Origin of the sequence: Nannocystis sp. RBIL2 (genome assembly GCF_026626745.1) — a bacterium.
GTDB lineage: Bacteria > Myxococcota_A > Polyangia > Nannocystales > Nannocystaceae > Nannocystis.
In genome coordinates, this window is record NZ_JAPNJW010000002.1 from 2,132,915 (window position 1) to 2,190,585 (window position 57,671).

Annotated in this window: 48 protein-coding genes and 1 pseudogene (2 of these 49 running past the window's edge); 26 read left to right on the plus strand and 23 right to left on the minus strand. The window is 71.8% G+C overall.

Annotation, left to right across the window (positions count from 1 at the left end; translation table 11 throughout):
• A protein-coding gene (locus OV090_RS33560) for an SUMF1/EgtB/PvdO family nonheme iron enzyme (RefSeq protein WP_267708757.1) crosses the window boundary here: on the plus strand, positions 1–594 show its end. It extends 1,467 nt beyond the left edge of the window; 594 of the gene's 2,061 nt are visible here — the last part of the coding sequence; its start codon lies off the left edge, out of view; its stop codon occupies positions 592–594.
• 35 nt (positions 595–629) lie between these two features.
• Here the strand turns inward: OV090_RS33560 and OV090_RS33565 are convergent, their stop codons facing one another.
• Complete coding sequence (locus tag OV090_RS33565) at positions 630–2,315, minus strand: hypothetical protein (RefSeq protein ID WP_267708758.1); 1,686 nt, start codon at positions 2,313–2,315, stop codon at positions 630–632.
• A gap of 16 nt (positions 2,316–2,331) precedes the next feature.
• Positions 2,332–3,033, minus strand: a complete 702-nt coding sequence (locus tag OV090_RS33570) for a PspA/IM30 family protein (RefSeq protein ID WP_267708759.1) — start codon at positions 3,031–3,033, stop codon at positions 2,332–2,334.
• A 118-nt stretch (positions 3,034–3,151) separates the two neighbouring features.
• Between OV090_RS33570 and OV090_RS33575 the strand changes: the two genes are divergently transcribed.
• Positions 3,152–4,324 carry a hypothetical protein gene (locus OV090_RS33575; RefSeq protein ID WP_267708760.1) on the plus strand — a complete coding sequence of 391 codons (1,173 nt, stop codon included), beginning with the start codon at positions 3,152–3,154 and terminating at the stop codon, positions 4,322–4,324.
• Positions 4,325–4,388: 64 nt separating this feature from the next.
• Here OV090_RS33575 and OV090_RS33580 read toward each other — a convergent pair whose 3' ends face one another.
• The 3 genes from OV090_RS33580 to OV090_RS33590 all read right to left on the minus strand — a co-directional run bounded on the left by OV090_RS33580 (position 4,389) and on the right by OV090_RS33590 (position 7,134).
• Positions 4,389–4,814, minus strand: a complete 426-nt coding sequence (locus OV090_RS33580) for a hypothetical protein (RefSeq protein WP_267708761.1) — start codon at positions 4,812–4,814, stop codon at positions 4,389–4,391.
• Complete coding sequence (locus tag OV090_RS33585; RefSeq protein WP_267708762.1) at positions 4,811–5,599, minus strand: hypothetical protein; 789 nt, start codon at positions 5,597–5,599, stop codon at positions 4,811–4,813. Before OV090_RS33585 ends, OV090_RS33580 begins: the two co-directional genes overlap by 4 nt.
• Before the next feature lie 233 nt (positions 5,600–5,832).
• A complete protein-coding gene (locus tag OV090_RS33590) occupies positions 5,833–7,134 on the minus strand; it encodes a hypothetical protein (RefSeq protein ID WP_267708763.1) in 1,302 nt (433 codons plus the stop codon).
• Positions 7,135–7,275: 141 nt separating this feature from the next.
• Between OV090_RS33590 and OV090_RS33595 the strand changes: the two genes are divergently transcribed.
• On the plus strand, positions 7,276–7,812 hold the full coding sequence (locus OV090_RS33595) for a hypothetical protein (RefSeq protein WP_267708764.1): 537 nt from the start codon (positions 7,276–7,278) through the stop codon (positions 7,810–7,812).
• A 96-nt stretch (positions 7,813–7,908) separates the two neighbouring features.
• Here OV090_RS33595 and OV090_RS33600 read toward each other — a convergent pair whose 3' ends face one another.
• On the minus strand, positions 7,909–8,859 hold the full coding sequence (locus OV090_RS33600; RefSeq protein ID WP_267708765.1) for a homoserine kinase: 951 nt from the start codon (positions 8,857–8,859) through the stop codon (positions 7,909–7,911).
• An 81-nt stretch (positions 8,860–8,940) separates the two neighbouring features.
• Positions 8,941–9,876, minus strand: a complete 936-nt coding sequence (locus OV090_RS33605; RefSeq protein WP_267708766.1) for a thioredoxin domain-containing protein — start codon at positions 9,874–9,876, stop codon at positions 8,941–8,943.
• Positions 9,877–10,133: 257 nt separating this feature from the next.
• Between OV090_RS33605 and OV090_RS33610 the strand changes: the two genes are divergently transcribed.
• The 9 genes from OV090_RS33610 to OV090_RS33650 all read left to right on the plus strand — a co-directional run bounded on the left by OV090_RS33610 (position 10,134) and on the right by OV090_RS33650 (position 22,514).
• Entirely contained in the window at positions 10,134–10,952 is an 819-nt protein-coding gene (locus tag OV090_RS33610; protein WP_267708767.1) for an electron transfer flavoprotein subunit beta/FixA family protein, read from the plus strand.
• A gap of 1 nt (position 10,953) precedes the next feature.
• Entirely contained in the window at positions 10,954–11,925 is a 972-nt protein-coding gene (locus OV090_RS33615) for an FAD-binding protein (RefSeq protein ID WP_267708768.1), read from the plus strand.
• A 156-nt stretch (positions 11,926–12,081) separates the two neighbouring features.
• Positions 12,082–13,701, plus strand: a complete 1,620-nt coding sequence (locus tag OV090_RS33620) for an ATP-binding protein (RefSeq protein ID WP_267708769.1) — start codon at positions 12,082–12,084, stop codon at positions 13,699–13,701.
• A 430-nt stretch (positions 13,702–14,131) separates the two neighbouring features.
• Positions 14,132–16,228 (plus strand): HAMP domain-containing sensor histidine kinase, encoded by a 2,097-nt coding sequence (locus OV090_RS51125; protein WP_267708770.1) that lies wholly within the window; start codon positions 14,132–14,134, stop codon positions 16,226–16,228.
• 558 nt (positions 16,229–16,786) lie between these two features.
• Positions 16,787–17,635, plus strand: coding sequence for a hypothetical protein (locus tag OV090_RS33630; protein ID WP_267708771.1), 849 nt, complete (start codon positions 16,787–16,789; stop codon positions 17,633–17,635).
• Positions 17,636–17,904: 269 nt separating this feature from the next.
• Positions 17,905–18,876 carry a hypothetical protein gene (locus OV090_RS33635; protein ID WP_267708772.1) on the plus strand — a complete coding sequence of 324 codons (972 nt, stop codon included), beginning with the start codon at positions 17,905–17,907 and terminating at the stop codon, positions 18,874–18,876.
• A gap of 125 nt (positions 18,877–19,001) precedes the next feature.
• On the plus strand, positions 19,002–20,252 hold the full coding sequence (locus tag OV090_RS33640) for a tetratricopeptide repeat protein (RefSeq protein WP_276604792.1): 1,251 nt from the start codon (positions 19,002–19,004) through the stop codon (positions 20,250–20,252).
• 154 nt (positions 20,253–20,406) lie between these two features.
• Positions 20,407–21,351, plus strand: coding sequence for a hypothetical protein (locus tag OV090_RS33645; RefSeq protein ID WP_267708774.1), 945 nt, complete (start codon positions 20,407–20,409; stop codon positions 21,349–21,351).
• Between the two features lie 95 nt (positions 21,352–21,446).
• Positions 21,447–22,514 carry a hypothetical protein gene (locus OV090_RS33650; RefSeq protein WP_267708775.1) on the plus strand — a complete coding sequence of 356 codons (1,068 nt, stop codon included), beginning with the start codon at positions 21,447–21,449 and terminating at the stop codon, positions 22,512–22,514.
• Between the two features lie 67 nt (positions 22,515–22,581).
• Here the strand turns inward: OV090_RS33650 and OV090_RS33655 are convergent, their stop codons facing one another.
• From OV090_RS33655 to OV090_RS33675, 5 genes are all read right to left on the minus strand, one after another.
• Positions 22,582–23,712: an efflux RND transporter periplasmic adaptor subunit gene (locus tag OV090_RS33655; RefSeq protein WP_267708776.1), complete on the minus strand. Its 1,131-nt coding sequence runs from the start codon at positions 23,710–23,712 to the stop codon at positions 22,582–22,584.
• A gap of 76 nt (positions 23,713–23,788) precedes the next feature.
• Positions 23,789–24,952, minus strand: coding sequence for a HAMP domain-containing sensor histidine kinase (locus tag OV090_RS33660; protein WP_267708777.1), 1,164 nt, complete (start codon positions 24,950–24,952; stop codon positions 23,789–23,791).
• Positions 24,949–25,617, minus strand: a complete 669-nt coding sequence (locus tag OV090_RS33665) for a response regulator transcription factor (RefSeq protein WP_267708778.1) — start codon at positions 25,615–25,617, stop codon at positions 24,949–24,951. Before OV090_RS33665 ends, OV090_RS33660 begins: the two co-directional genes overlap by 4 nt.
• 221 nt (positions 25,618–25,838) lie before the next feature.
• Positions 25,839–27,788 carry an FG-GAP-like repeat-containing protein gene (locus OV090_RS51130; RefSeq protein WP_267708779.1) on the minus strand — a complete coding sequence of 650 codons (1,950 nt, stop codon included), beginning with the start codon at positions 27,786–27,788 and terminating at the stop codon, positions 25,839–25,841.
• Positions 27,789–28,355: 567 nt separating this feature from the next.
• Complete coding sequence (locus OV090_RS33675) at positions 28,356–30,170, minus strand: hypothetical protein (protein ID WP_267708780.1); 1,815 nt, start codon at positions 30,168–30,170, stop codon at positions 28,356–28,358.
• A 103-nt stretch (positions 30,171–30,273) separates the two neighbouring features.
• On the opposite strand from OV090_RS33675, the gene OV090_RS33680 reads away from it, so the two are divergent.
• The 5 genes and pseudogenes from OV090_RS33680 (at position 30,274) to OV090_RS33700 (ending at position 36,673) form a co-directional block, all read left to right on the plus strand.
• Positions 30,274–31,482: an alanine racemase gene (locus OV090_RS33680; protein WP_267708781.1), complete on the plus strand. Its 1,209-nt coding sequence runs from the start codon at positions 30,274–30,276 to the stop codon at positions 31,480–31,482.
• Positions 31,479–31,775: pseudogene (locus OV090_RS51135) on the plus strand (DUF167 domain-containing protein); the annotation flags it as partial. The gene OV090_RS33680 and the pseudogene OV090_RS51135, both read left to right, overlap by 4 nt.
• Before the next feature lie 1,393 nt (positions 31,776–33,168).
• Entirely contained in the window at positions 33,169–34,470 is a 1,302-nt protein-coding gene (locus OV090_RS33690) for a citrate synthase (RefSeq protein ID WP_267708782.1), read from the plus strand.
• A 156-nt stretch (positions 34,471–34,626) separates the two neighbouring features.
• The gene (locus tag OV090_RS33695; RefSeq protein WP_267708783.1) at positions 34,627–35,556 is read left to right on the plus strand and encodes a cyclic GMP-AMP synthase DncV-like nucleotidyltransferase; all 930 of its coding nucleotides are present in this window, start codon (positions 34,627–34,629) and stop codon (positions 35,554–35,556) included.
• Between the two features lie 7 nt (positions 35,557–35,563).
• Positions 35,564–36,673 (plus strand): SAVED domain-containing protein, encoded by a 1,110-nt coding sequence (locus tag OV090_RS33700; protein WP_267708784.1) that lies wholly within the window; start codon positions 35,564–35,566, stop codon positions 36,671–36,673.
• Positions 36,674–37,058: 385 nt separating this feature from the next.
• On the opposite strand, the gene OV090_RS33705 is transcribed toward OV090_RS33700, so the two are convergent.
• On the minus strand, positions 37,059–37,937 hold the full coding sequence (locus OV090_RS33705; protein ID WP_267708785.1) for a DDE-type integrase/transposase/recombinase: 879 nt from the start codon (positions 37,935–37,937) through the stop codon (positions 37,059–37,061).
• A gap of 83 nt (positions 37,938–38,020) precedes the next feature.
• Entirely contained in the window at positions 38,021–38,344 is a 324-nt protein-coding gene (locus OV090_RS33710; protein ID WP_267701425.1) for a transposase, read from the minus strand.
• Between the two features lie 88 nt (positions 38,345–38,432).
• On the opposite strand from OV090_RS33710, the gene OV090_RS33715 reads away from it, so the two are divergent.
• Positions 38,433–39,014, plus strand: coding sequence for a hypothetical protein (locus tag OV090_RS33715; RefSeq protein ID WP_267708786.1), 582 nt, complete (start codon positions 38,433–38,435; stop codon positions 39,012–39,014).
• 6 nt (positions 39,015–39,020) lie between these two features.
• Here the strand turns inward: OV090_RS33715 and OV090_RS33720 are convergent, their stop codons facing one another.
• Together OV090_RS33720 and OV090_RS33725 are read right to left on the minus strand one after the other, a co-directional pair.
• Positions 39,021–39,698, minus strand: coding sequence for a class I SAM-dependent methyltransferase (locus OV090_RS33720; RefSeq protein WP_267708787.1), 678 nt, complete (start codon positions 39,696–39,698; stop codon positions 39,021–39,023).
• A gap of 87 nt (positions 39,699–39,785) precedes the next feature.
• Positions 39,786–40,370 carry a Uma2 family endonuclease gene (locus OV090_RS33725; RefSeq protein WP_267708788.1) on the minus strand — a complete coding sequence of 195 codons (585 nt, stop codon included), beginning with the start codon at positions 40,368–40,370 and terminating at the stop codon, positions 39,786–39,788.
• Between the two features lie 71 nt (positions 40,371–40,441).
• On the opposite strand from OV090_RS33725, the gene OV090_RS51140 reads away from it, so the two are divergent.
• On the plus strand, positions 40,442–41,584 hold the full coding sequence (locus tag OV090_RS51140; protein WP_267708789.1) for a VCBS repeat-containing protein: 1,143 nt from the start codon (positions 40,442–40,444) through the stop codon (positions 41,582–41,584).
• Between the two features lie 301 nt (positions 41,585–41,885).
• Positions 41,886–42,296: a hypothetical protein gene (locus tag OV090_RS33735; protein WP_267708790.1), complete on the plus strand. Its 411-nt coding sequence runs from the start codon at positions 41,886–41,888 to the stop codon at positions 42,294–42,296.
• Between the two features lie 69 nt (positions 42,297–42,365).
• On the opposite strand, the gene OV090_RS33740 is transcribed toward OV090_RS33735, so the two are convergent.
• A complete protein-coding gene (locus OV090_RS33740; protein WP_267708791.1) occupies positions 42,366–43,190 on the minus strand; it encodes an SDR family NAD(P)-dependent oxidoreductase in 825 nt (274 codons plus the stop codon).
• A 10-nt stretch (positions 43,191–43,200) separates the two neighbouring features.
• Positions 43,201–44,073 carry a tRNA pseudouridine(38-40) synthase TruA gene (gene truA, locus OV090_RS33745; RefSeq protein ID WP_267708792.1) on the minus strand — a complete coding sequence of 291 codons (873 nt, stop codon included), beginning with the start codon at positions 44,071–44,073 and terminating at the stop codon, positions 43,201–43,203.
• 124 nt (positions 44,074–44,197) lie between these two features.
• Between truA and pssA the strand changes: the two genes are divergently transcribed.
• Positions 44,198–45,094 carry a CDP-diacylglycerol--serine O-phosphatidyltransferase gene (pssA, locus tag OV090_RS33750; protein ID WP_267708793.1) on the plus strand — a complete coding sequence of 299 codons (897 nt, stop codon included), beginning with the start codon at positions 44,198–44,200 and terminating at the stop codon, positions 45,092–45,094.
• 531 nt (positions 45,095–45,625) lie between these two features.
• Here the strand turns inward: pssA and OV090_RS33755 are convergent.
• On the minus strand, positions 45,626–46,204 hold the full coding sequence (locus OV090_RS33755; RefSeq protein ID WP_267708794.1) for a hypothetical protein: 579 nt from the start codon (positions 46,202–46,204) through the stop codon (positions 45,626–45,628).
• 188 nt (positions 46,205–46,392) lie between these two features.
• Here OV090_RS33755 and OV090_RS33760 point away from each other — a divergent pair, with 188 nt between their 5' ends.
• From OV090_RS33760 to OV090_RS33775, 4 genes are all read left to right on the plus strand, one after another.
• Entirely contained in the window at positions 46,393–46,569 is a 177-nt protein-coding gene (locus tag OV090_RS33760; protein WP_267708795.1) for a hypothetical protein, read from the plus strand.
• 7 nt (positions 46,570–46,576) lie between these two features.
• A complete protein-coding gene (locus OV090_RS33765) occupies positions 46,577–48,361 on the plus strand; it encodes a DUF2382 domain-containing protein (protein WP_267708796.1) in 1,785 nt (594 codons plus the stop codon).
• A gap of 122 nt (positions 48,362–48,483) precedes the next feature.
• Positions 48,484–51,750 carry a hypothetical protein gene (locus tag OV090_RS33770; RefSeq protein ID WP_267708797.1) on the plus strand — a complete coding sequence of 1,089 codons (3,267 nt, stop codon included), beginning with the start codon at positions 48,484–48,486 and terminating at the stop codon, positions 51,748–51,750.
• An 80-nt stretch (positions 51,751–51,830) separates the two neighbouring features.
• Positions 51,831–52,136: a hypothetical protein gene (locus OV090_RS33775; RefSeq protein WP_267708798.1), complete on the plus strand. Its 306-nt coding sequence runs from the start codon at positions 51,831–51,833 to the stop codon at positions 52,134–52,136.
• Positions 52,137–52,289: 153 nt separating this feature from the next.
• Here OV090_RS33775 and OV090_RS33780 read toward each other — a convergent pair whose 3' ends face one another.
• From OV090_RS33780 to OV090_RS33790, 3 genes are all read right to left on the minus strand, one after another.
• On the minus strand, positions 52,290–53,180 hold the full coding sequence (locus OV090_RS33780; RefSeq protein WP_267708799.1) for a trypsin-like serine protease: 891 nt from the start codon (positions 53,178–53,180) through the stop codon (positions 52,290–52,292).
• 158 nt (positions 53,181–53,338) lie between these two features.
• Positions 53,339–54,667 (minus strand): VCBS repeat-containing protein, encoded by a 1,329-nt coding sequence (locus OV090_RS33785; RefSeq protein WP_267708800.1) that lies wholly within the window; start codon positions 54,665–54,667, stop codon positions 53,339–53,341.
• Positions 54,668–54,676: 9 nt separating this feature from the next.
• Complete coding sequence (locus OV090_RS33790) at positions 54,677–55,525, minus strand: hypothetical protein (RefSeq protein ID WP_267708801.1); 849 nt, start codon at positions 55,523–55,525, stop codon at positions 54,677–54,679.
• A 156-nt stretch (positions 55,526–55,681) separates the two neighbouring features.
• Between OV090_RS33790 and OV090_RS33795 the strand changes: the two genes are divergently transcribed.
• Positions 55,682–57,379, plus strand: a complete 1,698-nt coding sequence (locus OV090_RS33795; protein WP_267708802.1) for a serine/threonine-protein kinase — start codon at positions 55,682–55,684, stop codon at positions 57,377–57,379.
• Positions 57,380–57,495: 116 nt separating this feature from the next.
• On the opposite strand, the gene OV090_RS33800 is transcribed toward OV090_RS33795, so the two are convergent.
• A protein-coding gene (locus OV090_RS33800; RefSeq protein ID WP_267708803.1) for a hypothetical protein crosses the window boundary here: on the minus strand, positions 57,496–57,671 show its end. The gene runs 1,534 nt beyond the window's last position; the window shows 176 of its 1,710 coding nt (coding positions 1,535–1,710); the start codon falls outside the window, past its right edge — the gene reads right to left on this strand; its stop codon occupies positions 57,496–57,498.

Genomic DNA, 57,671 nt, shown 5'->3' on the forward strand with positions numbered 1-57,671 from the left:
CAGATCGCCGGCGGTCGTCTCCACGACTTCACACCCAGTCCGGAGTTCGCCGGAGGTCTGCGCGTGTTCGACCTGGCGACGGGACAGGAGCGATGGCGACGCGCGCACGTCGCTCCCGAGGACGTGGCGATCGACGCCGACGCCGTCTACCTCCTCGAAGACGACCACTTCCTCGCCCTCGATCCGGCGACCGGCGCCGTCCGGGTCACCCTCACGCTCCAGCGGAGCACCCGTGGGCCGCGCGTCTACGCCGTGGACGATCCGACCGGCCCGTGGGTCCTCGTCGACGGACTGCACCATGCGATCGCGCTCGGGCGGGCTCTCGGGCCGGTCGTCCCCGAGGAGTTCGTCGTCCAGGGTCGGATCGTCGGCGCCGGCCTGCCCCCCGCCGGTGACCTCTGGCACCTCGTCACTCTCGGCCCGCAGCACCTGCGATTCGACGACCAGGGTCGGTTCGAGGCCCAGGGTACCCGCTCGGTCGGCACACGGCTCGCGCTCGAGTCGACCGAGCTGAACCTCGCCGCGGCGAGCATCACCCTGGACGGCCGCCGTCGCTACGACCTCGGCACCGTCCGCGTCCGATCACGTCGTTAGGTGCTCCTCGGGACACATCCCTCAGGACATGTCCTTCAGGGCAGCCTGATCCGCTGGCTCGGCGCGGGCTCGCCCGAGCGCGGCGGCTCCCACACCTTCTGGATGTAGCGCAGGTTGGCCGCCGAGCGCGCGTGTCGGGGCAGCGCCGACGTCGCCGCCACCAGCCCGAGCCCGACGATCGCCCCGACCAGCACCGCGATCCGGCCGCGCAGGCCGAGCGAGCGCGGCGTCGCCAGCACGATCAGCCCGACCAGCCCCGCCAATACGATCCAGCCGACCCCGAGCCCCGGCAGTCCGAGCCTCCCCGTCAGCGTGTACGGCGCGAAGCCCTCGCTCCACAGCGGCAGCAAGATCTCCGGCACTGGTTGATACACGTTCGTCAGGTCGAAGTGCGGCCACAGGTTCGCCGCCAGCCCGTTCGTCACCAGCGACCCGCTCGCCAGCGCCGCCGCTGCGCCCAGGCCCAGAGTCGCCGCCCAGCTGCGCGGCGGCCCGGCCAGCGCGCGCGCGGCCCCGGCCGCCCAGCCGAGCGCCAGCGCCGGCAGCACCACCACCAGGTAGCGCGGCCCGACGCGCCAGCCGCCCTCGAAGTTGAGGCTCACGCACGCCAGCAGCACCGCCGTGAACGCCGCCAGTTCGACCCTGGCCTGGAGGACATGTCCCTTGTCCCATGTCCCTCGTGCCAGCCGCCACAGCGCCCAGATCGCCAGCGGCCACAGCGGGGCCCAGCCGCACAGGCCCGACGCCAGCGACAGCACGTGGCTCTCGATCGCGCGCCAGCTCGGCCCGACCAGGCCGAGCAGGCCCTGGCCGTGCTTCTCGGCGAACTCGGCCGTCGCGCTGTGGTGGTAGCCGGTCTTGAGCGGCCCGCCGAACACCGCCGCGTGGTACGCCAGCAGCAGCCCGGCCGGCACCGCCGCCCCGGCGATCGCCGCTGCTGCGGTCGCCCACGCGCGCGCCCGCAGCAGCCCGAACACCAGTCCTGCCGCCGCCAGCCCGGCGAACGCCGCGGTGTACTCGACCAGCACCGCCGACCCTGCCAGCGCCCCGCCGAGCGCCGCCAGCCCGGCCCGCCCCTGCTCGCGCGCCCGCACCAGCAGCAGCAGCCCCGCCCACAGCAGGCAGGCCGCCAGCTGGTGCCCGTACAGCAGGTGCGCGTAGGCGGCCGCCGGGGTCGCCAGCGCGTACAGGCCGATCGCCAGGGCCGCCGCCCGCGCCCCGTAGGCGGGGGCCAGCGAGCGCCACAGCAGCCCGCACAGCGCCAGAGTCGGCAGCACCCCGCCGAACAGCCGCGCCCACCAGGTCACCGCGCGCAGCGTCGGCCCGCTCGGACCTGCCCCTTTGGACATGTCCTTGGCGTCACCCGCCGCGCGCGCCGGGACCGGGCCCTGCGCCGTCACCCGCGCGACCGAGTAGCCGAGCGCCGCGACCACGCTGGTCCCCGGCGGCTTGTTCGGGTAGAGCGCCCCGGACGGCGCGCGGGCCGCGTCGGGGCCAGGGTCGAGGCCGAGGCCGTCGATGCGCCACGAGCCGCGCTCCACCAGGGACGCGGCCTGGAGCAGGCGCGGGCGCTCGTTGGCGTTGCGGGTCGCCTCGGCGTAGGGGAACGCGGCCAGCAGCAGCAGGGCCAGGGCGGCCAGCAGCGCCGCCCCGCCGCGGGGACATGCTCTCGGAGACATGTCCTCCGGGACCTGTCCCATCACACCTGGCCGTTCGGGCATGCCCGAGAGGACCGCCCTACTTCTTGCCCTCTTCGAGCTGTTTGGCCTGCATCTTGGCCTTCAGGGCCGAGAGCGCGTCGTCGAGGTCGTTCTTGGCGCTGAGGCCGTTCAGCTTGGCGTCGATCTGCGCCTCCTGGATCCGGCCGTCCATGTCCTCGGCGCTGACCTCGTTGAGGGCCTCCAGGCGGGCGATCTTGTTCTCGATCGCGTCCATGCGGGCGCCCGCGCCGGCGTCGCCGGGGATCGTGCTGGTCCCGCCGCTCTGCTTGCTCGCGCGGGCCTGGGCCATCAGCGTGCCGCGGCGCAGGTTCAGCGCCTTGAGCTTGCCCTTGGCGTCGGAGATGCCCTGGCGCAGGTCCTCGACCAGCTTGCGCTGCTGCACCAGCGCCTCGTCGGTCGCCTCTTTCTCCTGCGTGAGCTCGCCCTTGCGCTGCAGCGCCGCGCGGGCCAGCGTCTCGTCGCCGATCGTGATCGCCTGCTCGGCCCGCCGCTGCCACGCCGCCTCGTCGCGGGTCAGCTGCTCGAGCTTCTTCTCCATCATCTTCTGGTCGACGATCGACTGCTTGAGGTCGAGCTCCGACTTGCGGATGTTCTCGGCCAGGTCGTCGAGCATCAGGGCCACCTCCTGGCCCGGGTCGGACACGGCCTCGACCGCGTCGTTCAGCGTGCTCTGGATGGCCTTCTTCAGGCGGCGGAACAGCCCCGGTTTCTCCGACATGCGCGCGTCCTCGCGGGCGCCTCGCCCGCTTTCGGTCGCCCCAGTCTAGCGCGCGGCCCGTCGCCTGTCGCGTCCGACCTTGCAAGCGCCCGCGTAACGGCCTATCAAGGCCGCGCGGATGGCAGGCGACCCTCCACCCTCGCCCGGAGCCGAGGCCGGCTCGCGCCTCGTCGGAGTCCTCGGCCACGCGCAGGCCCAGGCGGCCGTGGTGCGCGCGCTCGGCCGCGGCCAGCTGCACCACGCGCTCGTCCTCGTCGGCCCGCGCGGCGTCGGCAAGGCGACCTTCGCCCGCGGCCTCGGCTGCGCGCTCCTGTGCCCGCAACGCCCCGGCCTCGGCTGCGGCGCCTGCCCCACCTGCCAGCGCGTGCTCGCCGGCAACCACCCCGACGTCGACTGGCTGGTGCCCGACGGCAAGGCCGGCCTGATCTCCGTCGACGCCGCCCGCGCCTGCCACGTCCGCCAGACCCACGCCCCCTACGAGGGCCGCGCCTACCTCGTCGTCGTCGACCCGGCCGACGCCCTCGGCGAGGCCGCCGGCAACGCCCTGCTCAAGACCATCGAGGAGCCGCGCCCCGGGGTCCACTTCGCCCTGCTCACCACCAACCTCCAGGGCGTGCTGCCGACGATCCTCAGCCGCTCGCTGCCGGTCCGCCTCGGCCGCCTCGACGACGACATCGTCCGCGGCATCGTCCACGCCCGCGCCGCCGACGCCCCGCCCGAGCGCCACGACATGGCCGTGCTGTTGGCCGAGGGCAGCGCCGGCGTGGCCCTCGAGCTGGCCTCCGACCCGTCGCTGGCCCGCAGCCTCGAGCTGGTCAAGCAGGCGATCACCGCCGTGCGCGCCGGCCCGCCGGCGATCTTCGGCGGCGACAACCACCCGCTGTGGCAGGCCTGGGCCGTCGCCACCGCCCCGAGCGAAGCTGTCCCCGAGGACAGCCCCGCCGAGGCCGAGCCCGAGGTCCCCGGCGCCAAGAAGAAGAAGACGTCCAAGAAGGCTGCCAAGGCCGGCGACGACGGCGACAAGCCCGCCAGCAAGAAGGACGCCCCCGCGCTGCAGCGGGCCGCGGTGCGCCGCCTGGTCGAGCTGTGGATCCTCCACGTCCGCGAGCAGCTGCGCGGCCGCCCCGGCCTGCCCGGCCTGCCGCCGCCCTCGGCCGTCGCCCCCGGCACCCTGGTCGCCGCCATCACCGCCCTGCAGCGCCTCGGCGCCCGCGTCGAGCGCATGGGCAACGTCCGCCTGATGCTCGAGCAGGGCCTGCTCGAGCAGAGCGCCCTGCTCTCCGGGACATAGCCGCCGGGACAGGTGCGAAGGGGCATGCCCGCGAGGACATGCCCCTTCGGTCATCTCAGCGACCTCACCCGCAGTCGCACGCGTCGTTGAAGCAGGCGTTCGGGACGCTCGACACCTCGGCCACGAAGACCTCGAACGCACCCTGCGCGAGCTGTGGGTTGCCGGTCACCGTCAACGTGTTGACGTGCGTCAGCGCCGGCGCGCCGGCGAGCGAGGTCAGGCCGTCGCAGCCGGCGACGAGCATGCTCTGGACCTGCAGCAGCCCGCCCAGGCCGTCCAGGCTCGTCAGCCCGTCCATACCGGGGGCGCCGCCGCAGGCGCCGATGCTGAGGATGTTGTCCAGCTTCGTCAGCCCGCCGAGCCCGGCCAGAGTCGTCACTCCGGGCATCCCGTCGAGGACGATCCAGCCCGCCTCCGTGACCCCGACGAGCGGCGACAGGTCGGTGACCCCGGGCAGATTCACCAGGGACAGGCCGTCGACTTCGGTCAACCCGAGAGCGCGGCCAGCGAGGTCACCGCCGGCAGATCCTGCAGCGAGATGTTCTGCCCCGTCAGCGAAGCGGGCAACCGCGGGCCCAGTGGCGACAGATCGGCGAGCTTGGGGCTGCTCCGGATCGTCACGGCGAACAGCGGGTGGGCCCAGCCCTCCAGCGCGCTCACGTCGGCCAGCTGCGAGTTGTCCAACAGGAACAACTTCAACGTCCCCTCGTACGCCGGCCCGAAGCTCGGCAGCGCAGTGATGCCGAGGTTTTCCAGCGTCACCGCACCGGTCTGCGCGAGCGAGCCGAGCGCCGACAGGTCGGTCAGCTGCGGCATGTCGCGCAGGTTCAGATCGCCCACCGACTGCAGGCACGTGAACATCGGCAAGCCGGTGAGGCCCGCCCGATCGCGCACCGTCAGCGTCCCGTCGACGCGCTGCAGGTTGGCCAGGGTGGCCACCACGACCGGGTCGGCGTCACCGTCGACGCGCAGGTTGCCCGTCACCTCCGTGACGCAGGTGAAGTCGCCCCCGGCCGCGTCGATGACCACGTCGTCCTCGATCACCAGGGCGGCCGGACACGGCGGCCCGCACAGCCCGGGCACTGCGGTGGTCTCGGTCGTCTCGGCCGTGGTCGGCGGGCCCGAGGTCGTGGGGTTCGGCTCCCCGGTCGTCCCTGGCCCCGCGCCGGTCGTGCCCGGTTCTCCGCCGCTCGACGAGCCCCCGTCGCTCTCACCCGGCACCGGCCGCTCGGAACAGGCAAACGACAGCGCGATCCCCAGACCCAGCCAACGCATCATTCGATGGTACCAGAGGTCCTGTCGCCCGGCCACCCGTGGATGGGCCGCAGCACTCCTGGCCAGGCGCAGCGGGTCGCCGAACATGTCCCTTTTAAAAAGCGACATGTTCAAAGCGCGCCGACGCGCTCACGCGATTGTCACGCCCCGCGGACCGCATGCCCGCGAGGACATGCCCCTTCGGTCATCCCCGCGACCTCACCCGCAGTCGCACGCGTCGTCGAAGCAAGCCATCACTGGCAACCACACTCTTCATTAAAACATTCGCCCGGCACGCTGCCGACCGCGGTGACGAAGGCGTCGAACGCCGCCTCGGCCAGCAGCGGGTTGTCCGTCACTGCGAGCTGATTGACGTGGCCGAGCGTCGGCGCGCCGCTGAGGGTCGTCAGCGCGTCGCAGTGGGCGATCGACAGCTTGCCGACGAAGGTCAGCGAGTCGAGGCCGGCCAGGCTGGTCAGGCCGTCCATCCCTTCCTTCTCGCAGTGGCCGAGGCTGAAGCTGCTCTCGACGCGCTCGAGCCCCGACAGCCCGGACAGACTCGTCACCTGCGGCAGGCCGAACAGCGCGACCAGGCTGGCCCGCTCCAGACCGGCGAGCCCCGACAGGTCGCTCACGCCGGGCAGACCGACCAGCTGCAGCCCGCCGACGTCGACCAGCGATTTCAGCACCTCGAGCGACGTCACCGCCGGCAGGTCGATCAGCGACACGCTGTAGAACTGCTGCGGATCGCCCAGGACACCGGCCAGCGGCGACAGGTCGGCCAGCGCCGGGCTGTTCTGGATCACCAGGGTGGGCAGCACCGAGGTCCAATTCGCCGCCGCGCCGAGGTCCGTCAGCGCCGGATTGTCGCGCAGGAACAGCTCGCCTGCGCCCGTGAAGCCGGGGCCGAAGCTCGGCAGGCTCGTGATCCCGAGGCCGTCGAGCGTGACCGAGAACGAGAAGTCGAGCCGCGACAGGCCTGACAGATCTGCCAGCTGCGGCATGCCCTGGACCGTCAGCTCGTTGACGCGCTCAAGGCACGCGAACGCGGAAAGATCGGCGAGCCCCGGCTGGTCGCGGATGGTGAGGTTGCCTGCGATCTGGCGCAGGTTCACCAGCGTGGCCACGTCGGCCGGCGACGCATCGGCGTCGATCCGCAGGTTGCCCTGGACCACCGTCACGCAGGAGAAGTCGCCGGGCGTGGCGCCGACGTCGAGGTTGCCCTCGAACGCCAGCTCGGCCGGGCACGGCGGCCCGCACGACGTCGGAAAGCCAGTGGTGAACTCGGTGGTCACCGCGGTCGTCACGTCGAACGTCGTCGTCGGCAGCTCGCCGGTGGTCGGGTCGCCGGGCGACGTCGGCGTGGTCATCGGCAGCGGCGTGGTCGTCGGCGACTCCGTCGTCGGTGACAGCGTCGTCGGCGACAGCGTCGTCGGCGACGGCTCCCCCGTCGTCGTCATCGCACCGGTGGTGGTCGACTCGCCGGCGCTCTCACCCGGCAGCGGACGCTCGGAGCACGCAGACAACAGCACGACCACCAGACCCAATATGCGCATCTTCCAAAGATAGCACGGGCCCTGGCGACGTCCGGCGCCAGTCCGGCGCGAACTCGACCCGCCAGCGCGAGAACGACGGTACGCGACGGCTGAGCCGCGTGCGAGCGCCGTGCTGAAGCACGATGAAAGCAGCGCCGCGCCTTGAGCTGCGCCCCCGACCTCGTCTACGATCGCCGCGTGCCGCCGAGCCTCGCGTCGGTCTTCACGGGCCTCCTGCTCGTCGCCCCGGTCGCCCCGGCGCCCGCCGACGAGGCGGTCGTCTACCGCGATCTGCAGGCCCGCACCGGCCTCGATCTCGAGCGGGTGTGGACCGACTACCAGAGCGAGCGCCGCGACGGCCAGGGCTTCTACGAGTTCACGCGGGCCCGCTACCGCCGGCGCCTCGGCGCCGGCATCGGCCTCTCGCTCGCCGGCCTCGGCCTCGGCGCCGCCGGCATGGCCATGGTCCTGATCGCCGCCGAGCGCGACAACGAGATCGACGTCATCGGCGGCGCCCTCGTCCTGACCGCCGGCCTCGGCCTCGCAGTGCCCGGCGCGATCCTCTGGCCCGTCAGCCAGATCCGCCTGCACAAGCTCAAGCGGGCCCGCACCGCCGCGCTCGGCCGCGTGCAGCTGCGCGCCGCCGGCCCGCTGGCCCTCCCGCGCGGCCTCGGCCTCGGCCTCGGCTTCGCGTTCTGACCGCCCGTTCGAGCATGCCCTCCAGGACATGCCCCACCCGCCATGCACTTGGGGACAGGTCGTAGACGACATGCCCTCTCGGACATGTCGTCAGCCTCAATGCAACAGCGTCGACACCACCCGCGCCCCGGGCCCCACCTGGTCGACCAGCCCGTTGCCCGGCACGCCGGCGAGGGTGAAGCACTCCTCGAGGATCGCCAGCATCGCCTCCGCGCGGCCGCGCGAGCCGGCCAGCGCGAACGTCGTCGGCCCGGAGCCACTGATGCTGCAGGCCAGCGCCCCGGCCTCGCAGCAGGCCGCCTTGGCGTCGAGGTAGCCGGGGATCAGGCGCGCGCGGCACGGCTCGACCAGCTCGTCGACGATCGCCTCGCCGAGCAGCGACAGGTCGCCGCAGTGGAGCGCGTGGACCAGGAGCCCGAGCCGGCTCGCCTGCTGCACCGTCGCGGCCAGCGGCACCTGGGCCGGCAGCACCGCGCGAGCCTCGGCGGTGCTGACCGAGCAGCCGGGGGTGTACACCGCCAGCCACAGGTCGGCGGGGCTCGGCAGGGCGATCAGGCGCAGCGGGTCGAGCTGCGGGATGAGCACCACGCCGCCGAGGATCGCCGGCGCCACGTTGTCGGGGTGGGCCGCGCCGCAGGCCACCCGCTCGCCCTCGCGGGCCAGGTCGACCAGCTGCGCCGGCTGCAGCCCGAGGCCGAGCGCCGCGTCGGCCGCCACCAGCGCCGCGCAGGCGCTCGCGCCCGACGAACCGAGCCCGCTGCCGAGCGGCAGGCCCTTGTAGACCTCGAGCTCGACCCCGGCGTCTGGCGCGTAGCGGCGCAGCAGCTCGGCGACGGCCACGCCGGCGGTGTTCTTGTCGGCGGTGCGGGGCAGCTTGCCGCCGTCGCCCTCGACCTTGGCGATCGTGACGCCCGGCTGCTCGCCCCGGCGCGCGCGCACGCGGTCGCCGGGGCCGCGCAGGGCCAGGCCCAGGCAGTCGAAGCCGGGCCCGAGGTTCGACACAGTCGCGGGCGCGAACGCCTCGATCCAGGGTCGGGGTCGTGACATGTCCAAAGAGTCAGGCTCAGGATCGGCGCCGAGTCAAGCCCGGTCGCGCGGAAGTCGGCCGAGCGGGGCGCCGCGCTCGCCTCAGCGGCGCAGGGCGTCGTCGATCCAGCCGACGACCGTGCCGCCGAACATGTACTCGTTGAAGTAGCGGCCGTTGACGAACACCGCCGGGGTGCCGGTGATCTCGAGCTTCTCGCCCTCGGCGCGGTCGGCCTCGACGATGTCCTTGCCCTTGAGCGCGGCGAAGTCGGCGTCGAACTGCTTCATGTCGAGGCCGATCTTCTGCGCGTACTTGCGGATGTCGGCGTCGGACAGGGCCGTCTGGTTCTCGAACACGATGTCGTGCATCTCCCAGAACTTGCCCTGCGACTGGGCGGCCACGGTGGCGATCGCGGCGACCTTGGCCCGCGGGTGGGCCGACAGCGGGAAGTGCTTGAACACCAGCTTGGCGCGGCCGCGGAACTGGTCGATCGCCTGGCGCAGCATCGGCGCCTCGGCGCGGCAGTGCGGGCACTCGAAGTCGGCGAACACCACCACCGTCACCGGCGCCCGCTCGTTGCCGTAGACCGGGCGGCCCTCGATGTCGATCTTGCGCGGCTGGAGCGCGCCGACGACGTACTCCATGTTGGCCTTGATGTCGCTCGGCGAGGCGCCCGAGGCCAGCGCGTCGGCGATGAACTGCGACACGCTGAGCGAGTCGCGGCAGGCGGCGTCGTCGCGCAGCGACACGGCCAGGCTGTGCGGCTTGCCGCAGGCCGACGGCTCGCTGTTGATCAGCTGGAAGAAGCTGGTCTTCTGCGGCTCGGACAGGCGCGACAGGTCGACGCCCTTGGCCTCGGTGATCTCGCCCCCGGGCGGCGGCGTGACCTCGCTCGGCGGCGTCTCGGCCTTGGTGGTCGCGGCGACCGGCCCGCCCTTGTTCTCCGGGGCGCCGGCCTCGGGCACCGAGGTGCAGGCCGGGCTACAGGCCGAGAGGATGAGGAGCAGCGGTGCGAGCGAGCACTTGGAGCGGGTCATCGCGGACGATCCTGACGGGCGCAGCCGGCGAGTTCGCCGCAAGGTCGCAGCGTCCGGCAGAATTGGCCGCGCAACGCTAACGCACGCATCGCGGTCTCGCAAGCGTCCCCGACCGCCGCGGCCTCCTGTCCGGACAGTCGGGTCGCCCGCGGATGACCGCGGAGAAAGCTCCACGTTCGGGGAAAAACTCACCCGTACGGATGCATTGACACGGTTCACTGCCCGGGCGATACAGCCTCGCGCAGGAGGAGTCCCTTTTGAAGATTTTGGTCTGTGTCAAGCGGATCCCGGATCCCGACGAGAGCCTGAAATTCGCGGGCGGCGGGCTCGACTACTCTGCCTCGAAGTGGGTCCCGAACGCTTTCGACGAGTACGCCATCGAGACCGCCCTCCGCCTCGCCGAGGTCGTCGGCGGCACGCAGCGGCTGGCCGAGGTGATCGTCCTCGGGATCGGCCCCGAGAGCCAGCGCCAGCAGCTCACGCAGTTCCTGGCCATGGGCGCCGACCGCGGCATCATCGTCGACGCCGACCCGGACAAGCTCGACACCGCCACCGTGTCCAAGCTGATCGCCGCGGTGTTCAAGAAGGAGGCCGCTGACCTCCTCATCGCCGGCAAGCTGTCGCAGGACAACGAGGGCGGCCAGGTGCCGCAGCGCGTCGCCGGGCTCCTCGACGTCCCGCAGGCCAGCTTCGCCGCCACCGTCGAGTGGGACCAGGCCGCGAAGGCGCTGACCGTCGGCCGCGAGGTCGACGACGGCGTCGAGGTCAAGCGCGTGCCGCTGCCGGCGGTCGTCTCGGTCGACCTCCGCATCGTCCTGCCGAAGAGCGTCAAGAACGGCTCGACCCCGGCCACCCACGCCTACCAGGAGGGCCCGCGGCTCGCCTCGCTCAAGGGCATCACCATGGCCAAGCGCAAGCCGGTCGCCGTGCTGAAGCCGTCCGACCTCGGCGTCGCCGTCGGCACCAACGAGCAGGTCGTCGGCGTCGCCGCCCCGCCGGCGCGCAAGGCCGGTCAGAAGGTCAAGACGGTCGAGGAGCTGTTCGAGAAGCTCACGAAGGAAGCGAAGGTCATCTAACATGAGCAAGGTCCTCGTCATCCTCGAAACCGCCGGCGGCCAGATCCGCCCGCACTGCCTGCCCGGCATCACCTGCGCGGCCGAGATCGCCCGCGCCACCGGCAAGCCGCTGCACCTGCTGGTGCTCGGCGCCCAGCCCGACGCCGCCGCCCAGGCGATCGCCGCCGCCGGCTACGGCGCGGCCGCCGTCCACACCCTGGCCGGTCCGACCCTCGAGCCGTTCACGGCCGAGGCGTGGTCCGACGCCATCATCCACGCCGCGCGCACGCTCGGCGCCAGCGTCATCGGCGGCACCGCCTCCTCGACGCTGCGCGACGCCCTGCCCCGCGCCGCCGCGGTCCTCGACGCCCCGCTCGTCTCCGAGGTCGTCAAGGTCAAGTCGGGCGACACCTTCGTCCGCCCGATCTCGGCCGGCCGCGCGCTGCAGGACCAGAAGGTCAACGCCGGCACGTTCTTCTTCACCGCGCGCGGCACCGAGTTCGAGCACGCGCAGCCCACCGGCGCCGTGCCCGTCCAGGCCGTCGCCGCCGCCGCCGCCAACACCCGCGGCGCCGTCGTCCAGGGCGTGCAGAAGACCGAGTCGTCGCGCCCGCAGCTCACCGAGGCCAAGGTCATCGTGTCCGGCGGCCGCGGCATGCGCGAGGGCGCCAACTTCAAGCTCCTCGAGCAGCTCACCGACCTGCTCGGCGGCGCTCTGGGCGCCAGCCGGGCCGCGACCGACGCCGGCATGGTCCCCGCCGACCTGCAGGTCGGTCAGACCGGCAAGATCGTCGCCCCGGAGCTCTACTTCGCCGTGGCGATCTCGGGCGCGATCCAGCACCTCGCCGGCATGAAGGGCTCGAAGACGATCGTCGCCATCAACAAGGACGCCGAGGCCCCCATCTTCCAGGTCGCCGACTACGGCCTGGTCGCCAAGTGGGAAGAGGCGGTCCCGCGGCTCGTCGAGCTGATCAAGGCCCGCAAGGGCGCCTGAGCGCTGCGCGTCCGCACCGCTGCATTCGACCGGCGCGGCCTCGCCCCCCACCCCTGCGGGTGAGGGCCGAGGCCGCCGGCGTTTCGGCCTCACGAGGCTCGCGGGACCGGCCTGCGCCCGGCCGCGGCGCGAAGGGTGTTACGCTCGCGGCCCGCAATGGGCAGCCAGACCGCATCGCGGCGGCAGACCGTGTACGCCCTAGCGATCGCCCTGGTCGCCGGCATCGTCCTGCTCGTGGTCTCACAGGTCGCCCTGGCGTGGATGACCGACGAGCCGCTGCGACGGACCACTGCCGTGGTGGCCGGCCTGGTCGCGCTGGTCCAGGTGCTCGTCGTCTACCTGGCCGCGAGGACAGGCCTCGTCGAGCTCGCCGGCCGCGACGCAGTGCGGGCCTTCGTCATCGCCCCGCCGGCGGCGCTCGTGGTCGCCGTCCCGCTGCTGTGGGGCAGCGTTCTCCAGACCACCAGCGTGCCCGCGCTGCTCCCCTCGCTCGGACCGGTGCTGGCGGCCGTGTGGGGCGTCGCCCTCGCGCTCGCGCCGGCGTGTCTGGCCGCCTATCTCCACCTCGGCGGCAACCCGCGGCCGGTCGGGCGCGACGAGCACCAGACTGCGCAAGCGCTGTGGTGCTCGCTGTTCGCCAGCGCAGTCAGCTCGGCGGGCCTCCTGGCGACCGGGCGGATCCTCGCCGCCGCCGCCCCCGAGGCGACCTCGCGCGAGCTGTGGCCCGCCTTCGGTCTGGCAGTGCTCACCGGTCTGTTCGCCCGCGCCGGCAGCCTGTTCGCCCGCGACACCGGCGGCGAGGTCCTCTCGCTCGCGCGCCGGCTCGACCGCGTCAACATCGACACCGCCGCCGGCAGCCGCCCGCTCGTCGTCACCCGCGGCGACCGCCTCGGCGCCCTGCAGGCCGAGCTCGAGCGCCTGCGCCGCGACCTGGTCGGCGAGCACCGCCTCTACAAGGAGACCCTGCTGCAGACGCGCGAGGCCGCCGAGGCCAAGGCCGAGTTTTTGGCCGCGGTCAGCCACGAGCTGCGGACCCCGCTCAACTCGATCTGCGGCTTCTCTCAGCTGCTGCTCGAGGGCCTGTCGACCCCGCTGTCCGACGAGCAGCGCGAGGACATCCGCCTGATCCGCACCAGCGGCATGCAGCTGCTCGGCCTCATCAACGACATCCTCGACATCTCCATGATCGAGTCGGGCGAGCTGCGGCTGTACTTCGCCTCCGAATCGCCGGCCGACATGATCGACGAGGTCTGGCGGCAGCACCGGCCGCTCGTGCAGGAGGCCGGCCTCGAGCTGCGCACCGAGGTCCCCGGCGACCTCCCGCGGGTCGTGTGCGACCGCCGGCGGATCTGCCAGATCCTCAACAACCTGCTGTCGAACGCCACCAAGTTCACCGAGAAGGGCTCGATCATCATCTCCGCCATGTTCGAGCCGCTGCCCGGGCGCGTGCTGATCCGGGTCACCGACACCGGCATCGGCATCGACCCCGAGGACATCGACAAGATCTTTCAGGAGTACCGCCAGGTCGGCAACCTCGCCCAGCGCAAGAAGGGCACCGGCCTCGGCCTGGCGATCGCCCGCAGCATCGCCAACCACCACTCCGGCTCGCTCGAGGTCAGCTCCACTCTCGGCCGCGGCTCGACCTTCACCCTCTCGCTCCCGCTGACTCCCCCGCGCAAGCCCGCCTCGATCGACATGACCGAGGAGGCAGTCCGCGCCAGCCAGCGCTTCTGGAGCCCGCGCAGCTCGTCCTCGGGCGGAGAGGCCGACGCGTGAGCCTGCGCCGCGACATGCCCGAAGGGACATCTCAAATGTCTCTCAGGACATGTATCACCGCGCCCGCCGGCCTCCGGACCGGAGAGACAGCCGCGTCCCCGCGCCGCCTCCCCGCGCCGCCCCCGGTCGTCGGCGACATGACCGGAGGGACAGCCCCTTCCCCGCGCCGCCGGCCCGGGCCGCCCGAGGTCGCCGGCGACATGGCCGGAGGGACAGCCGCGTCCTTGTACCAGCGCGCCCTCGCGCGGCCCTCTTGCGCCGGCGACCTGCCCCGAGCGACAGCCGCCACCTCCTCGCGGACTCTCCGCCGCACCATCGACCTGTTCCGAGAGACATCCACGCGCCCGCCGCCCTCGCGAGTCCCGCGCGGTGCCAAAGATCATCTGTCCGAAGAGACACCTCTATTCCTCACCAGCCCGGAGGTCCGCCCGTGAGCGACCGCGACGGCTCGTCCGAGTGGGAGGGCAGCACCGAGGACCTCGTCGGCCTCGCGCGCGACGTCGACGACCTCGCGCCCGGCTTCCCGCGGGCCGGCCAGCCCACGCGGCTGCGAGCCGAGCGCGACGTCCTCGCCGGCGTCGCCGCCGCCTACACCCTCGCCGTCGGCCTCGACGTCGCCTGGTCGCTGATCGTCTGGGACAGCCGCGGCGCGGCCGCTCCGTGGCCGCTGTTCGCCCTGCTCGTCCCTCACCTCTTCATCCTCACCGCCGCCCTGCTCACCGTCTACAGCGCCTTGCCGGCCGCGCGGTGGCTGCGGCCCGACGAGCTCGGGCGGCCCGCCCCGATCAGCGGCGCCTGGCTCGTGCGCGCCGTCGGCTTCCTCGCCGTCCCGCTCTACCCCTTGCTCGACGCCCGCGAGCGCAACGAGCTGCTGCGCGTCGCCCCGCGGGCCGAGGTCGAGGAGGCCGCGCTGGCCCTGCAGCGGGTCCCGCGGGTGGTCGCGCGCGCCGTCTTCAGCGGCCTCCTCGTCATCGCCCTCAGCGACGCGTTGATCGCCCGCAACCCGCTGCAGTGGACCTGGTCGACCACCCTCGCGCACGCCTGCCTGTGGGCCGCGATCGCCGCTCCGCTGGCCGCCCTCGCCGCCAACTGGGCCCGCCGCTCGGTCCGCGGCGACATCCTCTCCTGCCCGATCGCCCAGCTCGAGCTCGCCGATCGCCCGCCCACCATGACCGGCCGGCTGTTCGGCTGGGCCGGCCTCCTGCTGCTCGCCGGCGTCACCGCGCCGCTGCTCGGCGCCCACCTCTGGCTGCACGCCCACGCCCGCGCCGACGCCATCACGGTCGCCCAGCGCACCGCCGAGGGCCTCATCGACGTCGCCGGCCCGGCCGACGAGGAGGACCTCGGCCGCCGCCTCGCCCAGGCCCCCGGCGCCACGGTCCTCACCGCGCGCGGCGCCGTCTACGGCCCCGACCTGTCCATCAAGCCAGGTGACGACGGCCTCCTCGACGCCGACGGCGACGGCGAGTTCGACCGCTTCGCAGTCCAGCGCGGCGGCGCGCGGGCCGTCGTGCCGATGCGGCGGGCCACCGTCGACAACGCCGTCCCGTTCGCCCTCGCCGGCGCCCTCGGCCTGCTCGCCGGCCTCGTGGCGATCGGCCTGCACGCGCGCCGCAGCGAACGCGACCTCGCCCGCGTGCGCGCCCAGGTCGCCGAGGAGCCGGCCCCCGCGCCGCAGGGCTTCGAGTGGCAGGCGCTCGCGCAGTCGATCGAGGCCCTCGTCGCGCGCATGAACGAGGCCACCATCGCCCGCTTCGTCGCGCTCGAGAAGGCCGAGGAGACCGACCGCCTGCGCAGCCAGTTCCTCGCCAACATGAGCCACGACCTGCGCTCGCCGCTCAACTCGATCCTCGGCTTCTCCTCGCTGCTCCTGCGCGGCGTCGACGGCACCCTCGACGGCGAGACGCGCGAGATGGTCGAGACCATCGCCGCCGCCGGCCGCGACCTCCTGCAGCAGATCGACGCCATCCTCGACATGGCCCGCATCGAGGCGCGCCGGATCGAGAAGCAGGCCGAGCCCGTGCCGCTGGCCCCGCTGATCTCCAAGGCGGTGCAGCGGGCCCGCAACCGCGGCGGCGACCACATCAACTACACCGTCGAGGCCGTGCCCGGCCTGCCGACCGCCTACATCGACCCGCGCCACCTCGTGCAGGCGCTCGAGAACCTGCTGCTGTTCGCCGGCAAGCGCCTCACCGGCGGCTCGCTCAACATCAAGCTGCGCCGCGGCGACCCCGACGCCCCGCTCGGCCTCCAGCTCCACGTCACCACCCCGCTCAAGCCCGCCAGCGAGCAGCAGATGGGCCTCGCGCGCAAGGGCTTCCACCGCCTGCCCGGCCACCGCGGCCTCGGCCTCGAGCTGCCGATCGCCGACGCCCTGCTCAAGATCGAGGGCTGCCGCCTCGACGTCCGCGAGGTCGGCCAGGCCATGGTGTTCAAGATCCATCTGCCCGCCGCCGAGGCCCGCAGCCGCGTCCCCCTGATCGAGCGCGCCCACCCTGCCGCCGACAGCACCGCCCCGCCGAAGTGACGCGCCCCGTCGCACATTCACGCACTGATGATGCATCAGCCATGGCTCCGCATTGCCACTAATCGATCTAGTCAATCCCATTAGGTGCTCCCTAGCTAGCTTGCGAGCTCCGCGACTACGACAAATTCCCGCAGATAATAGAACAGAGAGAATAAGCGTGCCGTATCTCACACCAAAACTTGTTCACTCGGACACGTCCACTATTGCGGTACTTGTGCTTTTTCCCTATTCTCAAAAATGTTGAACGGGCATGCCGCAAGAGCCCGACGTACAGGAGGAAGAGTGATGGCGTGGAATAGGCTCAATACCGTTGTCTCCTTTGGATTTTGCACAGCCGCAGCGATCAGCATGCCTAATTGTGGCGGGCCCAAACCGCCCGACGATCCTGCCACAGAGCAAGAGAATCCCTGGGAGAACCAGTCGGAGGGGCTGTACCAGTTCAAGTGCAAGAACGATAATGGCTTGAATTATTGGTGGAGGATGCAGTCGGGCGCTCCGGTTGGGTATAGGTGGAAGTACACTCCTCCATACACTGACATTTGTGTGGAGGTTGATCCGATGGATCAGGGCGATCCGACGACTGGCGGCGGGCCTGATCCATGGGAAGCTGCTGTTCGGGCCAAATGCTCGGAGCAATGCGCTGAGCTCAATGTGAACTACATGGACATGTACGATCCGCATTGCGAGGACGAAGACTGGAGCGAAATCGAAAGAATTTTCGACGAGGTGTGGGGTGTCTGGAAAACTTGTCCGGTTCCGACGACCCTCCTCGACTTCGATCTAATCGAGACAGTCTTCGGAGCAGCTGCAGCCGCCGATGCAGAACAACTCCCCTGCGACCTGGCGCTTGATTGCTCGGACTACCTCGATTACGATGAAAAACTCGGACTCTGGACGCCACCGGATGCGAATACGCGCTACACGGCAGATGTTCTTCTCGAGTCCGATCCCGGGGAATCTTTCTTCATCATCAATACCGTGAACCGTACTGCAGAAGGCCACGCTGCATACACGGCGACATCATGTGGAGAAGACGCCTGTCCGTTCTATCTCGCGCAGATGGAGCTCACGGCCACTTCATCCATGACTTTCAACCTCTCGGTTGAGACCGCGACCCTGACGAAGACCATTTCCGACTTGAACGTCAAATTGGCTCGGCCCACCCTTGGAATGTGGCTTCCCGCGAGCGGCTACGTCATCATTCCACCTAAATCGCTGAGCGTCACGGTCGAGGCCACCGTCTCCGGCTCCACCAATACGTTCGGGGAGAATGGGGCGCATGAAGTCACCTACATCGTGGACGAGTACACGTTCGGCATCATTGATGGTGCGAACCTTCTCCTTGGCGTCAACAGCACCGACTATCTCGGCACCTGGAGCGTGACCGGGCAGTTCATCGAGGAGTAGTGCACATCTCCCGGCGACATCGGCCAGATTCCGGACCCAGCGGCCTGCGCCTGGGTCTGCTTCAGGCACGCGGTAGGTTCTGCCCATGCTGCAGAGCCTACCGCGGGAATTACCGTGATCTTAGAAGAAGCGGTCTCACCGTTCGCATCATCACGGGTCTGCTGGGGTCGCTGGCTTGCTCCCACGAACCAGAGACGCAGCTGCCCCCGGTCGTTGCGGCCAGCAAGTACGTCGACTATAGCACGACCGCAGACACCTCCGTCATTTGCATGGACGATTTGCTCGCCAGGGAAGATCGCTTCATCGAAAAGGTCGCGTCCGAGCTCGGGGTCGAGCCACCGAGTGGACGCATCCGCCATATCCAGGTCACCGGCGCAGAGTTCGATGTACCCAAATCTTGGCCTTGTCCAGCTTCGATGGATTGCTACTGGTACAACGAAGAGCGCAACCTCGGTACGATCCTCTCGGTCGGGATCGTCAACTTTCACGAGTTGGTCCACGCTGTCGACATCCCCGCGCTCGGAGACGGCCACAGGACGCTAGGTGAAGGGCTCGCTACTTACCTCGGTTCGATTACGCGAAGCGATTCGGTAGTGGCCCAGTTCCCTGAGCGATTTCTGGCCATGCTGACCGAGTCACCCAAGCCGTCTGACTACCCAGTCGCCATGCACTTCGTGGGCTCACTTTGGGTCCGCTGGGGCGCCGAGAAATTCATGCAACTTCGGCGCGAGATGCCGGCAGACGCGACGCTGGACCAGTTCGCGTCCGTCTTTGCGTCCGTATACGACGTGCCCCTGGATGCGGCGCTGTCCCAAATGACCGTCCCCCTGTCGGGTCAGTTGATACCGTTGGGGTGCGGTGATGGGGTTGAGCAGATCTTCTGGGACGGAGATAAGTCCACCGAGGCCTACCTGCGCGGAGAATGCGGAGACCCTGGATTTGTCGGCGGCGGGTTCGTCGGCGATTTCATGGGGTTCGGCAAGACGTTCACGATCGATCTGCCCCAGGCGGGGTATTATCGAATCGCCGTTACCGCACCAGAGGGCGCCCCCCCGAGTTTCAGCATGGACGGCTGCCCCGATATCGACGCCGTCAGCATCGCATCGGCCCTCGACGGTCGGTGGGAAGGCATTCTCTATGCAGGTCGTCACGCCCTGTCCGTGGCCTTCCCTCAGGCGCCGGAGCCCAAAGGTGAAGCACACCTCAAGATGGAGTGGTTAGGGCCGCTGGGCTCGCCATGACCGCGGGCGCCGGCGCGCACGTGGTATGTACTCGCTGCCCAGTCGTCGCTGTTCGTCCGCCTGGCACGCACCCAAAGCCAGGCCGTCAGTATGCCCAAAAGGACATGCTCGCTAAAGCATGTTCGATGGGCCAGCATCACCAACCACGCACTGCGCGCCGTCCGGACGAGCGTCCATCGCCTTCATCTTCGCGCGTCCGCGCGCACGCTCGCGCGATCACGCGCCGGATCGGCGCAGGCTTGCGCGTTGAGCCGCGCGGCGGCCAGCCACTATACTGGCCGGCGCTGACTGTCTCGGCGAGGACCGTGTCTCAGGAACACCCGCACACTGCCATCGCCTTGCACGCCGTCGGCCAGGAGCTGCGGCGCCAGGGCAAGTTCGAAGAGGCCCTCGATCACTACAACCGCGCGCTCGTGGTGCAGCGGACGATCCTGGGGGCCAAGCACCCGTACACCGCCAGCACGCTGTCGGCGATCGGCCAGATCCTGTTCACCCAGGGTCACCACGACGCTGCCCTCGATCATCACCGGCAGGCCTTCTCGATCAAGCGCGAGCTGCTGGGCGCGGGCCACATCTTCACCGCCAATACCCTGTTCGACCTCGGCCTCGCCCTGTTCGCCGCCGGTCAGCGCGAGGAGGCCCTCGCCGCCTACACCCGCGCGCTGACCGTCCAGCTGCGCGCCCTCGGCCCCGGCCATGCGCGCACGATCAGCACCCAGCAGGCGATCGGCGAGCTCCTGCTCGCCGAGGGTCACTTCGCCGACGCCCTCAGCCACCTCCACGCCGCCCACGCCGAGCTCGAGCAGCTGCGCCCCGCCGGTGACCCCGCCGACATCGATCGGCGGCTTATCCCCGTGATCGTCGGCATCGGCCAGGTCCTCTTTCAACAGAACCAGTACGCCGAGGCCCTGGTCCACTACGGGCGCGCGCTCGGCCTCGCCGAGACCCACCGCGGCCCGCACCACGAAGACACCCTGGCGATCCTCCACGACCTCGGGCGCGCCCGCGGCCGCGCCGGCGACAACGACGGGGCCCTCGACGCCTTCCAGCGCAACCTCGCCGGCCTGCGCGCCCTGTACGGCGAGAACCACGCCCGCGTCGCCGCCACCCTCAACGCCATCGGCCAGATCCACTACGGCCGCGGCGATCACCGCGCCGCCCTCGACCACTACCGCCAGGCCCTCGACATCCGCGTGCGCGTCCTCGGCTCCGAGCACTGGCAGACCGTCAGCTCGCGCTTCAACTGCGGCACCGCCCTGCGCGAGCTCGGCGACGCCGCCGGCGCGAACGAGATGGCCGCCGCCGCCGAGGCCCTCGAGCGCATCCTCGGCCACGATCACCCGCACGTGCTGTCGACCCGCTCCTGGCTGCGCTGACCGCCCGGACGTCGAGGCCGCCTCGCGCGTCGCGTCGACATGTCCGATGGGACATGCCCATGAAGACATCCGCCGCCCACCGCCGGAACGGCCCGCTCGCGCGCCCACCGGTCCCGCGGTTGACCGCCCCCCGCGCGCGAAGTATCACCGGAGCATGCGTTGCGTCCTGCGCTCGCTCCGCCCGTCGGTCCTGTTCGCGCTCGCGTTCGTCCTGGCCTGCTGGCGCACCGCTGCGCCGGCCCGGGTCGACCCGCTGACGCTGCTCCCGGCGGAGGCCAGCCTGGTCGCCCACATCGACCTGCAGGCGCTGCGGGCCGCCCCGCTGTGGCAGCAGAACCGCGCCCTCCTCGACGCCGACCCCGACGCCAGGCGCACCCTCGACGCCCTCGCCGCCTGCCGCGTCCCCTTTGAAAACCTGCGCACCCTCGACCTCGCCGTCGCGGCCAACGGCGTCGACGTCGCCGCCGTCCTCGTCGGCGACGGCGTCGGCGAGCGCGACCGGCTCGCCTGTCTCGAAGGACAGCTCCCCGATCGCGGCCTCAAGCTCGACACCAGCGGCCCCGAGCCGGTCGTCGTCCTCCGCGGCGCGCGCGGGCGCATCGTCGGCCCCGACGTCCTCCTGCTCGGCACGGCCGGCTGGTCGCAGCAGCTCGACGCCCTGCGCGCCGGCACCGGCGCCAGCGCGGCCACCGGCCCGCTGCAGCCGCTCATCGCCCGGATCGCCCAAGGCCGCCCGGTCTGGTTCGCCGGCCAGGTCCCCACCAAGGCCGCCGTCTCGCTGGCTCCGGCCCTGTCCGGCCTCGAGCAGGTCCGTGGCGCCCTCGATCTGCGCGACGGCCTCGGCGTCGAGCTGGCCCTCGGCATGCGCGGCGAGGACGTCGCCGGCGCCACCCTGGCCGAGTTGAAGAAACAGTTCGAGGCCCTGCGCGGCGCCGGCATCCCGCCTGCGATCCTCGACCGCGTCGGCCTCGGCCAGACCGGCCGCGAGGTCACCATCGAGGTCCGCCTCGGCATGGCCGAGATCGCCGCGCTGCACGGCCTCGCCGAGGCCCTGCGTCCCGCCCCGGCCCCGGCTCCCGCCTCGCCCGCCTCGCCGTGAAGCCACGCGCCTCGCGCCGCTGGCAACAACCTCTCTTCCGCGCAAGCGAGCGCGCGGGCGTCGACGAGGGCGCACCTTCGCGCCATACTCGCCGCGTGTACGTCCGCCTCCTCGCTTCCGCCTGCTGCCTCGCGCTCGGCCTGCTCGTCGCCTGCGGCGACGCCACCCAGTCGACCAGCGAGGCCGGCGATCCGAGCGGCCCTGCGACCACCGGCGGCCTGACCACCGGCGTCGTCGTCCCGCCGACCAGCACCACCACCAGCACCGGCAGCTCCGGCGTGTCCGTCACCACCACCGACGGCCTCGAGAAGTACGACCTCCCCGACGACGAGGAGGTGCCCGGCTGCGGCGCCGTCGACGTGCTGTTCGTGGTCGACAACTCCAAGTCGATGGCGCAGTACCAGAGCGCGCTGGCCGACGCCTTCCCGCAGTTCGTCGACGCCATGATCGACAACCTGCCGAAGGGCGTCGACCTCCACGTCGGCATCACCACCACCGACTTCTACTGCACCGGCGCGGGCCAGGCCTGCTGCCCCGACAACTGCCCGGTCGGCAACACGCAGTGCCAGATCGGCACCACCCCCGAAGAGGTCGAGGCGATCGACCAGTATTACCTCCCGCCGACCAGCGGCGACAACGGGGCCAACGGCTCGCAGGGCCGGTTGTTCGTCCACGACGGCATGGCCTACTTCGCCACCAGCACCGACGTCGACCCGGCCCCGCTCAAGGCGTGGTTCACCGGCGCCGCCACGGCCGCCGGCGAGCAAGGCTCCTCGCTCGAGATGCCGGTGGCCGCCGCCGCCTACGCCACCAGCGCGACCAACGCCGCCGCCAACGAAGGCTTCTTGCGCGACAAGGACGCCGTCCTGCTGGTCTTCTTCCTCACCAACGACCCCGACGCCTCGCTCGAGGTCCTGTCGACCTACACCGCGATGGTCCGCGACGCCAAGGCCGACTGCGGCGGCGACGCCTGCATCCTCACCGCGGGCCTCATCAAGAAGTGCGTCCCGGCCGAGAACCAGAAGCTGTGGCAGTTCATGAAGGCCTTCGGCGAGGAGCCGATCTGGGGCGACATCGAGGACAAGGCCGGCTACGTCGAGATCGTCGGCGAGGCCCTCGCCGCCACCCTCGGCGACGCCTGCATCCATATCCCGATCGGCTAGCGTCTTGTCTTGAAGACATGCCCCAGCGGGCATGTCCCCGAGGACATGCCCTGCGAGTTACAGTCGCTCAGCGGTACAGCTCGCCCTTGAGCGCGAACACCCCGGACACGACCACCCGCTCGTCGACCGAGAGGCCTTCCTTGACCTCGACGCGCTCGAAGTCGCCGACCCCGAGCGTCACCTCGCGCATCTCGAAGGTGCGCTCGTCCGTCGCCACGAACAACCGCGGCGCCCCGTCGATCTGGATCACCGCCTGGCGGGGCACCACCACCGCACGGCGCTGGACCGAAGTCGGGCGGATGTTGGCGTGCACCGCCTGGCCCGCGCGCAGCCTGCCCGACGTGTTGTCGACCACCACCCGCACCTCGGCGCTGCGGGTCATCGGGTCGAGCGCCACGCTGACGAACTCGACCACCCCGGCGAACGCCTCCTCCGGGCGGTTGGTGGGCGTCAGCTCGACCGGGTCGCCGGGCTGCACGTGCAGCACCTCGCCCTCGAACACCGACAGGCGGACCCACAGGCTGCGGCGGTCGGCGATCATGAACGCGGTGTGGCTCGGCACCACCGCCTGCCCGCGCGACACGTGCACGCCGACGACGTCGCCGGCGATCGGGCTGGTCAGCGCGTTGAACCCGAGCTTGCCCTTCGACGGCGCGCCGGCGAGGGCGGCCACCCGCTGCTTGGCGGCCCGCAGCTGCGCCGCTGCGATCGCGGCCGACGAGATCGCCAGGTCCAGCTCGCGCTGGGACGTGATGCCCTCGGCCAGCAGGCTGCGCTTGCGCTCGACGTCGCGGCTGGCCGCCAGCAGCCTCGCCTCCATCGCCGCGATGTCGGCCTGCGCCGTGCCGAGCTCCGCGCTGACCAGCGTCCCCAGCACCTGGCCGACCTCGACCTTGCTGCCCTCGATGACCTCGACGTCGGCCACGCGCCCGGCGATCCGCGAACCCACCGCGGCCAGGCGCTGAGCGTCGAACTCGAGCACGCCGGTCACGTGGACGATCGGGGTTACGTCCTCGTAATGCGCGGGCGCGACGGTGATCCCCACCCGCTCCGCGTAGCCCGCCGGCACCTCGACCACCCCGTCGCGGATCACCGGAAGCTCGGGCGCCTTCATCTTCGCCGCGCTGGCGGCCTCGCCGCCGCCGCAGCTCGCCGCGCCCAGCAGCCCCATCAACCCCAGCAGCAAGCCGGCGGTCACTCGCGCAGTTCGGGGGCCGATCCGTCGCATCACGGTGCTCGCATTACTGTGGATCGCCGGCCGCCTGTTCCGCCGTTTAAGAAACGGTAAAGCCCGGATCGATCATGCGAGTCAACCGGATCGTGAACCTCGCCCCGCCGCCCGGCGCCTCGCCGACGTCCAGCGTACCGGTATGTCCCTCGACGATCCGGCGGGCGATCGCCAGCCCGAGTCCGAGGCCTGCGCGCCCCTGGGTGCGGTCGGCCGTGGGTGCCGTCGCGCGCACGAAGGGCGCGAAGATCCGCTCACGTTCGCTCGCGGGGATCCCCGGTCCCTGATCGTCGACGGTGACCGCGAGCCACGCACCCTCCGCGCGCACCTCCAGCGTCACGGTCCCGCCCGGCGGCGAGTACGCGACCGCGTTGCTCACCAGGTTGCCGATGGCGATCTCGAGCGCGTCCGCGTCGACCTGGGCCACCAGTTCGTCCGGCCCGGCGAACGCCAGCTTCACCCCGGCCCGCGCCGCCGCCTCGGCCCAGCGCTGCGCCGGCCCGTCGAGGCGCGCCATCAAGTCGACCCGGGCCCGCTTCACCCCGCCGCTCGCGCGCGCCAGCTGCAGCAGCGCCTCGACCAGCGCCGACATCCGGCGGACCTCGTCGAGGGTGCGGTCGGCGAGGTCCTCCCACTCGGCCGGCGCACGCGGCCGCCGCCGGGCCACCTCGAGCGTGCTCGACAGCACCGCCAGCGGCGAGCGCAGCTCGTGCGAGGCGTCGGCCGCAAATTGCCGCTGGGCCGCGATCCCGCCGTCGATGCGCGCGAACAGGGCGTTCAGGGCCGAGGCCAGCGCGTCGAGCTCGTCGCCCGCGCCGGTCACCGGCAGGCGCTCCTTCAGGTCCTCCGCGCTCATGCGGGCCGCCGCGGCGATCACCGCGTCGATCCGCGCCGTCGCCCGGTGCGTCAACCACCGCGCCCCCGCGATCGACAGCGCCAGCCCGACCGGCGCCGCGATCGCGAACGCCACCAGCACCTGCGCCAGCAGCGTCTCGGTCGGGAACTCGATCGCCTCCGGCCCGTCGTCGTCGACCTCGCCCGCGTCGCCGTCGTCGTCGATCTCCGCCGCTTCCTCGGCCGCGTCGCGCAGCTCGTCGACGTACAGCACCAGCGCCGCGGTGGCCGTGAACACCAGCAGGCTGAGCGCCGTGGACGCGCCGATCCAGAAGCCCAGCCAGCGGCCGAGCGAGCGCCGGCGCGGCGTCGTCATGCGTCCGTCACCCGCGCGCGGAAACCGGCCCCACGCACCGTCTCGAGCGCGATCGGCAGGCCCGTCAGCTTGCGCCGCAGGTGCGCCAGGTGGACATCGATCGCGTTGGTCCCGGGGTCGTGCGAATAGCCGAACACCTCGCGGAGGATGTCGATCCGCGGCACCACCTCGAAGCGGCGGCGCAGCAGATAGGCCAGCAGCGCGTGCTCCCGCGGCGTCAACACCACGCGCACGTCGCCGTGGCGGACCCCGAACTCGTCGTCGAGCGCCACCTCGCCCTCCTCCACAGCCGCCCAGCGCGGCCCCCCGGCGCGCCGCGTCAGCGCCCGCAGCCGCGCCAGCAGCTCGGCGAACTCGAACGGTTTAATTAAATAATCATCGGCGCCCGCGTCGAGCGCGGCCACTCGCGACTCGACCGCGTCGCGAGCGGTCAGCACCAGCAGCGGGATGTGCGGCCGCTCCGTGCGGAGCAGCTGGAGCAGCGTCATCCCGTCCATGTCCGGCAGCCCGAGGTCGAGCACGATCGCGTCGAGGCTGCTCGCTCGCGACTGCTCGAGGGCCTTCGCCGCAGCGAGCGCGGGGACCACCGCGATCCCCTCCTCTGAAAAACCCTGCTCGAGCGCGCGCACCAGCCGCTCGTTGTCTTCGATGAGCAAGATCCGCATGAGTCCCTCGCAGTGTACCCGCGGATCCGGCGCGGGCCGCGGCCGCCGGATTAAGAGCGCGTTAAGCCGGCCCGCACATGCGCGAGCAAGGCCTCACGCGCCCGCCCGCTCGACCTCGCGTCTCACGACATGTCCCGAGAGACATTTGATTCGCCCTTCGGGACATGTCCTCGAGGACATTCGACAGCCCCGGCGCGCTGTCCCCGAGGACATCAGCACTCTCACCCCCCGCAGCCGATCGGGTACCCGCCGCGCGGCGGCGCTGCGAGCTCGTCCGTCTCGAAGCCCATCTCGCCCGCGCAGCGCGCCCGCCACAGCCGCGGCGTCGCCTGCGGTGCGTGCCACAGCACGTCGTCGCAGCCGTCGCCGTCGAAGTCGCCGACGCAGGTCGTCGCCTCGTGCGGGGGCGTCGGCGCCGGCACGCGCTCCGGGGCCTCGCCGGTCATCCGCCACAGCCACGCCCGGTCCGGCGCTGCCGACCACCACAGCGCGTCGTCGGCCCCGTCGCCGTCGAAGTCACCGACCTCCACGCGCGCCTGCAGGTCGCCCGCGCCCTCGCTGCGCGACCAGCCGGACGGATCGCAGCTCCCGTCCTCGCGCCACAGCCGGTCCGGGTGCCAGCGCACCGTCGCCTGCGCGCGCGGGTCCCACCACAGCGCCTCGTCGAGCCCGTCGCCGTCGAAGTCGCCGACGCGGCCGACCTGCTCGTCGCTGCGGCGCAGCCCGCAGGCCGGCATGCCTGTCCGCTGCAACATGTCCTTCGAGTCATCTCCGAACGCCCACAGCTCGACCCTGAACCGCTGCGCGTCGAGCCACAGCACCTGGCTGCGGCGCGCCCCCGAGCCGCGCCCCGGCGTCCACAGCCCGACCAGCGGCCAGCCGTAGCCGGCCGCGAAGCGGTCGTCGAGCGGCTCGTCCTCGACCCCGCCGGCGCGCCACACCCAGCGCGCGTCGACCTCCGCGCCGGGCCGCCACCACCACACCGCGTCGCGCCCGTCGCCCGCGAACGCCCCCACGATCGGCGCCGCGCTGCCGGGCGCCTCGACCCGGCTGCGCACGAACCCGCCGCGGCCCTGCGCCGGCGGCTGCCACAGCTCGTCCGTGATCTCCTCGGGCCCGAACATCAGCACCTCCGTGCGCCCGTCCTCCCCGGCCAGCGCCACCGGCCGCCACGAGCGCGGCGCCCGGCTCGGGCACGGACCGTCGCGCTGACACAGGCTGAACGACCGCCGCACGAACCGCCCCGCCGGCGCGCCGTACCACACCTCGTAGGACTCGCCGCCGGGCACGAACCACACCACGTCCTCGCGGCCGTCGCCGTCGACATCGACGCGCGAGCGCGGCAGCGCGTAGAGGATCGACGCGCCCAGGCGATCGCCGCGCGACAGCCGGCCCTGCTTGCTGGCTTCCGAGATCCCCGGACAGCGCGCGTCGCCCATCACCGACGCCGGGTCGGGGTACGTCAGCCCGCGAAATTCGGTCGAGGCCGCGTCGACGCAGATCTCCCGCGACTGCTCGAACCGCGAGTGCTCGTGCACGAACCCCAGCAGGTGCCCGAGCTCGTGCAGCACCACCATCTCGGGCGAGTACATCTCGCTCACCAGCGCGTCCGGCCACACGAGCAGCCGCGCCCCCTCGTCCTCCGGCGCCGTCGCCGGGAACGACGCCGACGCCAGCGGGCACCCGCCCGCGCCGCACTCGGCCGCCGCGCCCTGGCGGATCGTGAACGCCACCTGCTCCGGCGCCGCGCAGTCCGGCGTCCCGTCGAGCGCCTCGCGGTGGATGAAGTTCACCCCCGACGCCCGCTCCCACTGCGCAGTCGCCAGCGCCAGCGCCGCGCGCGTGCGCGACTCCAGCGCCGCGTCGGTGAACTCGCCCAGGCAGTACGACAGGTCGAGCTTGCGGCCGACGTCCCACGCGCGATCGAGCGTCCCGCGGCACTTGACGGCGCTGCGATATGATGTCTCTTCCGACATGTCCGATTCGACATGTCCAGAAGACAGCAGGATGTCGCCCTCGATCCGCAGCCCGCCGCCGATCAGCACCTCGGGCGCCTCGCCGCCGCAGACCCCGTCGTCCGCGATCAGCACCGCCCGCTCGCAGCTCGCGAGCGCACCGACCGCCAGCGCCGCGACCCCTGCCAGCGGCGCGCTCCGGACCCACCTCTTCACCCGCCTCGGGATGCCCGACCGGAGCCACCCGCGCAACCCGCCGCCGCGGCCGGTGGCCGCGCCCACCCTCCAGGTCCCCGGCCCGTGAGCGCGCGGGCGAGCGCCGAGATCTCGACACTCTCCGTCGCCGGCCGTTCTGGACCTGTCCCCGCGGACATGCGACGCGACCTCCGCGCCGCGCCAGCGCACACGCCTCGCCTGACGCCGTCGAACAGGTCGTCGCGGGCGCACGCCCGAGGTCTCCGGCGCGCTGCGCCTCCGGCCGACGACGCGATTCGTCGACGCAGCGCCGTTCGGACGACCTCCGATTCGCCCGCCATCGCCGCGCGCCGCCGCAGCGCCGTTCGGACGACCTCGGGTCCACCGCCCTCGCAACCCTCGCTTGCACCCGGGCGATCGCGGCATCCGGCCTCGCTCGCTCCTCGACGCGCGACAGGCGGCACGCGCCTCGCGCCTGCCGCCCGCCATCACTGTCCTTCCGGACCCGTCCTTTCGGACCTGTCCTCTCGGACCTGCCTCATCGAGCCTGCCCCCGAGGACATGTCCTCGGGGACCTGCTCGAACGAGCTAGTACACCTGCTCTTCGGTCGCCGCGCCCTGGCAGCCGTCGCCGCCGTCGGGCGCTTGCGGCTTGCCGCCGGCGTTGCCCTCGAAGCCGCCGTCGCCGCCGAGGCCGCCCTCGCCGGCTGCGCCGGCCTGCAGCTGCACGTTGGCCAGGCCGACGAAGCCGCCGCCCACGCGGGCCACCGCGACCGACGCACCGCCGCAGCCGCCGGCCGCACCGCCGCCGCCGCCGCCGTCGCCGCCCTTGGCCCCGAGCGCCCCGTTGCCGCCGCCGTCGCTCGGGTCGCCGCTGTTCTTGCCGAGGCCGAAGTTGCCGCCGCCCTTGCCCACGCCGCCGTTGCCGCCGTTGCCGCCCTTGCCGCCCTTGCCGCCCTTGCCGGCGTTGACCAGCGAGTTCGACACCTGGATCGACGAGTTGATCACGACGATCCCGAACGACCCGCCGCCCGCGCCGCCCGGACCCCCGGACGCGCCGCCGCAGCCTGCACCGCCGCCGCCGCCGCCGCCGCCGCCGAGGTGCGTCGCGTCCCCGCAGGTGAACGGCTCCTTGTCGGTCCCGCCGGCACCGCCGCCGCCGCCGCCGCGCCCGTGAGAGCCACGGGTGCCGCTTCCGCCGCTGGTGCCCGCCCACATGCCGTTGGCGTCGAAAGCCCCGGTCGGCGCCACCCCGGCCGAGCCGGCGTTGCCGGCCGACCCGTTGTCGCCGATATTGCCCGCCACGCCCGTGCCGCCCTTGTCGTTGCAGCCGTTGATCACGTTGAGGCTGCACTGGCTGGCGCCGTTCATCCCGCCCGCGCCGCCCTGCGTCGAGTCGCCGCCGGCCAGGCCGTCGCCGCCCTTGCCGCTGGTACAGTCGGTCGCCGACCCGCCGCCGCCGCCGTTGGCCCCGCAGCTCGACGTCCCCGCGGATCCGCCACTCGCGTCGCTCGCGTTGCCGCCGAGCCCGCCGTCGTCGCCCTTCGTGCCCGTCTGACCGCTGGTGCCGGCCCCGCCGTCGCCGCCGTTCAGCGTGCAGCGCTCGACCTGCAGCAGGTCGTCCGCCGAGTCCTTCACCCACAGCGCGTAGCTCGTCTGCCCCTGGTCGCTGAAGTCCTTGCCCTCGACCGTGAACCCGTGGAACCGCACCGACTCGGTCAGCCCCGTCGCCTGCACCGCGCGCGCATCGCTGCCCACGATCGTCGTCGTGTTGGCCTGCAGGTCGTAGATGAACGACTTCGGCGTGTAGCCGCCGAAGATGCTCACGCCCGAGGCCAGCGTCACCGACTTGGGGTACGTCCCCTTGCTGACGACGATGTCGCACTTGTCCGGGCACGCGAGCGCCAGCTCGATCGCCTTGGCGAGGGTCGCCACCGGCGTCTCGTGGGTGATGCCGTCGTTCAGATCGCTGCCGCCGTCGGGCGGGGTCGAGACGAAGATGAGCCCCTCGTCGATCCCGCTACAGTTCGGGTCCGGCACCTCCTCGGAACAGCCCTCGCCGGTCGTCGTCGTCGTCGTCGTCGTCTCGCTGTCGCTCTCGCTCGTGGTGGTCGTCGTCGTCGCGTCGGTCGTCGTCGTCGTCGTCGTCGCGTCGGTCGACGTCACCGGCTCGGTCGTCGACACCTGCGTCGTCGAGTCGTCCGCCGTGCCGCTGCCCTCCGTCGGCACCGTCGTCGTCGGCACGCCCTCGGTCGTCGTCTCGGTCGGATTCATCGTCGCGCCGACGGTCGCAGTCGAGGTGTTGTTACCGTCGGTGGCCGAGGTCGAGGTGATGCCGCCGTCGTCACCGCAGGCGAAGAGGAGCAGGAGCGTGGCCGGGAGCAAGCGAGGCGTCATGCGCATGACCGGCAGGGTAAACCCACCTCGGCTCGCAGTACAACGCGGCCACCGGGCCGTACGCCCCCTCGGCCTTGTCTCGGCCAGACCGGTGCTGCACACTCCCGCCGTGCCCGGTCCTGACGCCGCCCGCGCAGCCGCCATCCTGGCGGACCTCGGCCCGCTGCTGCCGGGCCTCGCCTCGCCGGCGCTGGTGATCGACCTCGCCGCAGTCGACCACAACATCGCCGCGGTGCTGCGTCGCTGTCGCGGCGACCAACCGGACGACCTCGACCGTGGCGCCGATCGCTGGCGTCCGCACGTCAAGACCCTCAAGTCGGCCGCGCTGGTCCGCCGCCTGTGGGCCGCGGGGGTCCCCCGTTGCAAGTGCGCCACCCTCGACGAGCTGCAGCTGCTGCTCGAGGCCGCCGCCGAGGATGACCGTGAGGACAGCCTCGACGTCCTCCTCGCCTACCCGCTGCACGAGGCCGCCTTCCACGCCGCCCGCCGCCTCCACGCCGCCCACCCGGCCGCCCGCGTGCAGCTGCTCGCCGACGGCCCGGAGCACGCCCTCGCCATGGATCGCTGGGCCCGCGGCGGCGCCGGCCCGATCGACCTCCAGCTCGACGTCGACCTCGGCATGGCCCGCACCGGCAGTCCTCCGTCCGTCTGGCGCGACGCCGTCGCCGACCTTGCGACGCTGTCACATCTCCGCATCACCGGCCTCCACGGCTACGAGGGTCACCTCGCCTGGAGCCAGACCCGCGAGGCCGCCGCGGCTTACGACGCCCTGTGCGATCTGGCCGAGGCGGTTGCTTGCATCGGCAAGGGTCCGCTCGAGCTCGTCACCTCGGGCACCCACAGCTTCTCGGCCGCCCTCGATCACGGGCGGCTGAACGGCGGCCCCTGGCACCACCGGATCTCCCCCGGCACCGTCGTCCTCAGCGACCTGCGCAGCGAGTCCGCCGCCGCGCTGCTCGGCCTGCGGCAGGCCGCCTTCGTGCTCGCCCGGGTCGTCAGCCGCGGCCGCGATCGCGTCACCCTCGACGCCGGCAGCAAGGCGATCGCCCCCGACCGCCCGGCGCCCAACTGTCACTTGCCGGCCTGGCCGGGCCTCGTCCCGCTCTCGCCCTCGGAGGAGCACCTGCCGCTGCGGCGCGAGCACGGCGCGCTCCCCGACCACGGCGCGGCAGTCCTCCTGATCCCCGATCACGTCTGCACCACCGTCAACCTCTACCGCGAGTGCCTGCTCCTTCGGCCAGGTGAGGGTCCGACTCGCGCGGCCATCGGCGCCTCCGGCCACCGCCTCTTCTTCTTCGCCCAGGACCCTCCCGCATGAGCGCACCGCAAGGTCCCGTCCCCTCGCCCGGTCCGGTCCGCGACCACGCCCGCGGCTGCGAACTCGACGTCGTCGTCGCGCCGCGGGCCGCTCGCAGCCAGGTCGTCGGCCTCCACGACGGTCGGCTCAAGGTCCAGCTGGCCGCGCCGCCGGTCGACGGGGCCGCCAACGAGGCCCTGCGCGAGCTGCTCGCCGATCGCCTCGAGATCTCCGCGAGCGCGCTCGAAATCGCCCGCGGCGCCACCGGTCGGCGCAAGACAGTCCGCGTCGCCGGCGTGAGCGCAGCCGTTGCGCGCGGCCGCCTCGGCCTGGCCGCCGTGGCTCTCGGCCTCGGGCTGTCCGCCTGCACCGTCGAGGTCCCGTTCCCGATCCGCGTCGTCCTGCCCGACGACTCGACCGACCTCAATCGCGCCGACAACCTCGCGCTCGAGCTCGGCCCCGACGCCTACTTCGTCAGCTATCCCGTGCGCGGCACCGACTTCGAGGTCGAGCTCGAGTTCGAGCCCGACGCGGTCGAGCGCACGCTCGCGCTCTACCTGGCCGATGGGACAGAATTGCTCGCATGGGGCCGCAGCGTCCCGTTCGTGATGTTGTCGCCGCCGGGCGACCTGGCGGTGTTGATGGCGCGTCCCGGGGTCCTGTCGGTCTATCCGGGCGAGGTCGCCGAGCCCGACCCCGACCTCCTGGCCGTGCATGCGCCGGGCCGCGGCCTGATGTTGATGAGCGGCGCCGGCGACATCGCCCTGCTCAACGAGACCAGCTTCGACATCGAGCTCGGGGCACGCCTGTCGTCTCCGCCCGAGCCCGGTGACGGCGCCTTCGTCGCCGACGCTCGCGGCCGGGTCTGGCGGGTCGGCGTCGACGACGGGATCGGCGCCGCCATGTACGATCCCGGCACCGACGTGTGGGCGGTCGCCACCGTCACCGGCGACGACACCGGCGCGCGGCCCGGCGCGGCCGCGGTCGTCGGCGCCGCGCACGATCGCCTCTACCTCGCGGGCGGCGGGGCCCACACCGACCTGGTCGCCCTCTCGCTCGACCCCGATGAAAAAGGCGTCATCGCCCTCGCCCCCGTCGCCGCGCTCGACGGTCCGCGCACCGGGGCCCGCCTCCTCAGCCTCGCCCGCGGCGACGACGAGGTCCTGCTGCTGGTCGGCGGCGCCGAGGCCGACGCACCCGCGGTGTATTTCCCCGACGGCGGCCACGCCCTGGGCCCGGCCGGCGACTGGACGAACATCCAGTGCATCCGCCTCGACGACGACGAAGCGGATGAAGCCGCGACCATCGACCTGCTGTGCCTGGGCGGGTTACGCGGCGGACAGCCTACCGGCGACGCGCTCGTGCTTCACGTGCCGTCCGCCGTCGAGGCCACCGAGGTCGAGGAGCGGCCGGCCTTCCTCAGCGCGCCGCTCGCAGATCCCCGGCTCTTCGCAGATGATCTGGCCGTGTACGCTCAGGGCGCCGCCCAGTGGTGGCGGGTCGATCGGAAGGACCTCGCCGTCGAGCTCACCGAGACTGTGGCGACCCGCGTGAACGGCGGCCATTCCATCACCCTGGGGACCGGTGTTACCTTCCTGGTTGGCGGCCGAGACCTGGACGATCGCGCTGTCGATCGCTGGTGGATCTTCGCTCCCAGCTTGGCTCCCATGTAGCCGTCCCTGAAGGCGGCGTTCCCGGAGGCTCTCCATGGCCGACACTCTGACGATCACCGACAACCGAACCGGCAAGACCTACGAGATCGACATCAAGGACGGAACGATCCGCGCGGACGCGCTGCGCAAGATCAAGACGTCCGACGACGACTTCGGCCTGATGACCTACGACCCGGCCTTCATGAACACCGCGTCGTGCCGGTCCGCGATCACCCTGATCGACGGCGACAAGGGCATCCTGCGCTACCGCGGCTACGCCATCGAAGACCTGGCCGAGCGGTCGTCGTACATCGAGGTCGCGTACCTCCTGCTCCACGGCGAGCTGCCCAACGAGGCTCAGCTGCGCAAGTGGACCCACGAGATCACGCACCACACCTTCGTCCACGAGTTCCTCCGCAAGTCGATGGAGGGCTTCCGCTTCGACGCCCACCCGATGGGCAAGCTGGTCAGCATGCTGGGCGCGCTGTCCACCTTCTACCCCGACGCGAAGAAGGTCCGCGACGACAAGACCCGGCGTCAGGAGATCGTCCGCATCATCGCCAAGATGCCGACCCTCTCGGCGTGGGCGTTCCGCCACGCCGTCGGCCGGCCGTACGTCTACCCGGACAACGAGCTGTCGTACTGCGGCAACTTCCTCAACATGATCTTCCGGATGGCCGAGCCGCGGTTCGAGCCGCACCCGGTGCTCGAGCGGGCGCTCGACATCCTCTTCATCCTCCACGCCGACCACGAGCAGAACTGCTCGGCCAACGCCGCCCGCGCCGTCGGCTCGGCGGAGACCGACCCCTACTGCAGCCTGGCCGCCGCCTCGGCCGCCCTCTACGGCCCGCTCCACGGCGGCGCCAACGAGGCCGTGCTGCACATGCTCAAGCAGATCGGCAGCGTCGGCGCCGTGCCTGAGTTCATCACCGGCGTGAAGAACGGCAGCGGCCGCCTGATGGGCTTCGGCCACCGCGTCTACAAGAACTACGACCCGCGCGCCAAGGTCATCAAGAAGCTCGCCCACGAGGTCTTCGAGGTCACCGGCAAGAACCCGCTCCTCGAGATCGCGCTCGAGCTCGAGAAGATCGCGCTGAACGACGACTACTTCGTCAAGCGCAAGCTCTACCCGAACGTCGACTTCTACTCCGGCATGATCTACCAGGCGATGGGCTTCCCGGTCGACATGTTCCCGGTCCTGTTCGCCATCCCGCGCGCCTCCGGCTGGCTGGCCCAGTGGCAGGAGATGCTGCAGGACCCCGAGCAGAAGATCGCCCGCCCGCGCCAGATCTACACCGGCGCCGACCTCCGCCCCTACGTGCCGATGAGCGAGCGCGCCACCAAGCCCGCGACCTGATCGCCGCAATCGACTGAACCGCCGAAAAGGGCCCCGCCGCACCGCGCCGGGGCCCTTTCTGCGTCTGCGAAACCTGCACCTCCGCCCATTTTGAACCTCGTGACGTCCTCCATGATCGGATGAGGTCGTGCCAGGCACCACGGATGGAGACTTCCCATGAATCTCCAGTCGAAGTTCCTCACCTTTCACAAGGCCGTCCTGCTCTCGAATACGGACGAGAACGCCATCCTGCGCGAGAAACGAGACGCCGTGCTGCAGCGTCTGCGGGATGGCGGGCTCCGCTTCGCCTCGTTCAATCAAGGCAGCTACTCGATGGGTACCGGGGTCCAACCGGTGAAAGCCGATTACGACATCGACGTCGGCATCGTCTTCACCGGTGTCCGACCCGACGACCCGCTCGCGGCCAAGCGCAAGGTCCGTGACGCCGTCGAGGGGCATACCACGCGGATCGAGTGGCTGCGCCATTGCATCCGTGTGCAGTACATCAAGGCGCACGAACCCGTCTACCACGTGGACTTGGCGGTCTACTGGGAGGACGAGTGGAGCCGGCTCGTCTTGGCGGTCGGCAAGGAAGGCTCGAGCGGACCGCACAAGTACTGGGAGCCTGCCGATCCCAAAGGCTTTCTCGACCGGGTCGCTCGCCACGGCAGCGGCGAGAGTGCCGCGCAATTCCGCCGCGTCGTCCGCTACTTGAAACGCTGGAAGGACGTTCATTTCCCGGTCGAGGGGAACGCCGCCCCCATCGGCGTCGGGTTGACGGTCGCTGGCTTGTCCCGCTTCCAACCCGTCTGCGGCTTCGCGCCACGCACCGAAGCCGACTACGATGACCTCGCGGCCACACGAGCGTTCGTCGACAACATGCGCAGCGGCTTCCAATACGTCAGTCACGACGGCGAGCTCGCCCAACGCCTGGTCGCTGCGTTTCCCGTCCAACCCCACAAGGATGTGTTTCGCAAGATGACCAATCAACAGATGCAGGAGTTCAGGGCCCGACTCGGCGCCCTGAGCGACGCGCTTCAGGACGCCCAGCGGACCCAGACCACCCAGGCGCTGGTGCGCGCCTTCGGGGCCGACTTCCCGCGCTAGTCTCACCATGTCACCGGGGCGAACGCATGTCCTTCGGCTCGTCGGCCCGATCGGCGATCACCGGCCGTCGGTCACTCTCGACGAGGTGGATCGGGCGATAGCTCCCCGCTCACGGGTCGACGATGGCCTGCTCGTCTCCCTTGAGCACGGGGACGGGACCGAGGAGCTCTACACCCTCGGCGCGCGGGCGATCGCGCAGAAGGTGCCCGGCTTCCTCGAGCACCGCGTAGGTGCGAGCGAAACCAACCACCTGTCCATCTTCGGCTTCGCGCCGATGCCTCTGCTGATGCTGCTCGGCCGCACGATCGGAGACAAGCAGCCCGCCGAGGTCTACGAGCGCCACCGACATACAGATTCATGGTGCTGGGACCCTGACGGCCCTCCCTTGGAGTGGATCACGAATTTCCCCGCGCATCCGGTGCGAGGCCGCGCCGTGGCCCTGCTGCTGTCTGTCAGCGCAACAGTCGACGTGGGTGCCGTTGGTGAGGTCCTCGGTGGAGACTTCGACGTCGTCGAGCTCACCCTGCCGGAGCCCCGACGCGTCCCCAACGTCGTACGCACTCGCGCTCATTTGCGGGGTTTCGCCGAGCAGTGGCGCAGCACTCTCAATCGCATCAGGAGCGAGTACGGGCCGAGCCAGGTGAACCTCTTCCCTGCCGCACCCCTCTCGGTATGCGTCGAACTAGGACGGCGCCTCCTACCGAAAGCCGACCCCGAGCTTGTCGTCTTCGACCGCTTCGGCGCTCGCTTTTGTCGCGCACTCAGCCTCCGCGGGCCCGAGGTCACTCCGAGCGCGCCCCCAGCGTCTTCCACTGCGTCACCGGGACGCCCGACCCGGGGCGTGTCCTGGCGGGTCTTGCTCCACCAACTGTTCGTCCACGGGTTTGAGAACCACGAACTCCTCTGGCGACTCGGAATTCTCCAACAAGGGATAGAGACGAGCCTCCCGTCGACCGAGGTCAGCAATGACAAGTTCGCGACCCAAGTGATGAAAGTGCTCGAACGACGGGGCCTGATCGACGACGAGCTCTTTCGCAACCTCCGCGAGCACTTCCCGAGTCCTCAGCGAAGAGCCGAGATCGACGCGATTCAAGACGCCTGGCGGAAGGAGTCGTAGGAGGAACCGTGCCTCGAAACTTCGACAGACTCCACCAGATCGCAGTGGACTGCGGGCAAGAGCCAGCGCCGAGTCGACGTCAGGCGGCGGAAGCTCTCTGCGCCGAACTCCGGGACCTGTTTTGCAACGATGTCGACTGCTTTGCGTACCAGCTCGAAGTGCGGGTCCACGGCTCGGTTTGCAACGACACGCATCTACTCTCGAGCGACACTGACATCGCGGTCATCCCCACCGGATGCCGCTTGCAGCCGACTCCCAAGCACGGACCGGCCCCCTCGAGCGTGTGCGACCCACTCAGGTTCCGCTGTATTGGCTCAGCGTGAACGGGACAGAGGGTGGGTTGACGAACGGAGACGCTGAGGGTGAAGTGGAGGGTCGAGAGAAGTTACGCGGCGGTGCCGAGGTGGTCCAATTCTCGGCGCTTGCGTCGGAGCTCTCGGGCTGCCTCTAGCTTGCGATCGCGGCCGGCCCAGATCTCGGTCTCGCGTCCGAGGAGTTTGTCGCGCGGGCTGACGTAGCCGATCGCGCTGTGAAGGCGGTGGTTGTTGTAGTGGTCGATGCGGGTGGCGATGGTGGCGTGGGCGCCGTCGGGCGTGACGGCGTGGATGGTGTTCTTGTCGAGGGTCCGGTGATACCGCTCGATCTTGCCGTTGGCCTGGGGGTAGTTCACCGAGGTCCGGACGTGGGTCAGGCCGGCGAGGTCGATGAAGCGGCGGAAGTCGCCGGCGATGAACTGCGAGCCGTTGTCGGAGATGACCCGCGGGTGAGCGCCCGGGTGGACCTCGAGGGCGCGCTGGAGGATGAGCTCGACGTCGGCCTCGGTCATGCGATCGAGGAACTCCCAGTGCACGACGTATCGACTGTAGCCGTCGAGGACAGAGCACAGGTAGTAGTAGACGCGGGCGATGCTGATGACGGCGATGTCGATGTGCCAGTGCACGTGCGGGCCGAGGGGCTGGACGAAGCCGGTGCCCTTCTTGCTCGGCTTCGGTCGATGACGATCGAGCCGGCCGGCCGCCCGCAGGACGCGGTAGGCGGTCGCGGGGCTGACGGCAACGACGTCGTCGTCGAGCATCATGAAGGTCAGCCGCCGATAGCCCTCGAGCGGGTGCGTGTCGAAATAGTCGACGATCGCCTGACGCTCCCAGGGCTCGATCCAGTGGTCGCGCGGGGTCTTGCCATTGTGCTCGTTGAGCTTGCCGTATCGCCGGCGCCACTCGTAGAACTTGGCGCGGGCGATGCCCAGCCACTCCACGAACTTCACGAGCGGCACCTCTGTCTTTTCGGACAGCCTGTGCACAAAGTCGACGACCTGGTCGCGCTCGTCGTGGGGAACCCAGCGGTCCGTCAGGGCTCCCCAACAGATTTTTTTGTCCGGACCAGCTCCTCGGTCACCTCGGCGATCACCTCGTCCTTGCGGGCCAGACGAGCCCTGAGCCGCTCGTTCTCCGCGAGCAGCTCCTGCTCCCGGCTAGTCTCGACGCGCTTGCGAGATTCCCCGAACGCCGCGGCGCCGTGCTCGAACAGGTGGCGCTGCCAGCCGTAGAAGACGCTCGGCTGCAGCTCGGCGCCCTCGCAGACCTCCGACACCGGCACCTTCTCGAGGTGGTGTCGACGCAGCAGGTTGATTTTCTGGTCAGGGGTGTGGTGACGACGTGTCTTCTTGCTCATGGGCGGTCCTTGCCCCGGCTCCTTCTACCAGGCCGGGGCGTGTCCCATTCCAGCTGAGCCAAAACACCGCGAGGACCTCCTCGTCTACTTGAAGAAGCGGTACGGCGCGCACCTCGTATGCCAGCAACACAAGGCGATCCTTCTGTGCGGCGAGGGGGGACGCACGCAGGCGGACATCGTCGTGCTCATCCCTCAGCTCTGGCAACACAAGGTCTGCCCCCACTGCGGCCAACCCCAGTGCAGTCACGGCTACGAACTGCGCTCTTCCTGCGACCGCCAGTTCCCGATCGCCACCTGGCCCGACCAGCACCGGGAGAACGCGGCGGCCTATGATCTGCAAACGGGCGGACGCTACAAAAAGGCCGTCCGCGCCGCCAAGGGCCTACTCCGCTCCGGGCTCGAAGAGTTTGCGTCCATCCCGTCGGTGATCCCTTCGGTCCTGGTCGAGAACCTCTTCGCTCGCGTGCCCCAGGGCGCATACGCCGAGGCGAACGGTTGTCCCTACGACCTTGTGAGGTGCGTCCTCGACGCTTTACAGATGGAGTTCAGGTATGGCCGCGCGCGGCAGTTCCAGGAGCTGAGCGATAAACGGCCCCTCTTCGACCCCGCGCAGACCTGGACTTATGCTCGGGTCGAGAGATGCGTCCGCCAGATGCATGCCCTGCTCTGAGACCCTTCATCGTCGCCGCGCCAGCAGATAGGCGCGCTGACTGAGGAACTCGCGCGGCGTGCTCGGCCCGCGGTCGAGCCGCGCGGTGAGGTCGAAGCCGACCTCGTCGAGCCTCGCCAGGACCTCCTCCGCCGCGATGAAGTGCCCGTCGAGGCCGATGCGATGGCCCCACCACTCTTCCAGGCGGCGCATCGATCCAGCCGGGAACCCTGCCGCCGACGTGTGGACCGCCAGCAGCAGCGCCCCCCCGGGCCGCACGATGCGAGCCATCTCCGCGTACGCCTGCGCCCGCCTCGCGGCGTCGAGGTGGATCACCGAGTAAATCGCCACCGCTCCGGAGAGCGATGCGTCACCGAACGGCAGCGCCAGCAGCGAGCCCCGCACGAACTCCAGACCCTGTACGCCCGCGTGCAGGCGCTGCGCCTCGGCGATCATGCCCCCCGAGACGTCGACCCCCGTGACCCCGAGGCCGAGCTCCGCCAGGAAGCGCGCCTCGAAGCCGGGGCCGCAGCCGAGGTCGCCGATCAGGGCCCCGCGGCCCACCATCTCCGCGAAGGCCGAGAGCAGCGCGCGATCGAGGATCTTCTCCGCCAGGTCGTCCGCGTACTCGGCCGCGTAGTGGCGCGCGACCATGTCGTAGGTCGCCTCGATCTCCGCGTGGCCACGATCTTCAGGACCCGTCATCGTCGCCCTCTCTCGTTACCACGTTCCAGCGCGCATCGTCTGGCCACGTCGATGGCTTCCCGTCAGACGCCGCGAAGCGCGTGCGCCTCACTCCTCCGCGGACTCGGGCGGCTCGGGCATGAACAGGTCGGCGACGACCAGCTCGATCGCCTCGAACGGAGGCACGCGGGCGACAGCGCTGCGGTCGTACGTCCCCGCCAGCACCCAGCGCCCGCGCTCGAGCGTGAACGCCTCGAGCACGGCCGCGACCGGGTCGATCAGCCAGTAGAAGGGCACACCGTGCCTGGCGTACAGCTCCAGCTTGACCACGCGGTCGCGCCGCACGCCTTTGGGCGACAGCACCTCGCAGATCCAGTCGGGCACCACGTCGATCGGCCGCTTGCCCCAGGGCGACGGCAACCGTTCGCGCCGCCAGCCGACCACGTCGGGTCGGACCACGTCGTGGTCCGTGAACTGGACGTCGACCTCGACCACGATCCACCACCCGCCCGGGCCTCCCCGCCCGCGGTCGAACGGTCCGCGCAGCCCGTCCACCACCCCGCTCTGCGCGTAGCTGTGCTCGAACAGCGCGCTCGGCTGCGTCACCAGCTCGCCCGCGAGGATCTCCGCCTTCACGTCGCGCGGCGTGGCGAGCAGATCCGCGTAGGTGGCGAGCTTCGGCGCGGCGGTCATGCTCGCCAGCATACACGATCCTCCAGGACCTCGCGGCTTGCGGCCGGCGCCGCGCCTGATAGCCTGCGGAGGTGGCCGTTCGCACCCTCGTCCTCGCCGCCTGCGCCGCGCTCGCATCGACCGGCTGCAGCGACGACTGCGGCGACGGCGAGTACCACGACGCCGAGATCTGTTTCAAGGAACATGTCCTCGAGGTCCAGTCGGAGGCCGCGAATCCGCTCGCCTTGCGCTCTGGGGACTTCGACGGCGACGGCGTCGACGACGTCCTGGTCATCGGCGCCGCCGCGGGCACCATCACCACCGACCTGCGGCTCGGCGACGGCGACGGCGGCCTCGGCGAGCCGCGCGACGTCGGCGTCGCCGGCTGCAGCGCCTATCCGGTGGTCGGCGACCTCGACCTCGACGGCGCCGCCGACCTCCTGTTCCCCTCCTGCGACGCCGGCGTGTTCGTCTACCGGGCCGACGGCGCCGGCGGCTTCGCGCCTGCAGTCGAGGTCGCCGTCGGCCTGAAGATCCGCACCACCGCAGTCACCGACGTCGACGGCGACGGCCGCCGCGACCTGCTCGTCCTCGGCAGCCTGTCCGAACAGCCAGCCGTCAGCCTCGTCCGCGCCGACGCCTCCGGCGGCTTCCTCGCCCCCATCGTCCAGCCCGTCGTCGTCCCCGGCCTCGACCGCCTGCAGCCCGGGGGCTTCGTCGCTGGCCGGCTGCGCCGTGACGGCCCGGTCGAGCTGGTCCTGGCCGAGTGGGAGCGCAGCGACGGCCTCGCGCGGGCCACCGTCGAGGCCGGCGTCGTCGGCCCGTTCGTGGCCATGACCACCGGCCTGCGCCCCGGCGGCCTCTGGCTGCGCGACCTCGACGACGACGACATCCTCGACGTCCTCGTCCTCGACACCGCCCCCGTCGCCCTCGCCCCGCTGCTCGGCCCCGACCTGTCCGAAGGGCCACGTACCGACCTCGGCTCGCGCCCCGGCCCGATCGCCCTCGCCCACCTCGACGGCGACGGCAGCCTCGACGCAGTCCTGTTCCACGGCGACCGCCTCGGCCTGTGGCGCGGCGTCGGCGACGGTCGCTTCACCGCCGCCGTCCAGCTCGAGTTCTCCGCCGACGTGATCGAGGTCGTCCTGCCCGACCTCAACGCCGACGGTCGGGCCGACGTCGTCGCCGGCCTGTTCCCCGACGCCGGCCTCGCCATCCGCCTCAGCGGCCCCTGACCTCCGATCCCGAGAAGTCACGGCGTCCCCCCGCGATGCCCGAGGCGCCGGAGCACCGCGCAGCCACGGCGAACAGTGTCTCGCTCGCGGCGTCCACGAGTCCCACGCATCATCGACCTCCCGCCGCGGGGAGCACCGCTCGCCGCGCCTGTCCGGCGCGCCGTGCCCGACCCCCTCGCCGCCGCCCTCCGCGACCCCGGCCTCGTGCCTCCCTTCGGCCCTGTCGGCCCCGCCTGGGCTCGCTCGCCGGCGGTTCGCTAATTTCGCGCGTTTCGCCCGCGCTGATACCCTTGGCGGCGCCATGCCCTCCACGAGCCCCTCCCGCAACTACGAGTTCTCGGCCACGGAGAACGTCATCATCCGCCAGCTCGTCGACGCCATGCGGTTCGTCGCCGCGGCCTCTCTGGCGGTGGGCGCCTTCGTCCTGATCCTCGGGATCGCCGGCCTCGTCACCCAGGGGCGGTCGGCCGTCGGCCCCGCGCTCGGCGACTTCGCCGAGGCGGTCGTGTTCGTGCTCATCGGCCTGTGGCTGCAGCGGGCCGTCGACGCCTTCAACCGCGTCGTCGACACCAGCGGCGACGACATCACCCACCTGCTCGACGCGCTGCGCGAGCTGACCCGCGTGTTCTCGCTTCAGCGCACCGTCCTGGTCCTGGCCGCCATCGTCATCGTCATGGCGATCGGCATCCACGGCGTGCTCTCGCTCGGCTGAGCGATCGGGCATGCCCTCGGAAACATGCCCGTAAGGACATGCCCGCAAGGACATGTCCTTTCGCTCGCCCTAGCGCCGCGTGAACTTGCCGAGCCAGCGCGGCAACAGCTGCTGGTAGAACCGCTCCGGCGCCAGCCGCTTGAGCCGCCACAGCCACGCCCCGTCGGCGTGGGGCAGCGCGTAGAGCGTCCCGGCGGCGGCCGCGTCGAGGGCGAAGCGCGCGACCTCGGGGGCCTGCAGCGTGGCGCGGTCCATCAGCTTGCCCACGGCCGAGGCCCGGCTGTCGCTGCCGTGGTGGCGGCCGGCGTCGATGATGCGGGTGCGGAAGAACGTCGGGCACAGCACCGTCACGCCGATGCCGGCCGTCGCCAGCTCGGCGGCCATCGTCTCCGACAGCGCGATCACTCCGGCCTTCGTCACGTTGTAGGGCGCCATCGTCGGCGTGCACAGGAGGCCCGCCGCCGAGGCGACGTTGATCACGTGGCCGCGGCCCTGCGCGCGCATCTGCGGCACGAACAGCTCGCAGCCGTAGATCACGCCCCACAGGTTGACGCCCATGATCCACTCCCAGTCCTGCTGGGGGATGGCGTCGACCGGCCCGCTGGTGGCCACGCCGGCGTTGTTGATCAGCAGGTCGACCCCGCCGAGCAACGAGGTCGCCGCCTCCGCCAGCTCGGCCACCGCGGGCCGCTGGGCCACGTCGCACGCGCGCGCGAAGGCCTTGCAGCCGAGCTTCTCGACCATCGCCGCGGTCTCCTCGGCGCCGGCGAGGTCGATGTCGGCGGCCACGATCCGGGCGCCCCGCCGCGCGAGTTCGAGGCACAACGCGCGGCCGAGGCCACCACCCGCGCCGGTGACCACCGCGCGCACCGGCTTGTCGAAGGAGAGCGTCATGCGCGGGAAGCTACACCAGTTCCGCGAGCGGCTGCGGCTCGTCGTCCGGCCGGCGCGCGCGCGTCTGCCAGTCGGCGGGCGGCCACGGATCGGGCCAGTGGACCTCGACCAGCGTCAACCCTTGCGGCGGCGCGGTGCGCCCGGTGCGGCGACGATCGGGGCGCGCCAGCAGCTCGGCGATCTGCGTCGGCGGCCGGCGCCCGAGCCCGACCTCGACCAGCGTGCCGACCATGATGCGCACCATGTTCTGCAGGAACGCCTCGCCGCGGACCGTCACGGTCACGATCGCCGGCGTGTCGCTCGCGGCCACAGTGCTGAGCCCGGCCGGCTCCTCCGCCGCCACCGCCGCCACCTCGACCGCGAGCATCGTCCGCACCGTCGTCTGCGCCTGGCACGAGCTGGCGCGGAAGCCGGCGAAGTCGTGTTCGCCGACGAACGCCGGCGCCGCCGCCTGCATCGCCGCCACGTCGAGCGGCCGGGCCAGGTGCCACTCGCCGCGAACGGTGGTCGGCACGCGGTGCGGGGTGCAGCGGATCCGGTAGCGGTAGGTCTTGCCGTCGTTGAAGAACCGCGGGTCGACCGCACGGCCGTCGGGCAGCTCGCAGGGCCACGCGCCGAGCACCCCGATGTCGCGCGGCAGCTTGCTCGTGAGTCCCAGCACCACCCCCCGGTCGGGGATCGAGAGCGTCGGCTCGAAGCCCACCAGCTGGCCCAGAGCGTGGACCCCGGCGTCGGTGCGACTGGCGGCCCGGGTCCGCACGGGCTCCTTGTAGAGCTCTGCCAGCGCCGCCTCGAGCGCCCCTTGCACCGTCCGGGTGCCCTCCTGGCGGGCAAATCCGTGGAAATCGGTGCCGTCGTAGGCGACCCGCAGGAGCAGCGTCATGAGCGCGGACGCACCATCGACCGCCCCCGGCGACCTGTCAACCGAACTCGGCAAATTCGCCGCTGGAGGCGACAAAGCAGCGCCCCACGCGCGATTTCTTGCTACCCTCAAAGCCCCCCGGGCGATGGACTTCCGCAAGACTTACTTCCTGCTGCCGAACCTCTTCACCCTCTCGGGCCTGTTCTGCGGCTTCTACGCGATCTCGGTGTGCGCGCGGCTGAGCGACGAGGGCGGGGGCAGCGACGCGCTCTACAAGGCCTCGCTGGCGATCATGCTCGGCCTGTTCTTCGACGCCGCCGACGGCCGAATCGCCCGGCTGACGCGCACGCAGTCGGAGCTCGGCCTGCACCTCGACAGCCTCAGCGACCTCGTCACGTTCGGCGTGGCGCCGGGGCTCGTGATCTACCGCTGGGGCCTCGAAGGCTTCGGCCGCGCCGGCCTGTTCATCGCTTTCTTGTTCGTCGCCGGCGGCGCGTTCCGCCTGGCCCGCTTCAATGTCCTGTCGCTGCGAGCGATCGACGAGAAGCCGGGCAAGTACATGCTGGGCCTGCCGATCCCGGTGGCGGCCACGGTGCTGATCTCGACGGTGATGGCGTTCCACGCGATCGGCATCAACCAGACGACCAATCACATCCTGGTCGCCACGCTCGTCACGGTGCTGTCCTACTTGATGATCAGCCGGGTCCGCTTCCGCTCGATGAAGGACCTGAAGCTGACCAAGCGGACGACGGCAGTGGTCGGCCTGCTGCTCGCCAGCGGGGTGCTGGTGGCAGTGCGGATCTCCCGGCCCGCGGTGCTGATCCTGCTGGTCGGCTGCTACATCACTCTCGGCCTCATCGAGGAGATGTATCTGCTGCGCAAGGGCCGGGTCGAGCGGATCCGGGCGGCCCGCGCCCAGGCCCTGGCGCCGGCGGCCACCGAGGAGCTGGCGAGCGAGTCCGAGGTGCTCGCCGAGCTCGGCATCGACGACGACGCCAGCGCTCGCGCTCCTGCTGCGCCTGACGGCGCTGTCACCACCTGACGTTTTTTACGGGGGCCCGGCGATCGGCGTGTCGTGGTCTCGCGAATTGCCGACTGCGCCTCGCGGGGGGTCCGGGGAAGGTCCGGCCGCGAGTTGACCGGCAGGGGTGCGCGCTCGTTCCTCGCACCCATCCCGCCTCTAATTCGCGGCCGGCCCTTCCCCGGACCCCTGGCACGGCTGCAGCCGTGAGGGGCCGACTCGCCTTCCCCGGCTCCGCTGCGGGGCGTCGCCATGAGCCGAGCGTGGGGCGCCTGTTCGACGGCCAGGGCTGGCCGCCGAACAGACGCCTTCTCACGTCCTCGACGGCGTGTCTGCCGTGGCCGCGAATCCTCGTCGCTTCGTCTCGACTCTTGCCTCCATCGCGAAGACATGTCCCTGAGGACATGTACTCACGTGCACTGCGGCTCGGTCGCCAGATGCGCGCGCTGCAGGGCAGGCTTGCACCGAGGAATGACCTGTCCATTCTGCCAGGTTCCGTGCGACCCACAGATCGGCCGGCCGCCAGGCAGTGCCCCCTGACGAGCAGGCCGCTCACCTGTCCTTTGTGCCAGGCTCCCGCGCGACCCGCAGCCCGGTCGCCAGCAACAGCGCGTACAGCAGCAGCTCGAGCAGCTCCTGGGTCGCCCGCTCCCACGCTGCCGACATGTTGCCGGCCACGAACAGCGCACCGAGGGCTGCGAAGGCCCACCGTTCGTCGCGGATCGGTCGTGCCCGGCCGAGCCAGCGACCTGTCCCTGGGGCCAGGTAATAAGCGACCAGCGGCAGCGCGAACAGCAGGTAGGACGCGCCGCGGGCGGCGTTGTGCATGTTGCGGTGGCCGAACACCGCGGCCACGCGCTCGCCGACGGCCGGCCAGCCGTACACGCTGCCCCAGTCGATCTCCTCGACCAGCACCAGCGCCAGGAAGCCGGCCATCGCCAGCGGCACCGCTCGCCCGCCGGCCCGGCCCGCGAGCGTCCACGCCACCACCGCCGCCGCCAGCACCGCGTGCGACGCGTGCTCCGCCGGGCCCTCCTTCGCCAGCAGCTCCGCGGTGCTCGCCGGGCTCGTCCAAGCTGCGGCGACGGCCACCGCGGCGATCGTCAAGATCGTGATCGTCCGCGGGAGCACGGCCGCAGCATAGAGGATCTCGCGTCGGCTGGGCCTGGTCCTGGTGGCGTCGTGCAGCCGACGTCGCTCGGGAAGTTCGCGCACCCGCTCGCTGGCGCCCCGTCGCGACCGGGCCCACAAGCAAGGCGACCTCGGAGCCGGGTCGCGGCCGGCCCGCCGCGGCGGCCCGTCCGAGCGAGGCAAGCACGATGCGCAAGCTCGGCATCCATCCTCCGTCCAGCGCCCAGCTGCTCGAGCGGCGGACCCCGCACGCCCGCTCCGAGGGGCCGCCCGCCCGTGCGCCGTGGCTGACCCCCGTCGTCATCCCCGCGATGCTGGTCCTGCTGGTCGCCACCATCCTGATCTACGTGTTCGCCGCGCAATGACCCGACGATGTCGACCCCGCCGCACAGACATGTCCCCGAGGACAGCGACGCGAAGGCCGCCGCCGCCGGGTCGCGCGCGCAGGAGCAGGAGCGGTCACCGACACATGTCCCCGAGGACAGCCAGGACGTCATCGGCCGGCGCGAGGAGACGGTCATCCCCCGGCTCGAGGAGCGGCTCCACGTCGACACCCGCGTGCGCGAGCAGGGCCGCGTGCGCATCGACAAGACCGTCGAGGAGCGCGACCAGCCGCTCGAGCTCGACAGCGTCGAGGATCACGTCGTCACCTGGCGGGTCCCGGTCGGCCGCCCGGTCGAAGCGCCGGTGCCGGTCCGCTACGACGGCGACACCATGATCCTGCCGATCCACGAGGAGGTCGTGGTCGTGCAGAAGCAACTCGTCCTCCGCGAGGAGCTGCACGTCCGCGTCCACCGCGTGCATGTGCACGAGCAGCAGACCCTGCACCTCCGCGCCGAGGCGATCACTATCACCCACAACCGCACCACCCCAGGAGAAGCCGCCATGAAAACCGTTATCGGTCTGTTCGATGACTTCAACGACGCGCAGGCCGTCGTCACTGCTCTGCTGAAGCGCAACATCGACCGCGCCGACGTCAGCGTCGTCGCCAACAACCTCGAGAACATCCCGATCGATCTGAACAAAGACCCCACCGAGGGCCGCCACGAGGCGATGGCCGAGAGCGCCAAGACGGGCGCAGGGACCGGCGCGATCGTCGGTACCGGCGTCGGCGGCGTGCTCGGCTTCCTCGCCGGCATCGGCTCGATCTTCATCCCCGGCATCGGCCCGATCGTCGCCGCCGGCCCGCTCCTGGCCGCCCTCACCGGCGCCGGCGTGGGCGCGGCCGCCGGCGCCGCGCTCGGCGGCCTGGTCGGCGCGCTGACCCAGGCCGGGGTGCCCGAGCACGACGCCCACTTCTACGCCGAGGCCGTGCGCCGCGGCGGCACCCTCGTGCTCGTGCAGACGGCCGACGAGCGCGCCGCCGACGTCGCCTCGATGATGAGCGGCTCGGGCGCGGTCGACGTCGATCGCCGCCGCGAGCACTTCCACTCCACCGGCTACAAGGGCTTCGAGCAGGGCGCCAAGCCGTACACGATGGAGCAGCTCACGCGCGAGCGCCAGACCTACCGCGCCCAGCCGGCCGCCACCGGGGCGACGATGCGGCAGCAGCAGCAGCAGCAGACGCCGAGCACCCAGCGGCCGACCGAGGCCTCCGGCACGATCGGCACCGCCCGCGCGACCGGTGCGCAGCCGCAGAAGATGGACCAGCCGCACTTCAAGGACACCTCGATGGAGATGAAGGTCGTCGAGGAGGACCTGCTGGTCGGCAAGCGGGTCATCGAGCACGGCCGCGTCCGCGTCTACTCGCGCGTCACCGAGCGCCCGGTCGAGGAGCAGGTCAACCTGCGCGAGGAGCACGTGACCGTGAAGCGGCGCCCCGTCGACCGCCCGGCCACCGGCGAGGACATGAACGCCTTCCGCGAGTCGTCGGTGGAGATGACCGAGTACGCCGAGGAGGCCGTGGTCGCCAAGGAGGCGCGCGTGGTCGAGGAGGTCGTGGTCGGCCGCGAGGTCGAGACGCACACCGAGACCGTGCGCGACAAGGTGCGGCGCACCGACGTCGAGGTGGTCGAGGAGCAGACGCCGGCCAAGACGGTGTCGACCTCGCCGATGCACAAGGTCGCGGGCACCGGCGCCGGCCAGCCCGGGGCCACCAACCGGCCGACGCCGCCGCCGCCGCCGCAGGGGCAGAAGCGGCGCGCCTCGGGCAGCTGAATCGCTTACCCGCGAGGGTTGCGGCGATAGGCCGGGCCCTCGCCGGACATGATCGTACGGACATGTCCGCTCCCATCCGCGTCCCGCCAGGGACGCGGATTTTTTCGCTATCCTCGCGCCGAGTGCCGCCCGTGATCGCCTTCGCCGCAGTGCTCGTCGCGTTCGCGCGGCGCTGGCAGGTGCGCTGCGGCCCGCTCGCCTGCCCCGAGTCGATCGCGCTGGTGGCCGCGCTGACGCTCGGCGGACTCGGCCTCCTGGCCGCGCTGCTGGCGGTCGGCGGCATCTTCTCCGCGCCGTCGTTCTCGTTCACCGCGATCGCCCTGGCGGTGCTCGCCTGGCCCTGGGGACAGCGAGCGCCGCGGCGTCGGCCCGCGCGCAGCCTGCCGCGGGCCGTCGGCCTGGTCGCGCTGCTGCTGGCCGCCGCGGCCCTGCGCTGGCCGCCGATCCCCGCCGACCTCGGCGGCCGCGACCAGGGCACCTACGTCCTCCGCGCCCGCCACACCCTGCGCACCGGCCGGACCGGCCACACGGACCCCGTGCTGGCCCGCGCCGGCGCCGAGGCCGAGCTGCGACCTGGCCCCGGGGACATCCTCGGCCTCTATCACGCCGACCGCAGCCCCGCCCGCGTCGATCGCTACGAGGGCGCCTACCGCCCCGGCTTCTACCTCACCCGGCGCGACGACGGCGAGGTCGTGCCGCAGTTCCTGCACCTCCACCCGTCCCTGCTGGCGCTGTTCGGCCTGGTCTTCGGGCCATGGTCGATGGGACTGGTCGCGCCGCTCGCCGGCGTGCTCTCGGCGCTCGCGCTGTGGGCCCTCGGCGAGCGCCTGTGGCCGCGCGCCGGCGCCTCGTGGCTGGCCGCCGGCCTGTTCGCGCTGTCGCCGATCGCCGTGTGGACCGCCCGCACCCCGCTGACCGAGTCGCTCACCGGCCTGCTGCTGCTCGCCGCCGCCCTCGCGGTCGCCCGCGGCCTCGCGCCCGCGGCCGAGGACGCGAGCCGTCGTCACACCGCGCGAGCGCAGGCCGCCGACTCGACCCGCAGCGCGACCACTCGCGCCGATGCAACGGCCCAGGACGCACTGCAAACCTCCGCCCGCCCCATCGACGCGCACGCGTCCGGCTCCGCGGCGCGCGACGCCTCCGGCGCCGTCCGCGAGCTGCGAGCCGACGCCGCCGACTCGACCTCGCCTGGCCTCTCCGACTCGACCTCGCGCAACGCCGCCTCCGCCTCGCACCTCGCCGACCCTGCCCACGGCCACGAGCTCACCGCCGCCCTGCTGCTCGGCCTCGCCGGCTTCGTCCGCGGCAACCTGTGGCTGTCCGCCCCGGCCCTGCTGGCGGTGCTGTGGCTGCGCACCGAACCTGGCCTTCGGCGCATGTCCGCTCCGACCTTGCTCTTGGGTCTGCTGCTGGCCAGCCTCGCGCTCCACCTCGCCACCGGCTACCCCTACCTTCACGACGAGTTCAAGCGCCAGCTCGGCCCGGTCACCGCCCTGTCGCCGATCAGCGCGGTCGTCCTCGGCCTCGGCGCGATCGCCGTCTACCTCGCCCTCGACGCCGCCCTCGACCTCGTCCGCGGCCGCGTCCGCCGCCTCCCGCTCGTCCTCGCCGCCCTCGCCGCCCTCGCCGCCCTGACCTGGTGGCTGCGCTGGGCCCCCGGTCCGCCGTGGAGCCGCCTCGACCCCGTCCTGCCGCTCCTCGGCGCCCCGCTGCTGCTCGCCGCCGGCCTCGGCCTGGTCGCCTTCGCCCGCCTGCGCCCGGCCGCGAGCGCCGCCCACGTCTGGCTGCTCGCGCTCGCCACGTTCCCCGTCACCGCCCTGGCCCTCTACGCCCAGCGCAACCTGCCCCAGGTCGGCCTCTACTACTACGGCCGCTACCTCGTCCCCGAGCTGCTGCCGGCCGCCTGCCTGCTGGCCGCATGCGCCTTGGTACATGTCCATCGATTTCTGTCCGAACGCACAGGTCTCGGACGACATGCCCGATGGGTCAGCCTCGTCCTCGGCCTCGGCCTGCTGGCCGCCCAGGCCCTGCCGTACCTGCGGACCCCGGCCACCCGCCTGCAGGAGTTCGCCGGCGCCGAGCGCCTGATCGACGACCTGGCCGCCGAGATCCCCGAGCGCGCGGTCGTCCTGGCCGGCGGCGAGGGCTGGCACCACGTCCACGTGTTCAGCCAGCTGGGCGGCGCGCTCGCCTTCGGCCACGGCCGCACCGTCCTGCCCTACCGCAGCCGCGAGGCCGCCTACGCCGCGCTGCACGAGCTGCTGATCGCCGGCCCGGCCGCCGGCGCCGAGGCCCCGCCGGTGTACCTGCTGCTCGGCGAGTCGACCCACCCGCTGCGCCTGCCCGGCGCCGCAGCCCCGCTGGCGCTCGTCGACGACCTGCTGCCGCCGCCGTTCGTCGCCCGCCCGGTCGCCTTCGCCGAGCTCTACCTCGACCGCCTCACCCCCGTCGATGAGCGGATCCCCGACCGCGTCACCCGCACCGACCTGCGCGTCGGCCTGCTCGAGGTGCGCGTCGACCCGGCCCGCCGCGCCGCCGTCCGCAGCTGGCGGATCGACGAGGGCCGCGCCGAGGGACCCGGCCCTTTGAACCTGTCCTCTTATTACTTGCCCGACGGACAGACTTGCCTCGACACCGAGCACCCGCTGGTCCTCGAGCTCCCGCCCGGCGACGGCCCGGGCTCGCTCGTCCTGGTCGCCCAGCCCGGCGGTGACACCCCCGGCTGGCGCGTCGTCGTCGACGGCCAACCGGTCGCCGTCGACCCGCCCGGCCCCGGCCCCGCGCGCGCCCGCGACACCCTCGGACCTGTCACCTTCGCCACCCCGCCGCGCCGCGTCGAGCTGTGGGGCAGCACCCGCCCGCGCGACGACCTCGCCTGCCCCTACGGCGGCCTCGCCGAGGTCCGCCTGCTCGGCCCCGACCGCGGCCCCGACGACCGCACCCCGGCCTGGACCCGCACCTACAGCCCGCCGCACGACCTCGGCCACCGCGTCACCCCGGCCCGCTTCACCGCCGGTCGCGCCCTCACCCGCCTGCGCGCCGGCCTCGACCGCGCCCGCGAGCTCGACGGCCCCTCCCTGGTGGTCCGCGCCGGCGATCCGCTGACCTTCCCCGTCGAACATGTCCCAAAGACCACGTCGACGACGATGGCAGTGACCCTGCGAGGCGCCCGCCTGAGCCCGGCCGGCCGCGTCCGCGTGCTGGCCGACGAGGCCCTGCTGCTCGAGCTCGACCCACCCGACAGCCTCGACGGCGCCTGGCACTCGCCACCGACCCCGGTCGCCCTGCCGGGCCCTGCCCCGCGGTTCCGGGTGGAAGTCCTCGATCCGGAGCGCCCCGACGCCCACGTCACGGTCCGCGATCTGGTGCTGCTTCCCACGCCCGAGTAACAGCGTTTACATGTCTCTCGGGACATCCGGGCGTCCCGCGGGCGCTTGACCCTCCAAGACCGCCGCGGTACCGCTGGGCGATGTTCCGCCCCACCCCCCTCAAGCTGATCCTCGGCCTCCTGCTGGTCGGCGCCACCTGGTTCGTGGCCGCCAACTCGCACATGGACATCTTCCCCTGCAAGAAGACGACCGAGGACTACTCCACCGGCCGCCTGAACACCAGCGAGACCACCTGCAGCATCCTGCAGACTCACGGCGACTACTTCCGCCCGCCCGAGAGCGCCAAGCTGACCGAGGCCGGCTGGGCCACCGCCGTGGTCGTCATCGGCCTGCTGCCCCTGCTGGTCGGCTTCGCCATCGGCTCGCGCTTCGGCAAGAAGAAGTGACCGGGCGGCTGGCCTGTCCGGGCGGACATGCCCGTCCGGACATGTCTCTTATGCCATATCATTGGAGCGAGCCTCGGCTTCGATAGCGACCAGGCGACCGTTCCCGGCGCTCCCACGACATGTCCGTTAAGACACGTCATTTTCGCCGGCGGATCACCGCACCCGCGCGCCGCGGCGTCGCGTCCCGCACAGCAGCAGCAGCGCGAGCCACGAGCCCGCAGGCCCGTCCGCCCGGCAGCCGCACCGCGACGGCTCTGCGGGCGTGGTGTCGAGGCAATCGCAGGTGCCGCACGACGGCTCGCGCAGGTCGACGCCGGTCTCGTCGTGCAGCCAGCACAACACTGCGGCGGGGATCCCATAATAACCGCCCTTGCCGCACGGATCGGAGCCCCGCGACGTCACTCCGGCCAGGCGGACCTCGCCCGACGCCAGGGTGACGAACGCGGGCCCGCCGGAGTCGCCGGAGCAGCTGTCGATGCCCTCGCCGCCGGCCCGGAACTCGAAGCCCGTGGGGCTGAACCGCACGATCGGCGCGTCGACCTGCCGCTTGATCCGCGTCACCCCGGCCTCGTTCAGCCCGTAGCCGACGAGCGTCACGACGCCGCCTACCGCCATCGTCTCGTCCCACTCGTCCTGCTCGCGCAGCGGCCGGGCCGGCGCGATGTCGGTGACGGGCTCGGCGAGCACGAGATAGCCGTAGTCCCAGACGTCCCACTTGCACGTCATCAGGTCGCTGCAATAGTCGGGGTGAGATCCGACGCGCTCGACGGCGATGGCGCGCGTGCCCGGCACGCCGACGTCGTCGCCGAAGCGCACCGACTTCGGCCACCCCGCCGCGGAGACGATGCAGTGCGCCGCAGTGAGGACCACGCGATCGGAGACGAGCGTGCCGGTGCAGATCGAGGGGCCGTACGTCATCGCCACGACCTCGGGCCAGGCCCCCGGGTCGACGACCGTGCCGCCCAGGATCGGCGCCGGCGGGCGCTCGGGCGCAGCGACGGGCAGCGGCGCGGCGAGGACGAGGAGCAAGCCGACGGGCAACATGCGACGAGGATATCTCGCCGTCGCAAGCACGACGCCCTCCGCGAACATCCCGCACCCGGAAGCGCGAAGAAGCGCAGCTCCCCCGAGGACGAGCCGTCGAACCGGAAGAACACCCGCCCTCGCGGCCGACCTTCAGCCCCGCGCCGCGGCCCGAAGCGCTACTCGCCCGCGGGCGAGCGGTTGAGCCAGAACAGCACCCGCCCCTCGCTGCCGACCTTCACCACCGCGCCGATGTCGATGCGGCCGTCGCCGTCGTAGTCGAGCGGCTCGAGGTCGACGATCTCGCCGCTGACCTCGCCGGCGGGAGCGAGCGCGTAGTCGATCTGGCCCGGCGAGAGATCGTGGGTGCGGATCAGGACGCTGACCGCGTTGAGGCCGGTGCCCTCGACGTCGTGAGCGACTGCGATGTCGACCTCGCCGTCGCCGGTGAAGTCGCCGAGCTCGGCGTCGCGGATCTCCCGGCCCACGTCGAAGAACTGCGGCGCCTCGAACAGCAGCGGCTCGCTGCGGCGCTGGCGGACCACGGTGATCCCGCGGTCGGACGGATGCACCGCGACGAGGTCGACATCGCCGTCGCCGTCGAGGTCGTCGAGAAGCACCCGCCGGATCTCGAAGTGCGTCAGCGGGATGTCGAGGCGCTCGGCCTGCTCGGCATCGGTGGTGAACGCGTCCTTGCTGACCAGGTAGATCGCCAGCGACTCGTGTTCGCTGTCCATCGGCCTGTGCGCGGCCACGATGTCCTCGAACCCGAGGCCGTCGAGCTGGGCGACGTTGACCGCGTGGATCCCGGTGAGCTCGGGGATCTTCAGCCCCACCCGGCGCTGCAGCGCGAAGGGCACCCCCTCGTCGGCCTCCACCACGATCCCGTCGAGCGCCTCCTCTTCGGGCTTCTCCGCGGTCGGTGGCCCGCTGTCGCAGCCGATCGCCAGGCCCTTCGCGTTCTCCACCTCGACCACGTCGAGCGTCTCGATGCTGTTGGGCGCCGGGCAATTGCCCCACGGCACCAGCGTCGCCGCCTCGAACTGCTCCGGCGCCGTGCTTGCGAACATGTCGCCGCCGTTGTGGAACCCGAACACCTTGCCGGCCGTGCCGCTCGCCTTGTCGCCCGCGGTCACGCCGAGCAGATCGTCGCCGTGGCCCTCGCCGAAGAAGCGGGCCGCCGCGATCGCCTCGACGCGGCCTTCCGCCTCGAGCTTGGCGCTGAGCTCGGTCTTCTGATCGCGCGTCGTGTGGATCTGGATGCGCCCGAGGTCGAGCAGCACCGCGAAGTCGTTGTCGACCCCCTCGTCGTCGAAGTCGCCGCGCAGCAAGCGACGCGGCGCGATCGATATCTCCAGCGGCGCGCCGGCCCGCGGCATGCACACGTAGTGCGGCGTGTAGAGACCGCCCTCGCCGGCGTTCTGGCCGCAGTCGGGCAAGGGCTCGACCTGAAAGCAGCTGACCGCAGCGATCGCCGCGAGCGAGAGCGAGGAGAGACGCGCGCGCATGAACCTCCGCTAGAACGCCACCGCCAGGCCGCCGGGCCGCAGCTGAGCGCGGCGCGGCGCAGACTTGCCGCCGCGCGCCGCGTCGACCGCGACCAGCACCACTCCCGTGACCAGCAGCGCCCCGCCGACGCCGATGCCGGCGAATGCCAGCGCCCGCGCCGACTGGTAGCTGTCTTCGTACTGCTGCTCGCGCGCGCCCGACAGCGGCACGTACTGCCACTCGTCGCGCCGCTGCTCGTCGATGCGCCCGGCGCTGACGAGGCCGAGCGCGCCGAGACCTGTCCCGAGGACCAGGCCCGCGCCGATCAGCGCGTAGCCGGCGATCCCGGCCGCGCGCGGGCGATACGGCTGCTTCGCCGGCGACTCGGGCGCCGGCGCCGGACCCTCGGGCTGCGCCGCGGCCTCGCCCTTGCCCAGCTCGGCCAGCTGCGCGTCGATCGCCGCGATTCTCTCCCGTGCGTCGCTAGCGTCGCTGCCGGCCGCCTCGCGGATCTTGGCGAAGTTGAGGAACAGCACCCGCGCCCTGCGCAGGTGCGCCGGCTCGGCCTCGACCTCGTAGCGCTTGCTGTACGCCTGACCGAGGTTGTAGAGCAGCGCGTCGGCGTGGCTCAGCTCGTACGCCGCCTCGAAGTGCTCGATCGCCACGTCGAACTTGCCGAGGTTGTAGGCCTTCGAGCCCTCCTCGAACAGCCGCTGCGCCTCGGCCTCGTCGGCGCCGGCAGCGGGCTCGGCCTGCCGCGCCGACGCCGGCCCGCCGAGGCCCAGCGCGAGGCTCAGGCCGATCGCGGCGCCGAGCCGACAGGACCGCGCCAGCGCGGGAATTCGGCCGTTTCGACGCGTCCGTCCGCGCGAGAGCACGACCGACGCTACCACCACCGGCGAAGCAGCGACAAGCGACCTGCGTTCGCGCTGCGCGTTATCGACCGCACGTGCGCACCGGCGATGCCCGACCTTCACGGGCACCGGCGGTCGGTGCCACACTGAGCCTCCGGCGCCCGCGCGCACGGAGCCGCGATGTCCGAGCCGATTGCGAAGACCCAGCCGATCGACGCCGGCGCGCAGACCGTCCGCCCCGCCGAGCCCGACGCCGGCACGCCGCGCGTCGACCGACGGATCGGCGAACTCCTGAAGGGCACCTACACGCTCGAGCGGCTGCTCGGCGCCGGCGGCATGGGCTCGGTGTACCTGGCCCAGCACGCGCTCATCCGCAAGAAGGTGGCGATCAAGATCCTCGCCCCCGAGTACGCCCTCAAGCCCGAGCTCAAGGAGCGCTTCTTGCGAGAGGCGCGGGCCGCCGCCGCGGTCGATCACGACGGGGTGATCGAGATCCACGACTTCGGCGAGACCGCCGACGGCGCGGCCTTCTTCGTCATGGAGTACCTCGAGGGCGAGGACCTCGCGGCGGTCATCCAGCGCGAGGCGCCGCTGCCGTGGCCGCGCGTGCGGGACATCGCCGTGCAGATCTGCCGCGCCCTGCAGGCCGCGCACGATCGCAGCATCGTCCACCGCGACATGAAGCCCGGCAATTGCTTCCGGCTCATCCGCGACGGCCGCGACGTCGTCAAGGTCCTCGACTTCGGGATCGCCAAGCTGCAAAACCCCGACGAGGGCGTCGGCCAGGCGCTCACCCGCACCGGCATGATCTTCGGCACGCCCGAGTACATGTCGCCCGAGCAGGCCCAGGGCCTGCGCCACGACCACCGCGTCGACATCTACGCCGTCGGCGTGATCCTGTTCGAGCTGCTGACCGGCAAGCCGCCGTTCATCGCCGACACCTTCATGGGCTTGCTCAACAAGCACATGTTCGACGCCCCGCCGCGGCCGCGGGACATAGCGCCGCACGCCGACATCCCCGCCGCCGCCGAGGCCGTGGTCCTCAAGACGCTGCAGAAGGACCCCGACCTGCGGTTTCAGACCATGGACGAGCTGGCCGCCGCGCTCGTGGCCGTCGACGCCGGCGTGGCCCCCGAGATCGTCCCCGAGACCCTGCGGGTCAAGCCGGCCCGCGGCGCGCCGATGCAGTTCCGCGGCGCCGACGCCCCGCCGCGCCCGACCCTGCCCGAGACCACCGCGCCGGCCTTCCCGGCCCCGTTCGCCCCGCCGCGGCGCCGCTTGAACCTCGCCCTCGTCGCCGGCCTCGCGGGCGCGGTCCTGGCCGCCGGCGCGCTCGTGCTGTTCACCCAACAGGACTCTTCAGACAGGCCCGAAGCGACAGGTCCCAAGGAACATGTCTCGGTCGCCGACTCGTCCGAGCTGCTGCCGCTGCCGCCCGCGCCCGCTCCGACCGGGCCGCCGCCGGCGCCCGACCTGCTGCCGCTGACCCCGCCGACCGTGACTGTCCGGATCGACACCGCCGGCGTCGCCGCCGAGGTGCTCGACGAGGGCGGCGCGATCCTCGGCAGCACCGCCGATCCGCACGGCCTGCGAGTGCCTCGCGGCGACCGCGAGCGGCTGCTCCGCCTGCGCGCCGAAGGCCGCGCCGAGGCCCAGCTGAAGCTCGTGCCCAGCGAGGACCGGGTCGTCGCCGTCACCCTCGAGCCGCTGACCCCGGGCAAACAGCCCGCCAAGAAGACCGCGGGCAGCAAGAAGCCCGAGGCCAAGCACGAGGCCCCGCCGCCCCCGCCGCCTCCGGCCCCGCCCCCGCCGGCCAAGCCGAAGCCCGACCCCACGCCCGTGACCTCGCCCGACCTGATCTCGCCGTTCAAGAAGTGACCGCGAGGGCGCCGCATGGGAGCGGCGATTATGGCTATTTAGACATGTCCTCGGGGACATTTCACGGCGCTCGACGGCGAGCCGCGCCGGGCCGGCTCGCCGCGTGACGCGGCCCGTCAGTACGGCACCGTGCCGACCGAGGCCGGCGACTCGGTCTCGCCGATCGACATCTCGTGCCCCAGCCCGAGCCGCCCGAAGACGTTGCCACCCCAGCACCGCAGCGTCCCGTCGGCCAGCGCCGCGCAGCGGTGGCTGTTGCCGCTGTCGAGGTGGAGGACCGGCCCGCCGACGT

What these genes read in the sequence shown, in the direction of transcription:
- OV090_RS33585 (WP_267708762.1), bottom strand. Translation starts at nt 5,599, where the DNA reads ATGCGTTGGCTGGGTCTGGGGATCGCGCTGTCGTTTGCCTGTTCCGAG.
- OV090_RS33795 (WP_267708802.1), top strand. Translation starts at nt 55,682, where the DNA reads ATGTCCGAGCCGATTGCGAAGACCCAGCCGATCGACGCCGGCGCGCAG.
- OV090_RS33775 (WP_267708798.1), top strand. Translation starts at nt 51,831, where the DNA reads ATGTTCCGCCCCACCCCCCTCAAGCTGATCCTCGGCCTCCTGCTGGTC.
- OV090_RS33695 (WP_267708783.1), top strand. Translation starts at nt 34,627, where the DNA reads ATGAATCTCCAGTCGAAGTTCCTCACCTTTCACAAGGCCGTCCTGCTC.
- OV090_RS33735 (WP_267708790.1), top strand. Translation starts at nt 41,886, where the DNA reads ATGCCCTCCACGAGCCCCTCCCGCAACTACGAGTTCTCGGCCACGGAG.
- OV090_RS33675 (WP_267708780.1), bottom strand. Translation starts at nt 30,170, where the DNA reads ATGCGCATGACGCCTCGCTTGCTCCCGGCCACGCTCCTGCTCCTCTTC.
- OV090_RS33765 (WP_267708796.1), top strand. Translation starts at nt 46,577, where the DNA reads ATGTCGACCCCGCCGCACAGACATGTCCCCGAGGACAGCGACGCGAAG.
- pssA (WP_267708793.1), top strand. Translation starts at nt 44,198, where the DNA reads ATGGACTTCCGCAAGACTTACTTCCTGCTGCCGAACCTCTTCACCCTC.
- OV090_RS33600 (WP_267708765.1), bottom strand. Translation starts at nt 8,859, where the DNA reads ATGTCACGACCCCGACCCTGGATCGAGGCGTTCGCGCCCGCGACTGTG.
- OV090_RS33640 (WP_276604792.1), top strand. Translation starts at nt 19,002, where the DNA reads ATGGGCCAGCATCACCAACCACGCACTGCGCGCCGTCCGGACGAGCGT.
- OV090_RS33605 (WP_267708766.1), bottom strand. Translation starts at nt 9,876, where the DNA reads ATGACCCGCTCCAAGTGCTCGCTCGCACCGCTGCTCCTCATCCTCTCG.
- truA (WP_267708792.1), bottom strand. Translation starts at nt 44,073, where the DNA reads ATGACGCTGCTCCTGCGGGTCGCCTACGACGGCACCGATTTCCACGGA.
- OV090_RS33620 (WP_267708769.1), top strand. Translation starts at nt 12,082, where the DNA reads ATGGGCAGCCAGACCGCATCGCGGCGGCAGACCGTGTACGCCCTAGCG.
- OV090_RS33590 (WP_267708763.1), bottom strand. Translation starts at nt 7,134, where the DNA reads ATGCGCATATTGGGTCTGGTGGTCGTGCTGTTGTCTGCGTGCTCCGAG.
- OV090_RS33785 (WP_267708800.1), bottom strand. Translation starts at nt 54,667, where the DNA reads ATGCGCGCGCGTCTCTCCTCGCTCTCGCTCGCGGCGATCGCTGCGGTC.
- OV090_RS33710 (WP_267701425.1), bottom strand. Translation starts at nt 38,344, where the DNA reads ATGAGCAAGAAGACACGTCGTCACCACACCCCTGACCAGAAAATCAAC.
- OV090_RS33720 (WP_267708787.1), bottom strand. Translation starts at nt 39,698, where the DNA reads ATGACGGGTCCTGAAGATCGTGGCCACGCGGAGATCGAGGCGACCTAC.
- OV090_RS33660 (WP_267708777.1), bottom strand. Translation starts at nt 24,952, where the DNA reads ATGACGACGCCGCGCCGGCGCTCGCTCGGCCGCTGGCTGGGCTTCTGG.
- OV090_RS33700 (WP_267708784.1), top strand. Translation starts at nt 35,564, where the DNA reads ATGTCACCGGGGCGAACGCATGTCCTTCGGCTCGTCGGCCCGATCGGC.
- OV090_RS33780 (WP_267708799.1), bottom strand. Translation starts at nt 53,180, where the DNA reads ATGTTGCCCGTCGGCTTGCTCCTCGTCCTCGCCGCGCCGCTGCCCGTC.
- OV090_RS33565 (WP_267708758.1), bottom strand. Translation starts at nt 2,315, where the DNA reads ATGCCCGAACGGCCAGGTGTGATGGGACAGGTCCCGGAGGACATGTCT.
- OV090_RS33740 (WP_267708791.1), bottom strand. Translation starts at nt 43,190, where the DNA reads ATGACGCTCTCCTTCGACAAGCCGGTGCGCGCGGTGGTCACCGGCGCG.
- OV090_RS33570 (WP_267708759.1), bottom strand. Translation starts at nt 3,033, where the DNA reads ATGTCGGAGAAACCGGGGCTGTTCCGCCGCCTGAAGAAGGCCATCCAG.
- OV090_RS33725 (WP_267708788.1), bottom strand. Translation starts at nt 40,370, where the DNA reads ATGACCGCCGCGCCGAAGCTCGCCACCTACGCGGATCTGCTCGCCACG.
- OV090_RS33635 (WP_267708772.1), top strand. Translation starts at nt 17,905, where the DNA reads ATGGACGATTTGCTCGCCAGGGAAGATCGCTTCATCGAAAAGGTCGCG.
- OV090_RS33575 (WP_267708760.1), top strand. Translation starts at nt 3,152, where the DNA reads ATGGCAGGCGACCCTCCACCCTCGCCCGGAGCCGAGGCCGGCTCGCGC.
- OV090_RS33630 (WP_267708771.1), top strand. Translation starts at nt 16,787, where the DNA reads ATGGATCAGGGCGATCCGACGACTGGCGGCGGGCCTGATCCATGGGAA.
- OV090_RS33665 (WP_267708778.1), bottom strand. Translation starts at nt 25,617, where the DNA reads ATGCGGATCTTGCTCATCGAAGACAACGAGCGGCTGGTGCGCGCGCTC.
- OV090_RS33645 (WP_267708774.1), top strand. Translation starts at nt 20,407, where the DNA reads ATGCGTTGCGTCCTGCGCTCGCTCCGCCCGTCGGTCCTGTTCGCGCTC.
- OV090_RS33760 (WP_267708795.1), top strand. Translation starts at nt 46,393, where the DNA reads ATGCGCAAGCTCGGCATCCATCCTCCGTCCAGCGCCCAGCTGCTCGAG.
- OV090_RS33615 (WP_267708768.1), top strand. Translation starts at nt 10,954, where the DNA reads ATGAGCAAGGTCCTCGTCATCCTCGAAACCGCCGGCGGCCAGATCCGC.
- OV090_RS33690 (WP_267708782.1), top strand. Translation starts at nt 33,169, where the DNA reads ATGGCCGACACTCTGACGATCACCGACAACCGAACCGGCAAGACCTAC.